Below are 41517 nucleotides of genomic sequence, written 5' to 3' on the forward strand. Positions count from 1 at the left end.
GCGACTACGATCCAGAGGGCGTTGATCGCTTCGCCGCGGCGCAGGGCCACGACACTCAGCGCAAACGCTCCCAGGACAGCCACGGCAAACCAGGCGAGGTGTTTAGCCAGACGGGGCATAGCGAGTCTCCTGCCGACAGCCAGTGGGCTGCGGCGGTAATTTTTATAATTGTGTCCGCTGTGCGGAGCTGGCCCAATATCCCCGCATGCCGTCTACAAATAAATCCGCGTTACTACGTACGCCGTGTCTACGTAGTTCTACGTAGACGGTTGGTCATCCCGTCCAGCACCGCTACTGGACGCGCGTATCTTTGGCATATGATGCCGGGCCTTCGCCTTCCCTCGGTCCGGACAGGAGCAGAGATGCAGCTCAAACATAAAATCGTCGCGCTCGGGATTCTGCCGCTGGTGTTGGCCATCGCCGTCATCTGCGCGCTGGTGATTTCGATGAACCGTCAACTGGGTGAACAACAGGCGCAACTGATCGAAGACAGCATTCTGGCGAGCAAGCGCGCAGAACTTAAGAACTATGTCGAAATGGCGCAAAGCTTGATCGAGCCGCTGTACGACGACGGCCACGGTGACGAACACGCACAGCAACAAGTCCTGGAAGAACTGCGCAAGCTCAGCTTTGGCATCAATGGCTACTTCTTCGTCTACGACCACGAAGGTCGCAGCCTGATGCACGCGCGCCAGTCGGAGTTGGTGGGCAAATACCTGTGGGACATGAAGGACCCTCACGGTTTGCCAGTGATCCAGGCGTTGCTCAAAAGTGCGCAATCCGGCGAAGGCTTTCAACGCTACGCCTGGAACAAACCCTCTTCCGGCCAAGTGACCGACAAGCTCGCCTATGTGGTGATGCTGGATCGTTGGGGCTGGATGCTCGGCACCGGCATTTACCTCGAAGACGTTGAGCGCGCGACCCAACAGGCGCGTGACGAAGTGGCCCAGGGCATTCGTAAAACCATGCTGGCAATTGCCGCGGTGGCCCTCGTGGCGGTGTTGTTTGTCTTCGCCAGCGGCATGACGCTCAACGTCAGCGAGCATCGTCTGGCCGACAAAAAGCTTCAGCGCCTGACTCAGCGTATCGTCAGCTTGCAGGAGGAAGAGCGATCCCGGGTTTCCCGTGAACTGCACGACGGCATCAGCCAGCTGCTTGTCTCCATCAAATTTCAGTTCGAACTGGCCAGCCATCTGCTCGAGAACGGGCAAGCACAGGACAAGGGTTTGAGCACGCTGAGGGACGCCACGGAACGCCTGGGGGAAGCGATTGGTGAGGTTCGCAGCCTCTCTCACGACCTGCGCTCGTCGCTGCTCGACACCCTGGGCCTGCCGGCGGCGATCGGTCAACTCGCCGCTGAATTCGAGCAACGCAGCGGCTTGGTGGTGACCTACAACGACAACGAATTCGACTGTCATTGGGTCGATGGGGCAGCGGTCGCGCTGTTCCGCATCGTGCAAGAAGGTCTGACTAATATCGAACGACACGCCCAGGCTAAAAACGTCTCCATTACCCTGCACGGGTCTGAGGAGTCCGTACGGTTGACGGTGGTCGATGACGGTATCGGTTTCAACGTCGCTCAGGTCGAACGTCGTCATGCGGGCATTGGCCTGCGTAATATCCGTGAGCGTGTCGAGCATTTTGGTGGACGATTCGACCTGATCTCGATGCCGGGAAGAAGTGAGCTGGACGTTCTGCTACCGATGAAAGTGCCCGGCGCAAAACGCTGACGCGCCCCACAACAACTAGAGTGAATGCCGCGATGAGCCTGCCCTACCCGATCCGCGTCGCCCTGGTCGACGATCACGCCCTAGTCCGCGACGGCATCAAAGCGCTGCTGGCGGTCATGGCCCCCCTGGAAGTGGTGGGCGAAGCCGAGAGTGGCGCGCAGGCCATTGAAATGGTCGGGCGCTGCCAGCCGGACCTGTTGCTGGTCGACATTAGCCTGCGGGACATGAACGGGCTTGAGCTGACCAGGGTGTTACGCAGCCAGTACCCGTCGCTCAAGGTGCTGGTGCTCAGCATGTACGACAACAATGAATACGTGAGCGAGTCCGTTCGCGCCGGTGCCAGCGGCTATGTACTGAAAAACTCACCGTCGCGGGAAATCATTGCGGCGATCGAAGCGATCGCCAGTGGCGGGACGTTCTACAGCGCCGAGATCGCCCAGCGGCTCATCGCCGATAAAGGTACCGACAACGAGCTGACACCGCGCGAAAGCCAGGTGTTGTACAAGATGGCTCAGGGGCTGAACAACAAGGAGATGGCCCGCGAACTGGACATCAGCGTTCGGACGGTAGAAACCCATCGCCTGAGCATCCGTCGCAAACTCAACATCGACAAACCGGCGGCCCTGGTCAAATACGCGATTGATCACGGGATCATCTCTCGGTAGCAGGCACTCCTCGTTCCTTTACCGTAGATTCGCTACTATGTTTGCCCGCGTTCCTTGTCTGCGGATTTCTTCATGCTGGAGCTCGAATGCCTAGTCAAAAGGACATCGCCGCCGAAAGCGGCGCACCGATGATTCCTGAACAGCGCCGTGAATTGATGTTGCGGCAGTTGCGCAAACGTCAGGTGCTGAGCGTTCATCAATTGATGGACATGTTCGACTGTTCGCACATGACCATACGCCGCGATATCGCGTTGCTTGAACAGGAAGGACGTGCTTACTCGGTAACAGGTGGGGTGCGAATCGCCAGCCAGCTTCACAGTGAGCCCAGCCATCAGTTCAAGGCGGTGGTCGAGTTGCCGCAGAAGCAGGCCATGGCCAAGCTCGCCGCCCGGCTACTGCATGCCAATATGACGATTTACCTGGATGCGGGAACCAGCACGCTGGAAATCGTCCCCTACATTAAGGCGCTGTCCGGCATGACCGTCGTGACCAATGATTTCGGCATTGTCCAGGCACTGATCGAAGCCCCCCAAGTCACGGTGATTCATACCGGCGGGCAGCTGGATCACTCCAATCAATCGTGCGTGGGCAGTCTGGCGGTTGCCACCTTGCGTCAGGTCGTCACCGATATCGCCTTCATATCGACCAGCTCCTGGGATTTGCGTCGCGGCCTCACCACGCCGTCGGCGCTTAAGGTGGAGGTCAAGCAAGTCGCGATGCAATCGGCCTCGCAAGTAGTGCTGGTGGCCAGCAGTTCGAAGTACGGCACGTTCAGCATGTACAGGATCGCCGGGCTCGAACAGTTCGACATCATCCTCAGCGACGACGCGTTGACCCCTGCGGCGGCCGACAGCATCCGCAAGCAGGGGGTCGAGCTGTTGCTGCCGTCTGACAATCCCCCGGCGTGAAACAACGGGCTCCTGCATCCAGCAGAGCCCGTCGCTCCCTCTTCTGTAGCGCTTAGCGCGCCTTCCAGTCACGCAACCACTGCAAGCCGGCCGAGGTGTTGCCACGCGGTCGGTATTCGCACCCTACCCAACCGTCATAACCCAACTGGTCGATCAGTTCGAACAGATAGGGATAGTTGACTTCTCCCTGGTCCGGCTCATGTCGGTCCGGCACGCCGGCGATCTGGATGTGGCCGATACCGTCGAAGTCCCGACGCAGTTTAGTGGCCAGGTCGCCCTCGACGATTTGGCAGTGGTAGCAGTCGAACTGAACCTTCAGGTTACTGGCGCCCACTTCCTTGCAGATGGCCTGGGCCTGATCCTGCCGGTTGAGGAAAAAGCCCGGCATGTCCCGCGTATTGATCGGCTCAAGCAATACCGTGACACCTGCCTTGGCCGCCTGGGCGGTGGCGTAGGCGAGGTTGTCCAGATAAATGGCGTGATGCCGTGCCCGATCACTTTCGGAGGGCAGCAGGCCGGCCATGACATGGATCCGTGAGTTGCCCAGTACGCCGGCGTATTCCAGGGCGCGATCAAAACCGCTACGAAATTCACGCTCCCGACCCGGCAACGACACCGTGCCCCGCTCGCCCGCCGTCCAATTACCGGGCGGCGCGTTGAACAGCGCCTGCACCAGGCCGTTGTCGCTCAAGCGTTGTTTGAGTGCTTCAGCGCTGTAGTCGTAGGGAAACAGATACTCCACCGCTTCGAAACCATCAGCAGCCGCGGCGGCAAAGCGATCCAGAAACGCATGTTCCGGGTAGAGCATGCTGAGGTTGGCAGCAAAACGAGGCATGGTAGCTCCTGAGATAAAGAGTTAGACAAAGGGCCAGATCAGCAGGGCCATATGGTTCGGGGGGAGATTAAGGGTCGCAATCAGCGGGCTGATGATGCCGGCAGTGGTCACCAGCGCCACCGTGGTCGAGCCCTGCACCGCGCGCAACAGCAGGGTCAGGAGAAAGCCCAGCGCCAGCACCGGCAGACCGGTGGTGCGCAGCATATCGGAGACCACGGCACCGATTCCGGTATCCACCAGCACCTTGCCAAACACCCCGCCGGCACCGGCAATCAAGATCACCATGGCCACACCGGGCAAGGCCGAACCAATCACGTCCGACACCTGAGTGCGACTCCAGCCCCGACGCGAACCCAGCAACCACGCACACAGCAAGGTGTCGATCAGCAGTGCCACCAGCGGCGCGCCGAGCACGGTCATGATGCCGCGCAGGATCGATTCGGCAGGCAGCAACGAGGTGGACAGAGTCCCCAGCAGAATCAGAATGATGGGTAGCAGGATCAGGCTGACGATCAGGCCAAACCCCGGTGCGGGTGCCGGCGGCAACTTGGAAACGATGCTGCTGGCGGACTCTTCCAGGCCCATGTGCGACACGGCCACAGCCGCTCGCTCACTGCGCTTGTCGTTGCCATTGGACCAGGCGGCCAGATCATCGTTGGTGACATGCGGGCCATAGACCTCGGCACGAATATCGTCGGTCATCGGGTACACCCGACGGGTCATGCGTGCGGCCACGCGGTAGCCGACATAGCAAAGGAACGCAGTGATGGGCAGACCGAACATCAGCACGCGGCCCAGGTCCGCGCCCAATTGACTGGCCGCGGCCACTGCGCCCGGGTGCGGCGGCAGAAAAGCGTGTACGGTCAACAAGGCAGCGCACATCGGCAGCGCAAACACCAACAACGGCTTACGCGCACTGCGCGCAATACCATAGGCCAGCGGCATCAGGATGATCACGCCGACCTCGAAGAACACCGGCACCCCCACCATGAAGCCGGCAATCGTCAACGCCAGCGGCGTACGTCGGTTGCCGAAACGAGTAATCAGCGACTTGGCCAGCGCCTCGGCACCGCCTGAGAGCTCGATGATCCGCCCGATCATCGCGCCCAGGGCAATGATGATCGCAATATGACCCAGGGTCTTGCCCATGCCACCTTCGATGGTGGCGACCAGATCGGCCGGCTTCACCCCGGCCACCAGCGCCACCAGAATGCTCACCAGCATCAAGGCCACGAATGGCTGAAACTTGTACTTGAGCACCAGGAACAACAACAGAGCGATCCCGAGCCCCGCGGTAACCGGCAGGATTAACGGGCTCATTTCCCACACCCTCCACGCCGGGTGAACGATAGGGTTGCGCCACTGGATCTGAACATGCCGCAATGAAGATGAGTCATGCTTGGTTTAACTCTTGTTATTGTATTTTTTGGCAAGCCTCGGCCATCGAGAGTCGCTGCGCGTCTCCCGGTCAGGGCCTGCGTTATCGGTCTGTCGTGTTAAGCCAACGCCTCACCAGTGCGCACCAAAAGTCTCTCGCAGCTCGTCCAGCGCTGCCTGATCGAGCGGTTCAGGCTTGGGATTGCTCATCAGCCAGAGCCGCGCGGTTTCCTCGAGTTCCTCCAGGGCGTAGCTGGCCCTGGATACCGAACTCTCCCAGACCACCGGGCCAAGTCGTTCAAGCATCACGCCACGAACGTTGTTGGCCAGCCGGGCAACCTGTTCGGCAACCGTCGGCGAGCCGGGTCGCTGGTAGCTAATCAACGGGATATGCCCGACTTTCATGACCTGATATGGCGTCAGCGGCGGCAGAATGTCGTCCGCCTGCCAGACACCTGCCAGCGTCAACGCCACCAGATGGGTGGAGTGGGTATGCACCACGCCGCCGACATTCGGGTTGCGGTCGTAGACCTGGCGATGCAGCGCCAGGGTCTTTGAAGGCTTGTCACCGGACACCCATTCGCCGGCGAGGTTGACCTTGGCGATGGTCGCCGGATCGAGGCGTCCGAGGCAGACATCAGTCGGTGTGATCAACCAGCCGTCGTCCAGGCGCGCGCTGATATTGCCGGCGCTGCCGACGGTGTAACCGCGCTGGTAAAGGCTGCGGCCGACCTCACAGATTTCTTCGCGCAGGGCGTTTTCGTTACTCATTGCGCACCTCCGGCCTGGGCGAGTTGGTTCAAGGCTTTGCTGAAGAAGTCGCGACCACCGAAGTTGCCCGATTTGAGTGCCAGCGCCAAAGGTTCGTCAGTAGTGCTGACGGTCGCCGGCACACCCGGATCGATCTGCGCGCCGATCTGCAGCAGCTGTACGCCCAACGCCTGAACAACAGCGCCCGAGGTTTCTCCGCCAGCGATCACGAAACGGCGCACACCGCTCTGGCGCAGACCTTGTGCAATGTCGCCAAAGGCTTTTTCCACCAGACTTCCAGCCTGCTCGACACCCAGTTGCTGTTGCACCGACTTGACCTCATCCGGTGAGCTGGTGGCGTAGATCAATACGGTTCTTTCGTTATCACGGGCGAAGGTCAAGGCTTGCGCCACCACCGGTTCACCCGCAGCCAAGGCCAACGGATCAATCCGCAGGGCCGGTCGGCCGGCTTCGAGCCAGGCAGCCACTTGCCCATTGGTGGCGATCGAAGCACTGCCGGCCAATACCACTTCCCCACCGAACACCGCCGGGAGTTTCGACGCGTCGAGGTCGCGCAGCTTGCCGGCACGACGGAAATTTTCCGGCAAGCCCAAGGCCAGGCCCGAACCACCGGTCAACAACGGCAGATCGGCACAGGCGGTACCGAGGGTGTGCAGATCGCTGTCCGACAAGGCATCAGCGATGGCCATGCCGACACCTTGAGCCCGCAACTCGGCGATTCGCGCACGCACCTGATCAGTGCCGCCGGCAATGGTGTCGTAGCGCAACAGGCCGACATTCAGGCGGGTCTGCGATTGCAGGACCCGAACCAGATTGGCATCGGTCATCGGCGTCAGCGGGTGATGCTGCATGCCCGACTCGCTGAGCAGCTGATCCTGCACAAACAAGTGGCCGCGATAGTTCGCCCGGCCATTCTCCGGGAACGCCGGGCAGGCCAGAGTGAAGTCGCTCCCCAGTGCGGCCAGCAGCGCTTCGCTGACCTGGCCGATATTGCCGGCCGCAGTGGAGTCGAACGTCGAGCAATATTTGAAGAAGATCTGCTCGCAACCTTGGTCACGCAGCCAGGCCAGCGCTGCGAGGGACTGCTCGACCGCTTCGGCCACCGGCGTGGTACGCGATTTCAGAGCAATGACGATCGCATCGGCGTCAAGCCCGGCGGCAACTTCCGAGCTCGGGATACCGATGCTTTGCACGGTGCGCATACCGCCGCGCACCAGCATGTTGGCAAGGTCCGTGGCACCGGTGAAATCGTCGGCGATGCAGCCCAACAGCGGGCGTGCGGTGGAGGTAGTCATGGGGTGTTCCTCAAACGGGCTCGGGCTTCAAACGGACTGGGGCTTGGCAGTCGGCAATTCGATGCCCGGAAAAATCTTGATCACTGCCGAGTCGTCCTCACGGCCGAAGCCGGCACTGGACGCCTGCATGAACATCTGGTGAGCGGTGGCCGACAGCGGCAGCGGGAATTTGCTGGCCCGGGCGGTATCCAGCACCAGGCCCAGGTCCTTGACGAAAATATCCACCGCGGACAACGGTGTGTAGTCAGCCTTGAGAATGTGCGGTACGCGGTTTTCGAACATCCAGGAGTTACCGGCGCTGTGGGTAATCACCTCATACAAAGCATCGGCATCGACCCCTTCACGCAGGCCCAGCGCCACGGCTTCGGCAGAAGCAGCGATGTGTACCCCGGCGAGCAACTGATTGATGATTTTGACCTTCGAACCCAGGCCATGGACGTCACCCAGGCGATAAACCTTGCCGGCCATGCCCGCAAGGATCGCTTCGGCCATGGCATAAGCGTCAGCCGGGCCCGACGTCATCATGGTCATCTCGCCGGCGGCAGCCTTGGCCGCGCCACCGGAGATCGGTGCGTCCAGATACAGCAGGCCTTGCTCGGCCAGACGCTGACCCAGGTCCACGGCGTAGGTCGGGGCCACGGTGGCGCAGCCGATCAGCAGACTGCCAGGACGCAAAGCGGCAACGGCACCACCCTCGCCAAACAATACGGTCTGCGTCTGCTCGGCATTCACCACGACCGTAATGATCACATCGCACTCGGCGGCCATGTGCGCGGGCGAAGCGCATGCCACGCCGCCCTCGCTGGCAAACTGTCCCGCCACCGCCGCTCGCACATCGCAGGCATACACATTGAAGCCGCTACGCAACAGCGAGCGGGCAATGCCCAGGCCCATCGCGCCCAGACCGACTACACCGACATTCTTGTTATTCATGGGTACTCCAGAGGAAAGCAGCGGCTTTTTTCAACGCCAGCAAGGCGCGTGCAGGTTGAGCAGATAATCCTCCAATGATCATAAAATGTGAAGTTTTTATATTAATATCATTTTTTAACATCGCTCTTGAACGGCCGCTCGGATGTATAGACGGTATTATGGTATACCATCAGACGCACAGACACTCTTACCCCACACAGAGCAGCTCATGAGTTTCGAAATCCGCAAGATCGTCAGCTACGTCGAAGAAACCTTTATCGAAGGCGGCAAGGCCACCAATACGCCCGTCACCATGGGCGGTCTGGCCGTCGTGATGAAACACCCTTGGCTGGGCCGCGGCTTTGTCGAAGACCTGAAACCGGAAATTCGCGCCAACTGCTCCGACCTCGGCGCACTGATGGTCGAGCGTCTGGTGGGCATCATCGGCGGCGCCGAGAAGATCGAGGCTTATGGCAAGGCCGCTGTAGTGGGCGCCGACGGCGAAATCGAACACGCTGTACAAGCGGCGCAGACGGCTTTCGACAGCGCGGTCTGACCGCCAGCGCCTTCAGTGCGCTGTCGATCGATCCGGCACTGGTGCTGTTCTGCCCCAACTATGCCTCTGACACTTACCCGATCCTGCGCGACAGCAAGCAGTTTGCGATTCACTTGCCACAACGCCAAGAATATCGAATGGCACCTCAGCGCACTGGGCAACCCGCTGCTGGGCAAAGCCACGGCGATCATCGAGTGCGAACTGTGGCGCGAGTAAGACGGCGGTGACCACGCGATTATCGTCGGCGCGGTGAAGAATCTGATTCTGTCCGACCCGCCGGTGACGCCGATGATCTATCACAAAGGCAAGCTGGGCCCCCTGCCCGCCCTGGCCTGACAGGATTATTCAAAACCTGTGGGAGCATAGTGATGAGCACTGAGAAGTACGAAAAAGGCCTGAAAATCCGCACTCAAGTGCTGGGCGTAGCCTACGTGAAACGCGCCATCGAAAACGCCGACGACTTCACTCGGCCGCTTCAGGAAATGGTCACGGAGTACTGCTGGGGCCATGTCTGGGGCCGTGAGGGTTTGTCGCTTAAAGAGCGCAGCATGATAAAGTTGGCCATGATTTCGGCCCTCAATCGGCCTCACGAACTCAAGCTGCATGTGCGCGGCGCCTTGCGTAACGGACTGACTCGTGAACAAATACGCGAAATTCTGCTTCAGGTCGGTATTTATTGCGGTGTCCCCGCTGCCGTAGACAGTTTCCGGCTCGCCCGTGAAGCGTTCGCCGAGGCCGAGGCCTCCAGTTAACCCTTGGCTGTTTGATCTGACCGAGCACGGAGATTCTTGCGATCGAAGTGCTCTTTTTGCATGGACAGCCACACTCAGAGCGGACCCCATGAAACGCCTGCCACTCGACGACAGCTTCAAGGTCAATCGCAACCCCGTTACCCTGCGCGAAATCGTACTGGATAAACTGCGAAGCGCCATCATGAACTTCCAGCTTCTGCCGGGAGACCGTCTGGTCGAGCGCGATCTGTGCGATCGCCTGGGCGTCAGTCGCACGTCCGTACGCGAAGCGTTGCGTCACCTGGAATCCGAAGGCCTGGTGGAATTCGCCGACGCCAAGGGCCCACGGGTTGCGATCATTACCCTGTCCGATGCCGGCGACATCTATGAGCTGCGTTGCGTGCTCGAAGGCCTGATCGTCCAGCTGTTCACCCTGCGCGCCAAGGCCAAGGACATCAAGGCCCTGGAAAAAGCCCTCGAGGAAAACCGCAAGGCCCTCAAGGACGGCGAGTTGCAACAGGTCATCGATTCGGTTCAGGGTTTCTACGATGTACTGCTCGAAGGCTCCGGCAACCATGTCGCGGCCACTCAGCTGCGTCAGCTGCAGGCACGAATCAGCTATCTGCGGGCGACGTCGGTGTCCCAGGAAAACCGTCGCGGCGCGAGCAATCAGGAAATGGAACGCATGGTCGAAGCGATCAAGAGTGGCGATCCCCTTGCCGCCCACCAGGCTTGCGTCGACCACGTGCGCGCCGCCGCGACAGTCGCTCTGGACTATCTCAAGCGCAAACAGGAAGAGACCGGAAAAATCCCCGACATCACCCTGCCGATCACGCTTAAAGAACCACGCATAGGTCGCTAAACATGTTCAGTCGAGCTTTTGTCCGAAGTGCGGTGGTAATGACCTCAGGCTTCAGCTGCCGCCGGGCGATACGCACGAGCGCCTGATGTGCTGCGGTTGCGGCTACATCCATTACATCAATCCAAAAATCATCGCCGGCTGCATCATCGAGCAGGACGGCAAGTAGTTGCTGTGTCAGCGCGCGATCCCGCCGCGTCCTGGCACCTGGACGCTGCCGGCCGACTTCATGTAAGGCGGCGAGACCACCGAGCAGGCGGCGCTGCGAGAAGTCTGGGAAGCGGCGTGCGCGCGGATATTCTCTCGCCGTACTCGATCTTCAGCGTGCCGAAGATCAGCGAGGTGTACATCATCTTCCGCGCCATCGCGTTGGAGATCACCGGCCAGTGCGGGCCGGAAATCCTCGACTACAAATTCTTCGCACCCGAGGACATCCCTTGGGACAGCATCTACTACCCGGCGATCCGGCAGATCCTCGAACGCTATATCGAGGAACGCCAGGCCGGAGTTTACGGCATCTACATCGGCAACGACGATACCGGCAAGATTCACTTCATTCGCTAGCTGGCTTGTTGGTGATGGTGGCTCTTTTTTTGATTGTGTACATATCCGTTGTTGCGGTAACGGCGACTTAGGGTTCCGCCCTTTCGTTCGGTGCCTCGAGGAGGTGGAGCATCAAGCGAGCAGCCAGATCATCTCCAGCGGCTTGCCATTCCACGTCCTTGTCCCGCTTTTTGACCTGCCCGTCCAGAAAGTTGAAGTGCTCATGCAGCGTCGTCAGAATTTTCTTGATGGGCTCAGGAACTGCACTCGTCTCAAGCAGCGCCGGCAGATCGTTGATTGATTTGAAGCCTGGGGTCAGGCTGACGCCAACCTCCAGAAGGGCGGCGACGGTACAAGGTTCCAGGTTCGCCAGGTGTTGAGTGAGCGTCACGCGAGTAACCTTTTTGCAGTAAAGCTCATGACCACGATCATCTTGCGCATGCAGATGGAAGGTGTGTTTTCCCAAGTCGATGGCGGCAATAGCTACTTTGTTCATGGCAACGGTTTCCGATGAGCCCCCTGCGAAAGCTTAGTGGGCGATCGCAGGGAGCGGCGGCGGGAGCCATTTCATTATTGGTGTGAGGATGGCCGCCGGATGAATCGAGTTGCACCGAACGTTGAGACCTTGCTCGGCGCAGTAGAGAGCCCCCGTTTTTGTGTGATTGCGAACTGCGCCGCGAATGGCGTACTTGCAACCGAGCAATACGCCGTCGAGATTGGTTTGATCCACTGCGTGCCAGTCCACCCGACGCGCATGTTCCGGGTCGTGCCGCACGGCGCTTTGCTCAAATCCGGTAATACCTGCGTTGTTCACTAAGGAAACTCTGAAAAAGACTTCCAGATTTGGTGAAATACGCACCTCACATGAACAGAACGTGTCGAGTCCCGATGAAACAGATGTCCTTCGCCGATGCCGAGTATGCCAGCAGGCGTAAGCAGACCCGCCGCGAGCGCTTACCGCGGCTGCTGAACCCGGTACTGACGAGGAGATGACCATGGAAAGAACCCGCGCCTGGAGATGCACACAGGCCCGAAAGCGCGGCAATGACAAAGCGGTTCGTCCGCTGAAATTCAAGCCGGAAAAGGACTGGAAGCTGATGTACACCCGTGCCGACAAGCTTGTCAGGGCACGCCAACTCGGCATGAGCTATCCCATCCGCACCACCCGCCAACTGTTGGATCAAGAGTGACAAACCTCCTGTTTGTCTGCAGTCGTAACCAATGGCGTAGTCCCACGGCGGAAGCGATCTGGACGCACGCAGACCCATGGGCCCAGCGGATATTCGCTGGGCCGATGTCATTTTTGTCATAGAACGCAAACACCTGAATCGTCTGCAGGCCGAGTACGCCCGTCTGCTTGAACACAAGCAGATTCACTCTCTGGATACTCCCGACCACTTTCGCTACATGGATCCTGAGCTGGTGGACATGTTTGAAGACGCAGTGAACCCCTCTCTCACTACCTAGGCTTCGTGCGCAAACCTCTGTCATCATTCAAGAACGCACAAGCCGAGTAGAAAATATGAATCGTCGTAAAAAAATAAAGCAGTTATTAAAGGCTCACGCAAAAAAGGCCAGTGCCAAATTGGCACCGCCAAGTAAGTCTAAATACATTAGTAAAGCTGACCGATTGAAACTAGCTGCTGAACCCAGTCTAGACTCGATCATTACCCCTGAGAGCTGATCTGTGTATCTGAAACACCACCAGAATTTACAAGTCTGTTTGGCCTAGGTATTCCGACGACACGTACCGCGGGACGCGGCCTGACAATGCACTCAACGACGCTCTCTTTAGTTGCTGGACGCTGCGCGATAAAGCCGCGTAGCACCGACTAGCTCTACGTTATCCAATGCCTGCAATGGGTCGAATGCGGCCCTTCGCGACGGGCCGCAATCGCTCAACAGCGGACATACGCTAGTGCGTCGACCAACGTCAGCTCTGCATACATATTCGTCCAAAGTTTCATGGCTCTTTCAAGTCATGCGAAGGGATCCTCAGCCCCACCCTCAAACGGGTGACTGAAACGGGGTTAGGCTCTGCGGGTGCAGCGGGCCGTGCGTTGCTACTGTCACTGACTCAACCCATCGCCTGATCTGGCTTGAGAGCCAGCCTCTTTGGAGCATCGCATGCGCCCTCTCTGCAACATCCTGCCCCTGCCCTCCTCGACACTGTTTCCGCTTCGTTCGCGCAGCCTGCTCGAGCGGCCCTGGCTGCAATTGGCCCTGTGTCTGAGCATTGTCGTGCCCTGCATGGCCGGTGCAGAGACACGATCCAAGAACATGGTTTATTTGCGTACGATTGATCCGGGCATCGAGCAAGACATTCGCTATGCCAGCGCGCACAACTTCACCGGGCACCCACTCGACGGTTACGGCGCCGGGGAGTGTCTGTTGTCGCTGGAGGCTGCCAAGGCCCTCGCTCGGGTACAAAAGGCATTGCAGGCGCAGGGCTATGGTTTGAAGGTGTTTGACTGTTATCGACCCAGCCGTGCCGTTGCCGATATGGGGCGCTTCGCGACGGAGCCCGGTGACCCACGCAAGGCCGAGTTCTATCCGCGCGTGGACAAGCAGGACTTCTGGCGTCTGGGTTACGTGGCGCGGGTGTCGAACCATTCCAAAGGCTCAACCGTGGATTTGACACTGACCGGTCCGGATACGCTGCCCGCCGATGTCTGGACACTTTCAGCCAAGCAAGTCGATTGCACGGCCCCCTATGGCCAGCGTTGGCGCGACGGCGCACTCGATATGGGCACCGGTTTCGATTGCTTCGATGAGCGAGCGCATACCGACAACCGGATGATCAACGCTGCCGCCAGGGACAATCGCCAGACGCTCAGCAGGGCCATGGAGAAAGAAGGGTTTACCGGGTACTCGAAGGAATGGTGGCACTTCACATACAGTAGAGAATCAACGAAGAACATCATGGACTTCCCCATCGTGCCGCTGGGTGCAAGCGACGTTCTCGACATCAGCCATCAGCTGATTGTGGTCACCACCAAAAACTGGACTGACATCCAGGGCACTGCCCAGCGCTATGAACGGCACGGAAACACCTTTCGAAAATACGAAGCACCGTTTTCGGTGGTGGTCGGCAAGAGCGGGCTGGCGTGGGGCAAGGGTCTTGGCAGCGTTGAACAACGCGAAGGTCCGGTCAAACGTGAAGGCGATGGCAAAGCACCTGCCGGGGTATTCAAGCTTGGAACGGCTTTTGGCTACGACGGCACGGCCGACACCCAACTGCCTTACCTTGCGCTGACATCGACCATCGAATGCGTGGATGACAGCCACTCCGCACGCTATAACCAGCTTGTCGATGGCGCGACAATTTCGAAAGATTGGAACAGCTCCGAACGTATGCGTCGCGATGACGACATGTACCGAAAAGGTATTTTCATCGAGCACAATACGCCGGCGTCCCCCGCCTCGGGCTCGTGCATTTTCTTCCACATTTGGCGTGGCCCCACCTCGCCGACGCTGGGTTGCACCGCCATGGATTCAGCGAATATTTCTCGTTTGTTCCATTGGCTGGATCCTCGCCAGTCCCCTCTGCTGGTTCAAATGCCCGAAGCGCAATACGAGAAAATACGCGAAAGTTGGACCCTCCCCGAACGTTGATAGCGTCGACGCCCACCTGCGCGATGGCTGGCAGACGGTCGCCCCGATTGATACAACACCGTTACGCGGGCTGTTACTTCATGGTTTGCACCGGTGCCAATAACCTTCCTGACTGTAACGCCAAGACACTTCGCCGCGCTGCGCGACCCGCCTACCGTAAAGCCGTCAATGTGCGTACAGGGTCGTGACACATCATCGGCACCGCCCGCCTCCCAACGGGAGGCACGGAAGAACGTCACGGGTGCAGCCGATCGCTGGTCGGATTCGAAGCCCGCTGCCCATTGATTGCCCAACACTCAACCAAGGAAGAGGGAAACCATGAGTCAGTCAAACGCAGTAAGCAAACAAAGCCAGCAACTGCACAAAGACGTGCAAGAGGCATTCAAGTCGTTCCAGAACGTCGCCCCAACGGCCCTGAAAACCACTGACTACAGCAAGGTGCTGACGTCGACCCTGGCGGCCACCCAAAAGTCGGTCAAGATCCAGATCGCCACCGGTGATCTGACCCTGCTCAAACAATCAGGCTACAAGCTGTGCTTTGCCAAGAAGGTCGGCAATGAAGCCTACAACGTGGTCTGGCAGTCTTACGTCCAGTACCTGAGCAACAGTACTTTCAGCTGGACGCCCCAGTATCAGTTGTTCGGCGCCAACTCTTTCCAGGCCAACGTGCAGGTAGATGTGTCGACCAATATCGTCAATATCGGGCTGGGCCAACAGTCGATACTCGACAATGCCGGCCTGCTGGGTTCGGCGACAAGTGGTGGCCCCGACACTTCCATCACCCTGGTGAACAACTACGGTGCGATCCACCCCGGCATCAGCCAATTGTCCACGGGCATCGATGGCAAGCAGATCAGCACGGCCATCTACGTGGCCTCGGCACAAGTAGTCACCGGCCAGACCGTACTAACCCCCGTCGAGACCATTCTGGTGTGGTTCGAACAGAACGTGCAGACCAGCACCATGTTCAGCACCTCGCGGTCCCAAGCGGTCGAAGTGGACCTGACCTTCGATAACAGTGCGACCCGCCTCTACTCTGGCGGTAGCTGGACTGTCGTGTAACGCCAGCATCCAGGGGCAACCTTGCGGTTGCCCCTCTGCTCATCAATCGTCACTGTCACCCCGGGCGAAATACCCCGTCAACGACTGACAGATGGACTCGGCCAGATCTTCCTGAGTGGCGATGCCATACGGTCGATTGCGATCAAACTGCTCTGACCAGCGAATGCGACCCTGAGCGACATCAATCAGGCGTACCGAGGCCCGGACACGAGCCGGCTCCACCCGCACGCTGCCTTCCAGCGAATAGCTGCCTCGCCCCGTCCGCCCCTGGGCCAGTGTTTTCACGCTGCTTCGCGGCACCTTCATCAGCACATGACTGGCGCGGGTTTGCGTCTGTTCAAACGACTCGAACAGCCTGCAGCTCAACTCTTCGCACAAGCCCCGGGTAAAGTCGTCGCCGTCGCGGGTGATGCAGGTAAACGGCTGGAGTTGCAGGACAGGATGGCGAATAGCGATGCCTTTGAGTCTGAGTCGCTGGTACGCCAGCCGATAACAACCGGCCGGGATGCTTAGACGCACCGGATCCTGTTGGCCAATCGTGGCGTAATGACTGGCGAGCTTGCGCCGCAATCGGCCTATCTGCACCCGCACTACCGGATCATCGCCGGTGCAGTAGACCGCCGGATCACGGCGAAACACCGCGATGCCGATGGCGTGCTCGGTAAGGGGGATGTCCGAGAACTGAAGGTCGTGCTCGACCATAAAGCGCAGCAAGCTGCTCATCCGCCTGGACTTGGCGAACAGCGGGCTGGCCAATAACAGCGCGAGCACCCGCCCCACCTCTTCCCGAGCGAGAGGCTCGGGAACGATGTCTGCACTTGCATTGCCAATGTGCTTGATCACCACAGCCTGCCTCCTTGCAGGTAACCGCCTGTCGCCCGCCACCTCGATGGCCATGAACGACTCAAGCGCTGCCAGAACGTAGCGTAGCAGTTGCAATGGGATCGGGAAGATATTGCAGTGGCTGGAGATCCTGGTCATCGACGAAGGAACACCCAAGGAAAATTCGTATACCCTATCTGCAAATCATTGCGAACGATCACGACCGTGGCCCTGACTAAACTCAACGCTCCCGACCTTGGCAATTCGCCTTCGACGTCGGAAATCATCACCCGTCATCTGCGTGACGCCATCGTCGCCGGGCATTTCGCCGAGGACGAGCCGATTCGCCAGGACGACATCGCCCGCCAGTTCAACGTCAGCAAGATTCCGGTGCGCGAAGCCCTCAAGCGCCTGGAGGCCGAAGGCCTGGTGATGTTCCAGCGCAATCGCGGGGCGATGGTCACGCGGGTTTCCGATGCGGAACTGGCGCAGATGTTTGAAGTGCGCATGCTGCTCGAAGACAAGGTGCTGCGCCTGGCCATTCCCAACATGACCGAAGACACCTTCGCTCGCGCCGAACGCATCTGCCAGGAGTTCATCGGCGAAGATGACGTGGGGCGCTGGGCCGAGCTCAACTGGGAATTGCACGCCTGCCTCTATGAACCGGCGCAGCGACCGTTTCTGGTCAGCCTGATCCGCTCGGTCAACGACAAGCTGGAGCGCTACCTGCGCATGCAGATGAGCCTTTCGGCCGGCAAGGATCGCGCCGACCACGAACACCGGGAAATCCTTGCGGCCTGTCGCGCCGGTGACGTGGACCTCGCGGTGAAGCTGCTCGACGAGCACATTGCCGGCGTCTGCAAGACCCTGTTCGAACACCTGCCTCACAGCCACTGACCGCTCAAACGTCTGTGCCGATTTCGTCATCGGCACTGGATAAAACCATCAAGCCGGCAAGCCCCCGCACCAGCCACTCTTGCGTTCACTCATCTGAACGGACGTGGCCCTCCCATGAAACGCATCACCGTGATCGACTCCCACACCGGCGGCGAACCGACCCGCCTGGTGACCGCCGGTTTTCCTGACCTGGGCAGCGGCAGCATGGCCGAACGTCGACAGCGGCTGGCCGAACAGCATGACCACTGGCGCGCTGCCTGCGTGCTCGAACCACGGGGCAGTGACGTGTTGGTCGGCGCCCTGCTCTGTGAGCCGGTGGACCCGTCCGCCTGTGCCGGTGTGATTTTCTTCAACAACAGCGGTTACCTCGGCATGTGCGGCCACGGCACCATTGGCCTGGTGGCCTCGCTGGCGCACTTGGGTAAAATCGGCCCTGGCGTGCACAGCATCGAAACCCCGGTCGGCACGGTGCAGGCGACGCTGCACGAAGACCATTCGGTCAGCGTACGCAATGTGCCGGCGTACCGTTATCGCAAAGCGCTAGCGCTGCAGGTGCCGGGTGTCGGCCAGGTGGTCGGCGATATTGCCTGGGGCGGTAACTGGTTCTTCCTGATCGCCGAACATGGCCTGGACATTGCCGGCGACAACCTTGAGGCGCTGACCGCCTACACCTTCGCCGTGCAGCAAGCACTGGAAGTTCAGGGGATCCGCGGCGAAGACGGCGGCTTGATCGACCATGTCGAGCTGTTCGCCGATGACGAGCAGGCTGACAGCCGCAACTTCGTCCTCTGCCCCGGCAAGGCCTACGACCGCTCGCCCTGTGGTACCGGCACCAGTGCCAAACTGGCGTGCCTGGCGGCCGACGACAAATTGCAGCCGGGACAGATCTGGCGTCAGGCCAGTGTCATCGGCAGCGAGTTCGAGGGTTCCTATGAGCTTCAGGGCGAGCGTATCGTGCCGACCATTCGCGGCCGCGCCTTTATCAGTGCCGAAACCAGCCTGATCATTGAACAGGACGACCCGTTCGCTTGGGGCATTCGCCCGTGAGCGAGGGCCGGGTGGCCGATGTGATCGTGATCGGCGCCGGCATCATCGGCGCTGCCTGTGCCCAGGCGCTGGCGGGTCGCGGCTTGCGCGTGCTGGTGCTGGACGCAGGCCTGCCGGGCGCTACGGCAGCGGGCATGGGCCACTTGCTGGTCCTCGATGACAATCCGGCCGAACTGGCCCTCAGTCAATATTCCCTGCAACGCTGGCGCGAACTGGCGCCGGCCCTTCCCGATGGCTGCGCGTATCGCCGCAACGGCACGCTCTGGCTGGCGGCCAATGCCGAAGAAATGGCCGTCGCCCACCGCAAATACCTGAATTTGCAGGCCCTAGGCGTGGCCTGCGAATTGATCACCCGCAGCGACTTGCGCCAGCGCGAACCGCAATTGCGCGAGGGTCTGGAAGGCGGCCTGCTGATCAATGGCGACGGCATTCTTTATGCCCCGGCGACGGCCAATTGGATGCTCGACACACCGAACATCAGCCAACGCCGGGCACGGGTCAGCGAAGTCGACGGCAACCGCGTGCGGCTCGACGACGGCCACTGGCTAAGCGCCGAAGCAGTGATTCTGGCCAACGGCATCCAGGCCAGCGCGCTCTGCCCCGAATTGCCGATCGAGCCGAAGAAAGGCCACTTGCTGATCACCGACCGCTACCCCGGCAAGGTCACCCATACCCTGGTGGAACTCGGTTACGTCACCAGTGCCCACAACGCCAGCGGTCCTTCAACGGCTTGCAATATCCAGCCCCGGCCGACCGGACAGTTGTTCATCGGCGCCTCGCGACAATTTGGCACCACCGACCCACAGGTCGAGGGCTGGATGCTGGCGAAAATGCTCAGACGCGCCACCGAGTACATGCCGGGGCTGGCTCAGCTCAACGGCATCCGCGCCTGGACCGGTTTTCGCGCCGCCAGCCCCGACGGCCTGCCGCTGGTGGGTCAGCACCCGCGACGCAAAGGCTTATGGCTGGCGGTCGGTCACGAGGGCCTCGGCGTGACGACCGCCCCCGGCACCGCCGACCTGCTGGTCGCGCAATTGTTCGACGAAGTGCCGCCGCTGGCCGCGCAACCGTATCTGCCGCAACGTTTTCTCGGAGAGCCCGTTTATGCCTGAATTGATGCTGGACGGACGTGCCCTGCGGGTTGCCGAGGGCACCAGCGTCGCCGCTGCACTGGCCCTGAGTGGCGACGGTTGCACTCGCACATCGGTCAGTGGCCAACGTCGCGCCCCGCTGTGTGGCATGGGCATTTGCCAGGAATGCCGGGTGACCATCGACGGTCGCCGGCGTCTGGCCTGCCAAACGCTCTGCCGTGACGGCATGCACGTGGAGACTCAAGCATGACCGAATACGCCGACCTGCTGATCATCGGTGCCGGCCCCGCCGGCATGGCCGCCGCGCTCGCAGCGGCGCCAAGCGGTGCACGCATCGTCCTGCTCGACGACAACCCATTGCCGGGTGGGCAAATCTGGCGTGACGGGCCTCAGGCCAACCTGCCGAACCCGGCGCGTCAGATGCGCGAGCGACTCGAGGCGTGCAGCAACATCTGCCGCCACTCCGGCACTCGGGTGATCGCCTGCGCCGGACCGAAACAGCTGCTGGTAGAAAACCCCGATCATGGCTGGTTGATCAGTTACGACAAACTGATTCTGTGTACCGGCGCCCGCGAGTTACTCCTGCCCTTCCCCGGCTGGACGCTGCCCGGCGTGACGGGGGTCGGCGGCCTCCAGGCACTGATCAAGGGCGGCCTGCCAGTGCAGGACGAGCGCGTTGTGATTGCTGGCAGCGGACCGTTATTGCTCGCCAGCGCCGCCACCGCAAAACATAACGGCGCCCAAGTGCTGCGCATCGCCGAACAGGCCTCCACAGTCGCCGTCGCCAGATTCGCCGCTCGACTGCCTCTCTGGCCCAACAAACTGATGCAGTCGGTCACGTTGTTCGACCACCATTACCGTACCGGCACCCATGTACTGGCCGCCCTGGGCAATGGGCGGTTGGAAGGTGTGCGCCTGCAACAGCAAGGAAAAATCGTCGAATTGGAATGTGATCGCCTGGCCTGCGGTTTCGGTCTGATCCCCAACACCCAACTCGGCCAGGCCCTGGGCTGCGACCTCGACGGCCAGGCGCTCGCGGTCGATACCTGGCAGACCAGCAGCCGCGCCGACCACTTCGCGGCGGGTGAATGCACCGGTTTCGGCGGCAGTGAACTGGCGTTGGTCGAAGGGTCGATCGCGGGACATGCCGCGGTCGGTGACGTTGATTCGGCCCGAGCATTGTGGCCTCGTCGGACGCGCTGGCAGGGTTTCGCCAACGCCCTGAGCAAGGCATTCACCCTCGACCCGCAACTCAAGTCGCTGGCGCAACCCGACACCCTGGTGTGCCGTTGTGAAGACGTGCCTTACGGGCTGCTTGCCGGGCACGTTGACTGGCGCGGGGCAAAGTTGGCCAGCCGTTGCGGCATGGGCGCGTGCCAAGGCCGGGTGTGTGGCGGCGCATTGCAGCACCTGTTCGGCTGGCAACCTTCGGCACCACGCCCGCCCTTCAGTCCGGCGCGGATCGAGACTTTGTTGTGCCTGGACGACACCCCACCGGCCTGAATGCCGGCCCGGGGCTTTCGAGTCCGCTGCCGAGTCTCTATGATCCGGGGCATTGCCACCAGACGCCCAGCGCCATGTATGCCTCGCTCACTACCTTCAAACCCTGCGACCTGCCGACCCTGCTAAGCAGTCTGCAGCCGATCGCGGCGTTGCTCGATACCCTGTCGGACGTGGTGTTTTTCATTAAGGACAGCGAGGCCCGCTACGCCTTCGTCAACCAGACCCTGGCCCGGCGCTGCGGCTTCAAACACACTGACGAGTTGCTCGGGCGCACCGCCGACAGGGTCTTTCCCGAGCGCTTCGGCCCGCTGTATACCGAGCAGGATCGGCGGGTGCTGTCCACCGGCCGCGAGCTGGCTGACCAACTCGAACTGCACCTGTATTATGGCAACCAGCCGGTCTGGTGCCTGACCCACAAACTCGCGCTGCGCGACCTGCAGGGTCATGTGGTCGGCTTGGCCGGCATCTCCCGCGACCTGCAACTGCCACAGTCCAGCCATCCGGCCTTTCAGAAACTCGCGGCGGTGGACGCGCATATCCGCAGCCATTTCGCCCGGCCCATTAGCCTCGCCGAACTGACTGCGATCGCCGGGCTTTCCGTGGCGCAACTGGAGCGCCACTGCAAACGCGTGTTCCAACTCACCCCACGGCAGATGATTCATAAGGCGCGTCTGGAAGAAGGCTCGCGGCTGTTGCTGCACACTGACCTGCCCATCACCGAGATCGCCCTGCGCTGCGGTTACACCGATCACAGTGCCTTCAGCCGACAGTTCCGCGCCTTGACCAGTCTGGCACCGAGTCAGTATCGCGAAAGCCGTCGCTGAACCCGGGCGAGTGTTCCTTTAAGGGGCGCCCGGCGTCCCCGCTGCTCCCTTCTGTAACACCGCCGGATACAGGTCATCGAGGCGCTCTTCTCCTGCGCCTTATTCCCACCCTCTTGCAGGACGTTTAACTCAAGGCTTGGCGAATAATTCTCGCCGCTGTTCGGAAACAGGCACACTCATTGCTAATCTAATATCGTATACGAAATTCTCAATACGCTATCTAACAGCACTTTCCGACCACGAGGCCTCTATGAAAAACCCCGCATTTGCCGTAGCCCTCAGCGCTATTCTCAGTACTTCCTTCATCGCCACCGCCCAGGCCGACAAGCTCGACGAGATTATTGGTTCGGGCAAGCTGCGTTGCGCCGTGACCCTGGACTTCCCGCCCATGGGTTTTCGCGATGAAGGCAACAACCCGGCCGGTTTCGACGTGGACTATTGCCGCGACCTGGCGAAAATCCTCGGGGTCGAGGCTGAAGTGGTTGAAACGCCGTTCCCCGATCGAATTCCAGCGCTGGTCTCGGGGCGCGCCGACGTGATCGTCGCCTCCACGTCCGACACGCTCGAACGGGCCAAGACCGTCGGCCTTACCGTGCCGTACTTCGCCTTCCAGATGGTGGTGCTGACCCGCGACAACACCGGCATCAACAGCTTCGCCGATATCAAAGGCAAAGCCCTGGGCAACACCAGCGGCACCTATGAAGCCATCGCTCTGGAAAAAGACGTGAAGAGCTGGGGCACCGGCACCTTCCGCGCCTATCAGTCGCAGAACGACACGCTGCTGGCAGTCGCCCAAGGCCACATCGACGCCACCGTGGTCACCAACACCGTGGCCGCCGCCACGATCAAGTCGGGCAAATACAAGAACCTGAAAATCGCCGGTAACGCGCCTTACACCATTGACTACGTGTCCCTGGGCGCCAAGCGCAACGAGTATGGTCTGCTCAACTACCTCAATCTGTTCGTCAACCAGCAGGTGCGCAGTGGCCGTTACAACGAGCTGTTCACCAAATGGGTCGGCACCGAGATTTCACCCGCCGACCTGACCGTGCCTAAGGTCTATTACTGAGGTGTCCGGCATGCCTAGGCCAACCTCTCTGACCGGTCGCAGCCTGGTCGCCGGCGCCGCACAAGGCGCCCTGCTGTTTGCCGATGTGGCCTTGAGTTTCTGGGGCGGGGTCGACCCGTACAGCGGCGAGGTCATCGACCGCCACCACCCGCTGAGCGGCGAATACCTGGCCGGCCGGGTGCTGGCCATTCCCAGCGGCCGCGGCTCGTGCACCGGCAGCAGTGTGCTGATGGAATTGATCAGCAACGGTCATGCGCCGGCCGCACTGGTGCTGGCCGAACCCGATGAGATCCTGACCCTGGGCGTGCTCGTGGCACAGACCCTTTTCGAGCGTTCCCTGCCGGTGCTGTGCATCGGCCGGGAGGCCTTCGCCACCTTGCGCGGCAAGACCTTTGCTCGGGTCGAAGCTTCAACGGTGACCGTGTTCGAACGCCTGCCCGGTGATGCCTGGCAGGCACTCGACAGTCCGTTGCAGACAGCAGAAAAAAGCACCTCTATCGAACTCACCGAACACGATCAGGCGCTGCTCGACGGCGAGCATGGCAAGGCTGCCCAGGTGGCCATGCAGATCGTCCTGCGCATGGCGCAATTGCAAGGTGCGCGCAACCTGGTGGATGTCACCCAGGCACACATCGACGGTTGCATCTATACGGGACCTGCGAGCCTGCGCTTCGCCGAACAACTGGTGCTGTGGGGAGCAAAAGTACGGGTGCCGACCACGCTCAATTCGATTTCCGTCGACCAGCGCCGTTGGCGCGAGTTGGGCATTGATCCGGCACTCGGTGTGCCGGCCAGCGCTTTGGGCGATGCGTACATGGCGATGGGTGCACAGCTGAGTTTTACCTGCGCGCCCTACCTGCTCGACAGCGCGCCGAAGGCCGGCGAGCAAATCGTCTGGGCCGAATCCAACGCCGTGGTTTATGCCAACAGCGTGCTCGGCGCACGCACCCTGAAATACCCAGACTACCTGGATATCTGCATCGCCCTGACCGGCCGCGCGCCCCTGATCGGCTGCCATCTGGACGCGCAACGTAAAGCGAGACTGCAAATCGAATTACCGGTTTTGCGCGAGTTGGATGATGCCTTCTACCCCCTGCTCGGTTACCACATCGGTGCCCTGGCCGGCAGCCGGATTCCGCTGGTGCTGGGGCTGGAACACAGCACGCCAAGCCTGGATGACCTGAAAGCCTTCGGCGCTGCTTTCGCCACCACCTCCGCCGCGCCGCTGTTTCATATCGCCGGGGTGACGCCGGAAGCACTCGACCCGACGCAGGTGTTGGAGGCGGATGCCGATGTGCCGGTGGAAAAAATCCGCCTGAAGGAGTTGCTGCTCAGCTGGCGTGAGCTCAACAGTGCCCGCGACAACCGGGTGGATGTAGTTTCGCTGGGCAACCCGCATTTCTCTCTTAGCGAATTCGCGCATCTGGCGCGGCTGTGTCGGGGTCGACACAAACATCCCGAGGTCGTGCTCGCCATTACCTGCGGTCGCACGGTGCTGGAGCTGGCCCGTGAGGCCGGACATATCGCGGTGATCGAAGCCTTCGGCGCGACCCTGGTCACCGATACCTGCTGGTGCATGCTCGGCGAACCGGTGATCCCGCTGGCCGCCAAAACCTTGATGACCAACTCGGGCAAGTACGCCCATTACGCACCCGGCCTGGTGGGCCGCAAGGTGCACTTCGCCAACCTCGCCGAATGCGTCGACGCCGCCTGCAGCGCCACGGCCAGCGGTCGTTTGCCGGCCTGGCTGCAATCGGCCGCCTCTCTGGAGAGCCACGCGCATGTTTGATTACACCTTCCAATGGCGCGCGACCCTGCGCGCCCTGCCGGACATGCTGGCCGGCGCCTGGGTCACCTTCGAGACCGCTGCACTGTCGATGATTTTCGGCGTGCTGATCGCCCTGGCCCTGACGGTGATGCGCGAAACCAAACAACCGTTGTTGCGCGGCATCGGCAACGGCTGGGTGTCGATCGCCCGCAACACCCCGTCGCTGTTCCAGATCTACGTCCTCTACTTCGGCCTCGGCTCGCTGGATTTGCATGTCAGCTCATGGTTCGCGCTGCTGGCCGGGATCACCTTCAACAACGCCGGTTACCTGGCGGAAAACTTTCGCGGCGGCCTCAAGGCTGTGCCCGGCACACAAGTGCGCGCCGCGCGTTCGCTGGGCATGAGTGCCTTCCAGGCCTACCGGATGATCATCGTTCCGCAGCTGTTGCGGATCGTGTTCTACCCGTTGAGTAACCAGATGGTCTGGGCGGTGCTGATGACGTCGCTGGGGGTGATCGTCGGGCTGAACAATGACCTCACCGGCGTGACCCAGGATTACAACGTCAAGACGTTCCGCACCTTCGAATACTTCGCCATCGCCGCGGCGCTGTATTACCTGATTGCCAAGGCAATCGTCGCCGTCGCCCGGCTGATGGCCTGGCGGCTGTTCCGTTACTGAGGAGGTGACCATGTTGACCACCAGTTTTTCCGGGAATGACCTGCTATTCCTGCTCAACGGCGCCTGGGTCACGCTGCAACTGACGTTCTGGTCGATCATCCTCGGCTCCTTCGCCGGGATGCTGTTCGGTTTGCTGCGGGCGCTGTTGCCGCGTGCCAGCCTGCCACTGGCCTGGGTGCTGGACGTGTTTCGTAGCGTGCCGCTGCTGATCCAGTTTGTCTTGTTTAACTCGCTCAAGAGCATCGTCGGTTTGAACATCAGCGCCTTTAGCGTTGGCTGCATTGTGCTCGGGGTCTACGCCGCCGCGTACTTCACCGAGATCGTGCGCAGTGGGGTGCTTTCGGTGCCGTTCACCCTGCGTCGGGCCAGTCGTTCGCTGGGCCTGAGTTTCCTGCAGGACCTGCGCTGGATTGTCCTGCCGATGGCCACCCGGGTGGCCTTTCCCGGCTGGCTGAACCTGGTACTCAGCGTGATGAAAGACACCGCGCTGGTGATGTGGATCGGCATCGTCGAACTGCTGCGCGCTTCGCAAACCATCGTGACCCGCATTCAGGAACCGCTGCTGGTGCTGTGCATCGCGGGCCTCATCTACTACGTCATGAGCCTGGTGGTCGCTCGCCTCGGCGCTCGTCTGGAAAGAAGGTGGCAAGAAAATGATTGAGATCGACAACGTACACAAATCTTTCGGCGACCTCGAAGTGGTCAAGGGCGTCAACCTGACGGTGAGCAAGGGCGAGGTGGTGTCGATCATCGGCGGCTCCGGCTCGGGCAAGTCGACCCTGCTGATGTGCATCAACGGCCTGGAACCGATCCAGAAAGGCAACATCCGCGTCGACGGTGTGGAGGTCCACCACAGCGCCACCGACCTCAATCGCCTGCGGCAGAAGATCGGCATCGTCTTCCAGCAATGGAACGCGTTCCCGCACCTGACCGTGCTGGAAAACGTGATGCTGGCGCCACGCAAAGTGCTGGGCAAGAGCAAGTGCGACGCCGAGGAACTGGCGGTGAAACAACTGACCCACGTCGGTCTGGGTGACAAGCTCAAAGCGTTTCCCGGCAAGCTCTCCGGCGGCCAGCAACAGCGCATGGCGATCGCCCGTGCCCTGGCCATGTCGCCGGACTACATGCTGTTCGACGAAGCCACTTCAGCCCTCGATCCGCAATTGGTGGGCGAGGTGCTGGACACCATGCGCATGCTTGCCGAAGACGGCATGACCATGGTCCTGGTGACCCACGAAATCCGCTTCGCCCGCGATGTGTCCGACCGCGTGGCGTTCTTTCGCAATGGCCTGGTGCACGAGATCGGCGCGCCGGATCAGGTTATTGGTAATCCGGTGCATGCGGAGACTGCGGCCTTCCTCAAGTCGGTCAAATAGGAGCAGACAATGCGCTCATCGAAAGTCATCCATGTAGTCAGCTGCCACGCCGAAGGTGAAGTCGGCGACGTGATCGTTGGCGGCGTCGCGCCACCGCCCGGGGCCACCGTGTGGGAACAATCGCGCTGGATTGCCAAGGATCAGACCTTACGCAACTTCGTCCTCAACGAACCTCGCGGCGGGGTGTTTCGCCACGTCAACCTGCTGGTACCGGCCAAGGATCCTCGGGCGAAGATGGCCTGGATCATTATGGAGCCGGCCGACACACCACCGATGTCCGGCTCCAACTCGCTGTGCGTGGCCACCGTGTTGCTCGACAGCGGCATCCTGCCGATGACCGAACCACAAACCCGGCTGGTGCTCGAAGCACCGGGCGGGTTGATCGAAGCGGTTGCCGACTGCCGTGACGGCAAGGTCGAACGGGTGGAAATCAAGAACGTGCCCTCCTTCGCTGACCGCCTCGATGCCTGGATCGAAGTCGAAGGCCTCGGCTCATTGCAGGTCGACACCGCGTACGGCGGCGACAGTTTTGTGATCGCCGACGCCAAGCGCCTGGGCTTCTCCATTCGTCCTGATGAGGCGGCTGAACTGGTCGAAGTCGGGCTGAAAATCACCCGCGCGGCCAACGAACAATTGGGCTTCGTCCATCCGCTGAACCCTGAGTGGTCGCATATTTCTTTCTGCCAGATTGCCGCGCCCATCGTCGTTGAAAATGGCATCGCCACCGGGGCCAACGCGGTGGTGATTCAACCCGGCAAGATCGACCGTTCACCGACCGGCACCGGCTGCTCGGCGCGTATGGCGGTGCTGCAGGCCAAGGGCTTGATGCAGGTGGGCGAGCGTTTTATCGGCCGTTCGATCATCGGCTCCGAGTTCCACTGCCGCATCGACTCCCTGACCGAAGTGGCGGGACGCCCGGCGATCTACCCATGCATTTCCGGACGGGCCTGGATCACCGGCACCCACCAATTGCTGCTCGACCCTAGCGATCCCTGGCCGCAAGGCTATCGACTGTCTGACACCTGGCCTGGGGCCTGATCACAGCCTTACAAACCATCGCTAAAAACGCTGATAAACGGCTGGCAAAAAAACCTACGTAACTGAAAAAAGTATTGGCCGAGTGCTGTCACTTGCAATATCGTATACGAAATACAATTACTCAACCGGAGGCAACAATGAGCAAGCGCATTAACTGGAGTGGCGTCTTCCCCGCGGTGACCACTCAATTCAACGATGACTTCACCATCAACCTGGAAAAAACCCACCAGGTGATTTCCAACGTGATCCGTGACGGCGTGTCGGGCCTGGTGGTGTGCGGTTCGGTGGGGGAAAACACCTCGTTGACCGCCGAAGAAAAAATCGCCGTGACCGAAGTCGCGGTCGACGCCTCCCGCGGCCGCGTACCAGTGATCTGCGGTGTGGCCGAATTCACCAGCGTGCAAGCGGCCAAGGTCGCCAACGCCGTGCGCCGGGTGGGTGTCGACGGGGTCATGCTGATGCCGGCGCTGGTCTACGGCTCCAAGCCGTTCGAGACCGCCGAGCACTACCGCTACGTGGCCAAGAATGCCGATGTCCCGCTGATGGTTTACAACAACCCGCCGATCTACAAAAACGACGTCACCCCGGACATCCTGATTTCCCTGGCCGACTGCGACAACGTGGTGTGCTTCAAGGATTCATCCGGCGACACCCGGCGTTTCATCGACGTGCGCAATGAAGTCGGTGACCGCTTTGTGCTGTTCGCCGGTCTCGACGACGTGGTGCTGGAAAGCATCGCAGTAGGCGCCGAAGGCTGGGTCTCGGGCATGTCCAACGTGTTCCCGAAAGAAGGTGAAACCATCTTCCGTCTGGCCAAGGCCGGTCGCTTCGCCGAAGCCATGCCGATCTACGAATGGCTGATGCCGATCCTGCACCTCGACGCCCGTGCCGATCTGGTGCAGTGCATCAAGCTGTGCGAAGCCATCGCCGGTCGCGGCAGCGCACTGACCCGTCCACCCCGTCTGGCCCTGCCGGAAGCCGATCGCGTCTTCGTCGAGCAGATCATGGCCAAGGCCTTGGCCAATCGTCCGGAGCTGCCGGACGTCGGTCTCTGAGTGATTGCCGGGTGGGTCTTGGAGGACCCGGCCCGGCTGCCTGTCTTTGCGCCTCTACAGGAAACGTCAGCATGCCCAATCCTCACAGCATCTCCCGCGCAACCACACCTTCGGGACTCAATACGCGACCTGTAGCAGCTGCCGCAGGCTGCGTTCGAGCGCGTAGCGGTCGTCAATACTGGCGACACGGTGTGACTGAGACACCGCGTTGCGGTTTTACGACGGCTTCGCCGCCGAACGCAGCCTTCGGCAGCTGCTACGGGTCATGCGCTGCAGTCTGGCAACGTATTTGGCCTCACATTCCGACAGGAGTTTTTTCATGCCCCACATCATCGGCCACCACTACATCGGCGGTGCGCGCAGCGCCGCCGGCAACATCACCGTGCAAAGCCATGACGCCAGCACCGGTGAAGCGCTGCCCTGGTCGTTCATGCAAGCCACCGTTGAAGAAGTCGACGCCGCTGCCCAGGCCGCCGCGGCAGCCTACCCGGCCTTCCGCAACTTGCCGGCGAGCCGGCGCGCGGAGTTTCTCGAGGCCATCGCCGCGCAACTCGATGCGCTGGACGATGAGTTCGTCACCCTGGTAACCCGCGAGACGGCGCTGCCGACCGGGCGCATTCAGGGTGAGCGCGGTCGCACCAGTGGTCAGATGCGCCTGTTCGCCCAAGTCCTGCGCCGTGGCGATTTCTACGGTGCACGCATCGACCGGGCCATGCCCGAGCGTCAGCCGCTGCCACGGGTCGATCTGCGTCAGTACCGGATCGGTGTCGGCCCGGTCGCGGTGTTTGGCGCGAGCAATTTCCCGCTGGCGTTTTCTACCGCCGGTGGCGATACCGCAGCTGCCCTGGCCGCCGGTTGCCCGGTGGTGTTCAAGGCCCACAGCGGGCATATGGTGACTGCCGAGCTTGTGGCCGATGCGATCCTTCGCGCCGCCGAGCACACCGGCATGCCCAAAGGCGTGTTCAACATGATCTACGGCGCGGGGGTCGGTGAAACGCTGGTCAAGCATCCGGCGATCCAGGCAGTGGGTTTTACCGGCTCGCTCAAGGGCGGTCGCGCCCTCTGCGACATGGCCGCCGCGCGGCCACAACCGATTCCGGTATTTGCCGAAATGAGCAGCATCAATCCGGTGCTGGTGTTGCCCGAAGCCCTGAAGTTGCGGGGCGAGAAAATCGCCCGCGAACTTGCCGCGTCAGTGGTGCTCGGCTGTGGCCAGTTCTGCACCAACCCCGGATTGGTGATCGGTACTCGCTCCCCTCAGTTCAACGCATTCATTGAAACGCTCAGCGCAGTCATGTCTGAACAGCCGGGGCAAACCATGCTCAACGCCGGCACATTAACCAGCTACGCCAAGGGCGTGCAGGCCTTGCGCGCGCATCCGCAAATCACCCACCTGGCCGGCCGCGAACAACAGGGCAAGCAGGCCCAGCCGCAGCTGTTCAAGGCCGACGTCAGCCTGCTGCTCAACGGCGACCCGCTGCTGCAGGAAGAAGTGTTCGGCCCCGCCACGGTGCTGGTGGAAGTAGCCGACAAGGCTGAACTGCAACGAGCATTGCAGCGCTTGCACGGTCAACTCACGGCCACGCTGATTGCCGAAGCCGGTGACCTGAAAACCCATGGCGAGCTGCTCTCGCTGCTCGAACAGAAAGTCGGCCGGGTACTGTTCAACGGCTACCCGACGGGCGTCGAAGTCTGCGATGCGATGGTGCATGGCGGACCCTACCCGGCCACCTCCGATGCCCGTGGCACCTCGGTCGGCAGCCTGGCCATCGAGCGTTTCCTGCGCCCGGTGTGCTACCAGAATTGCCCGGATGCGCTCTTGCCCGAGGCGCTGAAAAACGCCAATCCGCTGGGCATCGCTCGTCTGGTCGACGGCAACAGCCATTGCCAACCGCTGTAAAGCCAAACGGGCGCCACTGGCGCCCGTTTTCACTTTAATCCAGCAGTGCCTTCAAGTCGTTGTACAAGGCTTCGGGAATCTGCATGCCTTCCACCAGACTGCGTGCTCGCGCCTCGTAACGCCGTTGCGACGGCAAGCGCGCGCCCTGCCCTTGTATGCTCTGGAACATCACTTCGGCACGGGCCAAGTGCTGCTCGGTGCCCTCGCCAAGAAAGCGCCGCGGATCGAGGGCGATGGGATTAGTCCCGAACACCGGCTGACTGCCTCCCGCCGGCGCGACCCAGGCATGGCTGGGATTACACGCCAGCGCCACCAGACCGGCAGCGGTCAGCTGCTCTATCTCGACCCACAGGGCGGAAAAATGCACACAGCGATTGATTGCTAACGCCGCAATCCCGTTTGCCCGGGTTTTCTCCTCCAGCAGTGGCAGACCCGCCTGGAACGCCAACTGGGAGAAACCACCCGCCGCATCGACCCGCACGATCGAAGGCGCCTGGTCGATCACCCGCGGCTCGGCATCGGCCACCCCCTTGCCAGCCCGGAGCGAATTCACGCAGCCCAATACCTCCCCGGCTTTCGTCGACTTGATGAGATTGTTGCGCAGCTTCACGATCGCCTGCTGCATGTTGGTGAACTCGTCGAGCGTGAGGCCCGTCGCGTCGGAGAGGCCCATTTTCGGTTGGCCTTCGCGCAGCTGTCGACCGTTCTTCGTCAAACTGATCCGTACCTGGCGCTCGTCTTCGGGATCGCGCTGCCTTTGCAAAAAGCCCATCGCTTCCAGCTTCTTCAGGATCGGGGTGAGCGTGTTCGATTCGAGAAACAGCTTTTCGCCCAGGCTGCCGACGGTCTGATTGTCTTCCTCCCAGAGCGCAACGATGGTGATGTATTGCGTATAGGTCAGGGATTGAGCCTGCTAGCGAATCTGGACATTTTCGCGCGCGAACTAGCGCAACGCCTCATCCCGCACCACCCCGCGCTCTTCAAGCAAGCGCACAAACATGGTCAGACTTTGTGAGACCGTCCCCCGGCGCCACACCAACCATGTGTGCAAATAGCGGAACGATTCCGACAACGGCCAGACGCTCACCGTGGTGCATCCGGGCATGCTGTCGAGCATGCTGCGGGGCATCAGCGCCAAGCCTGCACCGGCGCTGACGCACGCCAGCATGCCGTGATAGGACTCCATTTCGAAAATCTTGCCGGGCACCGCCGCGTCCTTGGCGAACCAGCTTTCGAAGTGGTGGCGGTAGGAGCAATTGGAGCGGAAGGCATAGATGTTTTCACCATTAACATCCCCCGCGCGATGGATCGGGGAATGGTTGAGCGGTGCGATCACCACCATTTCTTCCTCAAACGCCGGCACGCCTTCCAGTGCCGGGTGCAGAACCGGTCCATCGACAAACGCTGCCGCCAGTCGGCCAGACAACACCCCGTCGATCATGGTCCCCGAGGGGCCGGTGGACAGGTCCAGCTCGACCTTGGCGTGCTTCTGGTTATAGGCGGCCAGCAGCTCAGGGATACGCACCGCAGCGGTGCTCTCCAGTGACCCTAAGGGAAACGATCCCTGCGGTTCTTCGCCCGCCACGGTGGCGCGGGCCTCCTGGACCAGATCGAGGATGCGCCGTGCATAGTCCAGGAAACTCCAGCCGGCCGGCGACAAACGCAGGCGGCTCTTCTCGCGGATAAACAGGTCAACGCCCAGATCCAGCTCCAGCTGCTTGATCCGCGTCGTCAGGTTCGAGGGCACCCGGTGGATGTGCTGAGCGGCCGCGCTGATGCTGCCGTGCTCGGCGACGGCTTTGAAAATTTCGAGCTGAACCAGATCCAAGTCATTCTCCAAACGTGAACGATATGCTCAGTATTATTCAGTTTCCAGAAAACAAACACCACCGTAACCTGAGCGCACTCCCACCTCGCAGGACGGTGCCATGACCCAAGTTTCCAGCCTTACCCATGCCATTTCGATCAACCCCGTCAACGGCGAGCAGATCGGCCACTACCCTTTCGAATCCGCATCGGCACTGGACGCCGCCCTTGCCCGCGCCGCTGCCGGGTTCCGCGTCTGGCGCAGCAAACCGGTTGACCAACGCTCGCAGCTGTTGATCGCCCTGGCTCAGGCATTGCGCGACAACGCCGCAGCAATGGCGAACATGATCACCCTGGAGATGGGCAAGCCGATCACTCAGGCGCGCGGCGAAATCGAAAAGTGTGCGCAGCTCTGCGAGTGGTATGCCGAGCACGGCCCCGCCATGCTGAGCGCTGAACCGACGCTGGTTGAAGGTGGAAAAGCGCGCATTGAATATCGCCCGCTCGGTCCGATTTTCGCCGTCATGCCGTGGAATTTCCCGATCTGGCAGGTCCTGCGCGGCGCCGTTCCAGCGCTGATCGCCGGCAACACCTACGTGCTCAAACATGCGCCAAACGTGATGGGCAGCGCTTATCTGTTGCGGGAAGCCTTCAATCGCGCCGACTTTCCCGAAGGTGTGTTCGAGGTCATCAATGTCACGCCGGACGGCGTCTCCACCGCAATCGCCGATCCACGCATCGCGGCGGTGACCCTCACCGGCAGCGTGCGAGCCGGCATGGCCATCGGCGCTCAAGCCGGTGCGGCGCTGAAGAAGTGTGTACTGGAACTGGGTGGCTCCGACCCCTTCATTGTGCTCAACGATGCCGACCTCGACGAAGCGGTCAAAGCCGCCGTGATTGGTCGTTACCAAAACACCGGGCAAGTCTGCGCGGCCGCCAAACGCCTGATTGTCGAGCAAGGCATTGTCGAGGAGTTCACGCGCAAGTTCGTCGACGCCACGCGCAAACTGGTGGTCGGCGATCCACTGGCCACCGACACCTACATCGGCCCCATGGCCCGCTTTGATCTGCGTGATGAACTCGATCAACAAGTGCGCGACACCCTGGAAGAAGGCGCGACGTTGTTGATGGGCGGGAAGAAGGCTGAAGGCCCCGGCAACTTTTACGAGCCTACGGTCTTCAGTGATGTCACTGACCAGATGACCTCGTTCAAACAGGAACTGTTTGGCCCGGTGGCGTCGATCATCACGGCGCGAGATGCAGCGCATGCACTGGAACTGGCGAATGACAGTGAATTCGGCCTCGCCTCAACCCTTTACACACGCAACGTCGAGCTTGCCCAACAGATGGCCGGTGAGTTGGAAACCGGTGGCGTGTTCATCAATGGTTATTGCGCATCCGACCCGCGTGTCACCTTCGGCGGCGTGAAGAAAAGTGGCTTTGGCCGTGAGCTGTCGCATTTCGGTGTGCGCGAATTCTGCAATGCCCAGACGGTGTGGCTGGATCGGCGCTGATCGCATCAAGCTGCCTGGGAGTCTTGGGCTCCCAGGCGCTCGCGCTCTATTCGTTCAAGTAATACAGCTCTGAAGATGTCGCTGACGCTTTACTACAATCCGCTGTCATCGTTCTGCCACAAAGTGCTCATCGCGCTCTACGAAAACGCTGTTGAATTCGAAAAGCGGATCATCGATCTCGCGAACGATGCAGACAGAGCAGCGCTGCAAGCGCTATGGCCGATCGGCAAATTCCCGGTCATCCACGACCACGCTCGCCAGCGCAACGCGCCTACCCCACCACGTCAATCAACTGCTCGCGTTGCGCCCCCGTCAGCATCGGGCCGAACCCCGCACCGGCATTTTCCGCCATGTAACGCGGGTTGCCGGTCCCGGGGATGACGCAAGTCACCGCCGAATGAGACAGCAGGAACTTTAACGCCAGTTGCGGCCAGCTATTGACCCTCACATCCGCGGCCCAGCGCGGCAATGGCTTGCCCTTCAAGCGGGCGAGCAAATCACCGCCGCCGAATGGCCGATTGCAGATCACCGCCACGCCCCGCTCACGACACAGCGGCAGGATGCGTTTCTCGACACCGCGATCGTCCAGTGCATAATTGATCTGCAAAAAGTCCAACGGCTCAGCCTTGAGCACCGCTTCCACCTCGTCATACGCCGACGCCGTGTAATGGGTGATGCCGATGTAGCGAATGCGCCCTTCTTCTTTCCATTTGCGCAGCGTGGGCAAATGGGTTTTCCAGTCCAGCAGGTTGTGAATCTGCATCAGGTCGATACGGTCGGTCTGCAACAATTTGAAAGACTGTTCCATCTGCGCGATGCCTTCTTCGCGGCCACGGGTCCACACTTTGGTGGCCAGAAAGGCTGGCGAGCGCGGCTCATGAATCGACAGCAGTTCACCGGTCGTCTGTTCGGCGCGACCGTACATGGGCGAACCGTCGATCACCGTCCCGCCCTTCTCGAACAGCGCACGGAGAACAGCTGGCAGCTGCTTGTAGGCGGGACTTGAAGGCTCGACATCAAAGCCGCGATACGTCCCCAGCCCGACGATCGGTAATGGCTCGTCGCTGGATGGAATGGCCCGGGTCAGCATGTTCTTGCCTCCTGTTTCCGTCGACGGCGTGGATGCTGCAAAGGCCGGATCGAAGGTGAAAACCGCCGAAACACCGGCAACCAGCGTGAGTATTCTGCGACGCGTGTACCCATCAGTGTGGCTCATGGAATTGCCTGCTATCGGTCTACTACACTCTGACAGCGATCAAGCGATAGCCGTCTTCCGGCCAGAGCCGCCAATGCCACCCACTAAAGTTAGCCGAATGTCACGAACACTGGTGTCCCTCGTCGTCATCATTGCCGCGGTGTATCTGGTGCTGTGCGCTGCGCTGTTCATCTTCCAACGCACCCTCATCTACTTCCCGCAACCCCGCGCTGTCGGCACATCGGCAACGTTGCTCACGCTGTCGGTCGCCGACGCGCAGGTGCTGGTATCCGTCAGACCGCACGAGGGGCCCAAAGCGTTGCTCTATTTCGGTGGAAATGCCGAGGACGTCTCCCGGAGCCTGCCTTCGTTTTCCAAAGCCTTTGCCAATCACGCCCTCTACTTGCTTCACTACAGAAGCTACGGTGGCAGTTCCGGATCGCCCTCCGAGGAGATGATTTCGCGCGACGCCATGACCTTGTTTGACCAGGTCTACGCCACCCATCCACACATTACGGTTGTCGGTCGCAGCCTGGGCTCGGGCGTCGCGGTGCGCCTCGCCAGCCAACGCCCGGCGGCGCGTCTGGTGCTGATCACGCCCTACAACAGCCTTGAAGAACTCGCCGCCCGGCAGTTCCCCATTTTCCCGGTGAAGTGGTTGCTCAAGGACACCTTTGAATCCTGGAAGTACGCCGCCCACATCACGGTGCCGACGCTCTTGATCGCCGCTGAGCACGACGAAGTGATACCGCGTACCAGCACCGAGCGGCTCTTCACGCATTTCGCCAACGGGGTGGCGTCGCTGAGGGTCATACCGGGAACGGGGCACAATTCGATATCCGAGAGTCCCGAGTACCTCAAGGTGTTGGGCGATGGTTTGTAAGTGGCCGCTTTTCGGCCACGCGAGTGAAAACCGCAAGTGCGCGCCTTGCGACTTAGCGCATCGATCGGAACGCCGCGCGAAGTTCCTCGGTAAAGAGCTGCGGCTGTTCCCAAGCCGCGCAGTGGCCGCCCTTGTGGGCCTGGTGGAAGTAGATCAGGTTGGTATAGGCGCGCCGGGCCCATGTTTCTGGGGCAGTAGACATCCTCTGGAAGCACGGTGACGGCCACCGGCAGCGAAATCTCGGTGGTCTTCTGTGCGACCGAAGAAAGCGGGCTTCGCCCCCTGTTCTCCCAGTAGAGCCTTGCTGCGGAGGCGCCGCTATTCGTTAGCCAGTACAGCGTGATGTCAATGGAGACGTCCATCATCGCTGCGTGATGCGCCATCCCGCCCACCCGAGGTGTGAACTTTGGCGGTGTACAGTACTTTTTCGATCATGGGTCATGATGATCTCCTGATTGAAAATGCTGGATTAAAAAGATTGCCCTCCGTCAGCGTATCGACCAGGCAAGCAAGCATTGGGATGTACGAGCTGATTGTTGGCCCCATCTAACACCCGGATTAAGTCAACTAATTAGTTCTCCAATGGTTAAATCAACAACTCCCAAACTACTATTTAAATCATTAAATTCAGCCCGCTATATTATTAATACCTGATCAATTCAGACAGTATTTCAGCCCGAAAAGCGACCGATTACGTTAGCGACCGGTTCCCTGAATGCAACCCAATCAACAAAGAGCCAATAACTTTACGCTCGATCATTAGCATCGCGCTTCCCCATGCGTGCTAATAAAGTGAACGTTTACTGAAAATCAATCCTCCAACAAAAGCAGCACACCTGTTTTTCAACAAAACCGATGACCGACTAAAATAATCAACTGTGCAGTGATGAGTTTTGCCTGAACGACAAATTCAAACTTCATAATATTCAACACGATGCCTGTTGGATAAACCGGGGCGGGTCATTCGAATCTGCTTCTTTGTCTGAGGAGACACTGATGAAAAGTATTCTTGTTCCACTGCTGGCCTTGGGTGCCGCGCTGACTTTGCAGTCAGCTCAAGCCGTTGATGGCGAGGCGCTCTTCAAGAGCAAAGCTTGCGTGGGCTGCCATATGATCGACGCCAAAATGGTCGGTCCAAGCTACAAGGAAGTTGCCGCCAAGTACGCCGGCCAAGCCGATGCATCCACCACGCTGACCAAGAGCATCAAAGAAGGCAGTACAGGCAAATGGGGGCCAATAGCAATGCCGGCCAACCAGGTGACCGACGAAGAAGCAAAGACCTTGGCCGACTGGATCCTGACGCTGAAGTAAGATTGCCCAAATAAAAAACACCCACACCGCAGAAGCGAGCCCGCTCTCTTCTGCGAAACGGGTCGCTCGGCTACATCGTCGGGGTTTGCTGTAAAAGCGTCAGATCGATTTCCTCAAAACGCAACACCCTGCCGCCCTGCTCACTGGCCAGTTTGCGTGCGGTGGCCTCCTCGGAAAATGACGCCAGAACAACACCCATGGAACCTTTAAGCCGAGTGCCGACGACATAGTAGGCTTTGGTTGCGTCAATCAGATAATGGTCGTCGGGTTTCTCCCAGGCACTTTTCCCCATGTCGTGCACATACAATTTCGCATCCGTGTGGTGATTCTCCGGTTGAAGCCACCACCCGAGCATTTCCGCGGTGGAGCAGAACTTCTTGACCGTGCCTTTTTCCACGACCTGACCTTTGGGGCCCGGAAAGTCGGCGATGACCATCCCACAGACATGACATTCGTCACTTTGATGGAAGGCCACGGGCCCAAGGGTTGGCTTTTCCTCTGCGCGATCGTTGCACGCCGCTAACCCCAAACAAGTAATGATGACGACCAGGACACGGGCCCCGGCCAGGTACAGAGTGTTCATATCAATTGTCCCGAGCGTAAAAAAATCAAGTCAGCCGACCGCGAAACATCCAATAAGCCAACAGCAGCGAAACCCCTACCCAGAGCAGCAAACAGAGCCATAGCAACGAAGCCGGCACCGGTAAATCGCTGCTCAATGCCATAAGGCCGACGGCATTACCGCTGCCTTCGAAACCGGAGAGGTTGATCAAGCGATAAATGTCGGTCGGGTTGAGCAGCAGCAACCACGGCAATAGATCCGGGTTGAACGTGCCTTTACTGAGCACAAGCAACGCCAGCAGCGCCAGGTCGAATACCAGCACGAAGAGAAACCACACGCCCAAGGCCATCCCGGCTGCGCTGGATTTTTCGCTGGCCTTGCTGCTCAGCACGTAGGCCAGGGCCAGGAATACCCAGCCCAGCAGCGTGGAAGACACCATGAAGCGGCCGAACGCCCAGAGCAGCATTCCCACATCGACATCATCGACCAGCAAGGCAATGGCCACGGCGGCACAGCCAAACCCGATCAGTGTGGCCAGGGCCAGGATCAGACCATGACCGACAAACTTGCCCAGCAGGATTTGGCCACGGCCCAGCGGATAGGTCAGCAATAGCATCAGCGTGCCGCCCTCGTCCTCGCCAACGATGGCATCGTAGGCCAGCAGCAGCGCAATCAGCGGCATCAGGAACGTCGCCAGGCTGGCCAGACTGGCGATGGTTGCCGGGATGGAAGTGAAACCCACTTGCCCGGACGCCGCCGCGCCGAGCCAGGCGATACCCACCGCCAGAATGGCGAACAACAGACTGATTGCCAGCAGCCAGCGATTGCGCAGCCCGTCACTGAATTCCTTACCTGCGATATTCCAGATCTGCATCATGGATGAATACCTTCTGTGCCGGTGGTCGCACGACTCATGTAATAGCCGTAGAGGTCTTCGAGGGACGGTTGCAGTATCTCGATATCCTGCGGTTGATCCTCGTGGAACAACTGGCGTAGCAGATCAACTTTGTGGCCATTGACAGCCATCACCTCGACCCCGTTGCCGCCCATGGCCGTGGCGGTGTGCCCGGCGGCATTCCAGCGCTGCAACCACTGCTCGCGTCGGCAAAGACCACTGGCCCGGATCCGCGCCGGCAAGTCGGCGTCTTCACGCAGTCTGGACAGACTCCCGATCGCCTGTAAGCAGCCATTGGCCAAGATTGCCGCACGGTTGATATGCGCTTCGACGCCTGCCAGCACATGGGAGCAAAGGATGATGCTCGCGCCCTGTTGGCGCAGACGGTCGATCAACAGGTAAAGATCCTGGGTAGCGATCGGGTCCAGCCCGACAGTGGGTTCGTCCAACAGCAGCAGACGCGGCTGGCCGAGCACCGCCTGAGCCAGGCCCAGCCGCTGGCGCATGCCCTTGGAATAGGTTTTCACCCGTCGGTCTGCGGCCCCCGTAAGCCCGACCTGGTCGAGCAATTCGTCCGCTTGCGTCAGTGCGGCTCCCTTGAGGCGGGCGAAATACCGAAGGGTTTCGCGGCCACTGAGTTGCGGGTAGAACGTCACGTTTTCCGGCAGGTAACCGAGTTGGCGACGCACGTCGGCTTGTGCGGGTCGGCAACCGAGTACGCGCACCTGACCAGCGCTGGCATTAAGCAAGCCAAGGATCAGTTTCATCACCGTGGTTTTGCCCGCACCATTGTGGCCAAACAGTCCCAACACCTCGCCTTCTCCCAGACTCAGTGTCAGATCGTGCAACACGGTCATGCTTGCGTAACGCTGGCTTACCCCTTCGATCTCGACGGCGTTCATAAGGTCGGCCGCTGTGTCTGAGGCATCGCCGGAAGGTTCATCAACGGGTAACTGTCTTTGACCCCCGGCGATTTCGTCACGGGGAAACTGCTCTGAACCCAACGCAGTAATTGAATGCTCGGGCTATTCATCAACAGATGGACCTGTGGGTACAGCCACAGCAGACGGTCGACGTTGTCGTTGGGTTCGTAGATCACGTCGCCCACCGCATCGTTATTGCGATCCCAGCCCAGGTAATCGCTCCAGTAATTGCCCCGCCCCTCGGCTGACCATTCCTGTAAGCGGGTGGCGACGTATTTGACTTGCTGCTGATTGTCGACGAAGGCGTTGTCGGCGATCCGGTTGTCTTCGGAGCCAGCGGTAAGGTGAATACCCACGGCGCTGCGCTCGAAGTGATTGTGTTCAATGACATTGAACAGCGAGTTGTAGATGAACAGCGCCTTACCCTCGGCACCGCTGACCATACCGCCATCGGCGGAACCGCTGCGCACGTCGCTGACGACGTTGTCGCGAAGCTCGGAATAGGTAATGTAGTTCATCAGGATGCCATAGCTCTCGTCCTGCTCGGAACGGTTGCCAATCACCGTCAACTTGCGGCTCTGCATCAAGGCATAGCCGGTGCGTGTACGGCGGGTGGTGTTGCCGAGCAACTGGTTGTCGTTGGCGTACATGTAATGCACGCCGTAGCGCAGGTCTTCCAGGGTATTGCCCTGCAGCAAGTTGCGGTTCGAGGTGTCGATGTAGATCCCGTCGCGGGTCTGTCGCACGTGATTACCGATCACCTGGGCGCCGTGCACGGCAAACAGATGAATCCCATTGCCGCGATCCTGGGAGCGAATGCTCGGGTCGCCTTCGATGTCATTGTCAATCAGGCTGACGTCGTGGGTGCTGTCCACCCAGATGCCGAAACCTGGCCCTTTCATGCGGTTGTCGCGTATCACCGCCCCCTGGGCTTTGGGACCGATGAAAATCGCTGCGTTCATAGCCGTCATGTCCCGCCCCCAGTCGACCAATGTGCAGCCCTCGATCCGCACGTCGGGGGCGCTGATGAACAGAGCGTTGCCCTGCCCCTGCGCATTGATGACCGCACCTTTCTCGCAATCGATCTGCATCGGCTGATCGACACTGAACTGCCCTTGGTACTCTCCGGCCGGCAGCTTCCAGTGGTGATCGCCATCGGGTTGCAGGGGCAGCTCGGTGATGGGCCGTGGCGACGCCTGGGCGAATGCCGATAGAAACACCAATACCAAAAGTGCCGTGCCGTGTAGTGAGTCATTTGCCAGGGGTCTGAACACTGCGTTCACCTTTTCGCGGCCCTGATACGCCCAGCCGCTCAAGCCTTCTCGACGAGCATTCGGCCGACCATTTCCATGTGCAACGCATGACAGAACCAGCTGCAGTAATACCAGTGCAACCCCGGCTTGTCGGCGACAAAGGTGATCGAGGACGTCTGCTGCGGGCTGATTTCCATGCTCACGCCATGGTTGGTCATCACAAAGCCATGGGTCACGTCTTCAATCT

At 60.5% G+C, this 41517-nt stretch carries 41 protein-coding genes and 7 pseudogenes; 31 read left to right on the top strand and 17 right to left on the bottom strand.

All coding sequences use genetic code 11. The features are described 5' to 3' along the window. Positions 1–362: 362 nt before the first annotated feature. The 3 genes from QK293_RS25175 to QK293_RS25185 all read left to right on the top strand — a co-directional run bounded on the left by QK293_RS25175 (position 363) and on the right by QK293_RS25185 (position 3303). A complete protein-coding gene (locus tag QK293_RS25175; RefSeq protein WP_282382430.1) occupies positions 363–1730 on the top strand; it encodes a cache domain-containing protein in 1368 nt (455 codons plus the stop codon). A 32-nt stretch (positions 1731–1762) separates the two neighbouring features. Beyond that, positions 1763–2395, top strand: coding sequence for a response regulator transcription factor (locus QK293_RS25180; protein WP_282382431.1), 633 nt, complete (start codon positions 1763–1765; stop codon positions 2393–2395). 86 nt (positions 2396–2481) lie between these two features. Further along, a complete protein-coding gene (locus QK293_RS25185; RefSeq protein WP_282382432.1) occupies positions 2482–3303 on the top strand; it encodes a DeoR/GlpR family DNA-binding transcription regulator in 822 nt (273 codons plus the stop codon). A gap of 52 nt (positions 3304–3355) precedes the next feature. Here the strand turns inward: QK293_RS25185 and otnI are convergent, their stop codons facing one another. The 5 genes and pseudogenes from otnI to ltnD all read right to left on the bottom strand — a co-directional run bounded on the left by otnI (position 3356) and on the right by ltnD (position 8514). Continuing rightward, positions 3356–4138, bottom strand: a complete 783-nt coding sequence (gene otnI, locus QK293_RS25190) for a 2-oxo-tetronate isomerase (RefSeq protein ID WP_282382433.1) — start codon at positions 4136–4138, stop codon at positions 3356–3358. Positions 4139–4177: 39 nt separating this feature from the next. Continuing rightward, a pseudogene (locus QK293_RS25195) lies at positions 4178–5458 on the bottom strand (SLC13 family permease); the annotation flags it as partial. Between the two features lie 189 nt (positions 5459–5647). Beyond that, positions 5648–6286: an aldolase gene (locus QK293_RS25200; RefSeq protein ID WP_282382434.1), complete on the bottom strand. Its 639-nt coding sequence runs from the start codon at positions 6284–6286 to the stop codon at positions 5648–5650. Beyond that, on the bottom strand, positions 6283–7581 hold the full coding sequence (gene otnK, locus QK293_RS25205) for a 3-oxo-tetronate kinase (RefSeq protein WP_282382436.1): 1299 nt from the start codon (positions 7579–7581) through the stop codon (positions 6283–6285). The genes QK293_RS25200 and otnK overlap by 4 nt, the downstream gene beginning before the upstream one ends. Positions 7582–7608: 27 nt before the next feature. Further along, complete coding sequence (gene ltnD, locus QK293_RS25210) at positions 7609–8514, bottom strand: L-threonate dehydrogenase (RefSeq protein ID WP_282382437.1); 906 nt, start codon at positions 8512–8514, stop codon at positions 7609–7611. A gap of 208 nt (positions 8515–8722) precedes the next feature. Here ltnD and QK293_RS25215 point away from each other — a divergent pair, with 208 nt between their 5' ends. The 5 genes and pseudogenes from QK293_RS25215 (at position 8723) to QK293_RS25235 (ending at position 11203) form a co-directional block, all read left to right on the top strand. After that, complete coding sequence (locus QK293_RS25215; RefSeq protein WP_348775356.1) at positions 8723–9049, top strand: amino acid synthesis family protein; 327 nt, start codon at positions 8723–8725, stop codon at positions 9047–9049. Then, positions 9043–9385 (top strand): annotated as a pseudogene (locus QK293_RS25220) (flavin reductase family protein); the annotation flags it as partial. The gene QK293_RS25215 and the pseudogene QK293_RS25220, both read left to right, overlap by 7 nt. A 32-nt stretch (positions 9386–9417) precedes the next feature. Further along, positions 9418–9801: a carboxymuconolactone decarboxylase family protein gene (locus tag QK293_RS25225; protein WP_282382439.1), complete on the top strand. Its 384-nt coding sequence runs from the start codon at positions 9418–9420 to the stop codon at positions 9799–9801. An 88-nt stretch (positions 9802–9889) separates the two neighbouring features. After that, on the top strand, positions 9890–10642 hold the full coding sequence (locus QK293_RS25230) for a GntR family transcriptional regulator (protein WP_282382441.1): 753 nt from the start codon (positions 9890–9892) through the stop codon (positions 10640–10642). Positions 10643–10697: 55 nt separating this feature from the next. After that, positions 10698–11203 (top strand): annotated as a pseudogene (locus QK293_RS25235) (NUDIX hydrolase). 67 nt (positions 11204–11270) lie between these two features. On the opposite strand, the gene QK293_RS25240 reads toward QK293_RS25235, so the two are convergent. Together QK293_RS25240 and QK293_RS25245 are read right to left on the bottom strand one after the other, a co-directional pair. After that, the gene (locus QK293_RS25240) at positions 11271–11678 is read right to left on the bottom strand and encodes a hypothetical protein (protein ID WP_282382443.1); all 408 of its coding nucleotides are present in this window, start codon (positions 11676–11678) and stop codon (positions 11271–11273) included. A gap of 75 nt (positions 11679–11753) precedes the next feature. Continuing rightward, positions 11754–11999, bottom strand: a pseudogene (locus QK293_RS25245) (short-chain dehydrogenase); the annotation flags it as partial. A 178-nt stretch (positions 12000–12177) separates the two neighbouring features. Here QK293_RS25245 and QK293_RS25250 point away from each other — a divergent pair. The 5 genes and pseudogenes from QK293_RS25250 to QK293_RS25270 all read left to right on the top strand — a co-directional run bounded on the left by QK293_RS25250 (position 12178) and on the right by QK293_RS25270 (position 15859). After that, positions 12178–12372 carry a hypothetical protein gene (locus tag QK293_RS25250; RefSeq protein WP_282382445.1) on the top strand — a complete coding sequence of 65 codons (195 nt, stop codon included), beginning with the start codon at positions 12178–12180 and terminating at the stop codon, positions 12370–12372. After that, a pseudogene (locus QK293_RS25255) lies at positions 12369–12649 on the top strand (phosphotyrosine protein phosphatase). The gene QK293_RS25250 and the pseudogene QK293_RS25255 overlap by 4 nt, the downstream one beginning before the upstream one ends. Positions 12650–12704: 55 nt before the next feature. Beyond that, positions 12705–12866, top strand: coding sequence for a DUF2986 domain-containing protein (locus QK293_RS25260; RefSeq protein WP_282382450.1), 162 nt, complete (start codon positions 12705–12707; stop codon positions 12864–12866). Positions 12867–13309: 443 nt separating this feature from the next. After that, positions 13310–14797 (top strand): M15 family metallopeptidase, encoded by a 1488-nt coding sequence (locus QK293_RS25265; protein ID WP_282382516.1) that lies wholly within the window; start codon positions 13310–13312, stop codon positions 14795–14797. 318 nt (positions 14798–15115) lie between these two features. Further along, positions 15116–15859 carry a hypothetical protein gene (locus QK293_RS25270; protein WP_282382453.1) on the top strand — a complete coding sequence of 248 codons (744 nt, stop codon included), beginning with the start codon at positions 15116–15118 and terminating at the stop codon, positions 15857–15859. Between the two features lie 42 nt (positions 15860–15901). Here the strand turns inward: QK293_RS25270 and QK293_RS25275 are convergent, their stop codons facing one another. Continuing rightward, complete coding sequence (locus QK293_RS25275) at positions 15902–16705, bottom strand: hypothetical protein (protein ID WP_282382518.1); 804 nt, start codon at positions 16703–16705, stop codon at positions 15902–15904. Between the two features lie 201 nt (positions 16706–16906). Here QK293_RS25275 and QK293_RS25280 point away from each other — a divergent pair, with 201 nt between their 5' ends. The 14 genes from QK293_RS25280 to QK293_RS25345 all read left to right on the top strand — a co-directional run bounded on the left by QK293_RS25280 (position 16907) and on the right by QK293_RS25345 (position 30928). After that, positions 16907–17578 carry a GntR family transcriptional regulator gene (locus tag QK293_RS25280; RefSeq protein WP_282382455.1) on the top strand — a complete coding sequence of 224 codons (672 nt, stop codon included), beginning with the start codon at positions 16907–16909 and terminating at the stop codon, positions 17576–17578. A gap of 114 nt (positions 17579–17692) precedes the next feature. Then, positions 17693–18625: a 4-hydroxyproline epimerase gene (locus QK293_RS25285; RefSeq protein ID WP_282382456.1), complete on the top strand. Its 933-nt coding sequence runs from the start codon at positions 17693–17695 to the stop codon at positions 18623–18625. Next, positions 18622–19737, top strand: a complete 1116-nt coding sequence (locus QK293_RS25290; protein ID WP_282382457.1) for an FAD-dependent oxidoreductase — start codon at positions 18622–18624, stop codon at positions 19735–19737. Before QK293_RS25285 ends, QK293_RS25290 begins: the two co-directional genes overlap by 4 nt. After that, on the top strand, positions 19730–19966 hold the full coding sequence (locus QK293_RS25295) for a (2Fe-2S)-binding protein (RefSeq protein ID WP_008157207.1): 237 nt from the start codon (positions 19730–19732) through the stop codon (positions 19964–19966). Before QK293_RS25290 ends, QK293_RS25295 begins: the two co-directional genes overlap by 8 nt. Further along, positions 19963–21219, top strand: a complete 1257-nt coding sequence (locus tag QK293_RS25300) for an FAD/NAD(P)-binding oxidoreductase (RefSeq protein WP_282382469.1) — start codon at positions 19963–19965, stop codon at positions 21217–21219. Before QK293_RS25295 ends, QK293_RS25300 begins: the two co-directional genes overlap by 4 nt. 74 nt (positions 21220–21293) lie before the next feature. Next, positions 21294–22043 carry an AraC family transcriptional regulator gene (locus QK293_RS25305; RefSeq protein ID WP_282382520.1) on the top strand — a complete coding sequence of 250 codons (750 nt, stop codon included), beginning with the start codon at positions 21294–21296 and terminating at the stop codon, positions 22041–22043. A gap of 250 nt (positions 22044–22293) precedes the next feature. Beyond that, positions 22294–23112, top strand: coding sequence for a transporter substrate-binding domain-containing protein (locus QK293_RS25310; protein ID WP_282382471.1), 819 nt, complete (start codon positions 22294–22296; stop codon positions 23110–23112). Positions 23113–23122: 10 nt separating this feature from the next. Next, positions 23123–24901: an aconitase family protein gene (locus QK293_RS25315; protein WP_282382473.1), complete on the top strand. Its 1779-nt coding sequence runs from the start codon at positions 23123–23125 to the stop codon at positions 24899–24901. Then, a complete protein-coding gene (locus tag QK293_RS25320) occupies positions 24894–25559 on the top strand; it encodes an amino acid ABC transporter permease (protein ID WP_008157202.1) in 666 nt (221 codons plus the stop codon). The genes QK293_RS25315 and QK293_RS25320 overlap by 8 nt, the downstream gene beginning before the upstream one ends. A gap of 10 nt (positions 25560–25569) precedes the next feature. After that, on the top strand, positions 25570–26220 hold the full coding sequence (locus QK293_RS25325; protein WP_282382480.1) for an amino acid ABC transporter permease: 651 nt from the start codon (positions 25570–25572) through the stop codon (positions 26218–26220). Continuing rightward, positions 26213–26935: an amino acid ABC transporter ATP-binding protein gene (locus tag QK293_RS25330; RefSeq protein ID WP_282382482.1), complete on the top strand. Its 723-nt coding sequence runs from the start codon at positions 26213–26215 to the stop codon at positions 26933–26935. The genes QK293_RS25325 and QK293_RS25330 overlap by 8 nt, the downstream gene beginning before the upstream one ends. Before the next feature lie 9 nt (positions 26936–26944). Then, positions 26945–27973 (top strand): proline racemase family protein, encoded by a 1029-nt coding sequence (locus QK293_RS25335; RefSeq protein WP_282382484.1) that lies wholly within the window; start codon positions 26945–26947, stop codon positions 27971–27973. 137 nt (positions 27974–28110) lie between these two features. Further along, on the top strand, positions 28111–29028 hold the full coding sequence (locus QK293_RS25340) for a dihydrodipicolinate synthase family protein (RefSeq protein ID WP_030132201.1): 918 nt from the start codon (positions 28111–28113) through the stop codon (positions 29026–29028). 319 nt (positions 29029–29347) lie between these two features. Then, positions 29348–30928, top strand: coding sequence for an aldehyde dehydrogenase (NADP(+)) (locus QK293_RS25345; RefSeq protein WP_282382491.1), 1581 nt, complete (start codon positions 29348–29350; stop codon positions 30926–30928). Positions 30929–30962: 34 nt separating this feature from the next. Here the strand turns inward: QK293_RS25345 and QK293_RS25350 are convergent, their stop codons facing one another. Beyond that, positions 30963–31829 carry an Ldh family oxidoreductase gene (locus QK293_RS25350; protein ID WP_282382521.1) on the bottom strand — a complete coding sequence of 289 codons (867 nt, stop codon included), beginning with the start codon at positions 31827–31829 and terminating at the stop codon, positions 30963–30965. Positions 31830–31871: 42 nt separating this feature from the next. Continuing rightward, positions 31872–32756: a LysR family transcriptional regulator gene (locus QK293_RS25355; RefSeq protein ID WP_282382493.1), complete on the bottom strand. Its 885-nt coding sequence runs from the start codon at positions 32754–32756 to the stop codon at positions 31872–31874. Positions 32757–32856: 100 nt separating this feature from the next. On the opposite strand from QK293_RS25355, the gene QK293_RS25360 reads away from it, so the two are divergent. Both QK293_RS25360 and QK293_RS25365 read left to right on the top strand, forming a co-directional pair. Then, a complete protein-coding gene (locus tag QK293_RS25360; RefSeq protein WP_282382495.1) occupies positions 32857–34248 on the top strand; it encodes an aldehyde dehydrogenase family protein in 1392 nt (463 codons plus the stop codon). Between the two features lie 75 nt (positions 34249–34323). Further along, positions 34324–34515, top strand: a pseudogene (locus QK293_RS25365) (glutathione S-transferase family protein); the annotation flags it as partial. Between the two features lie 4 nt (positions 34516–34519). Here the strand turns inward: QK293_RS25365 and QK293_RS25370 are convergent. After that, the gene (locus QK293_RS25370; protein ID WP_282382496.1) at positions 34520–35464 is read right to left on the bottom strand and encodes an aldo/keto reductase; all 945 of its coding nucleotides are present in this window, start codon (positions 35462–35464) and stop codon (positions 34520–34522) included. A 73-nt stretch (positions 35465–35537) separates the two neighbouring features. Here QK293_RS25370 and QK293_RS25375 point away from each other — a divergent pair, with 73 nt between their 5' ends. After that, positions 35538–36326: an alpha/beta hydrolase gene (locus QK293_RS25375; RefSeq protein WP_282382498.1), complete on the top strand. Its 789-nt coding sequence runs from the start codon at positions 35538–35540 to the stop codon at positions 36324–36326. Between the two features lie 351 nt (positions 36327–36677). Here the strand turns inward: QK293_RS25375 and QK293_RS25385 are convergent. Further along, a pseudogene (locus QK293_RS25385) lies at positions 36678–36761 on the bottom strand (peroxiredoxin); the annotation flags it as partial. Positions 36762–37322: 561 nt separating this feature from the next. Between QK293_RS25385 and QK293_RS25390 the strand changes: the two are divergent. Beyond that, positions 37323–37637: a c-type cytochrome gene (locus tag QK293_RS25390; protein ID WP_282382501.1), complete on the top strand. Its 315-nt coding sequence runs from the start codon at positions 37323–37325 to the stop codon at positions 37635–37637. Positions 37638–37707: 70 nt separating this feature from the next. Here the strand turns inward: QK293_RS25390 and QK293_RS25395 are convergent, their stop codons facing one another. The 5 genes from QK293_RS25395 to QK293_RS25415 all read right to left on the bottom strand — a co-directional run. Continuing rightward, positions 37708–38220: a nitrous oxide reductase accessory protein NosL gene (locus QK293_RS25395; protein WP_282382503.1), complete on the bottom strand. Its 513-nt coding sequence runs from the start codon at positions 38218–38220 to the stop codon at positions 37708–37710. Positions 38221–38245: 25 nt separating this feature from the next. Beyond that, positions 38246–39076 (bottom strand): ABC transporter permease subunit, encoded by an 831-nt coding sequence (locus tag QK293_RS25400; RefSeq protein WP_282382508.1) that lies wholly within the window; start codon positions 39074–39076, stop codon positions 38246–38248. After that, positions 39073–39996: an ABC transporter ATP-binding protein gene (locus tag QK293_RS25405; RefSeq protein WP_282382511.1), complete on the bottom strand. Its 924-nt coding sequence runs from the start codon at positions 39994–39996 to the stop codon at positions 39073–39075. The genes QK293_RS25400 and QK293_RS25405 overlap by 4 nt, the downstream gene beginning before the upstream one ends. Further along, positions 39993–41246, bottom strand: coding sequence for a nitrous oxide reductase family maturation protein NosD (locus QK293_RS25410; RefSeq protein ID WP_282382522.1), 1254 nt, complete (start codon positions 41244–41246; stop codon positions 39993–39995). Before QK293_RS25410 ends, QK293_RS25405 begins: the two co-directional genes overlap by 4 nt. Before the next feature lie 83 nt (positions 41247–41329). Next, a partial coding sequence (locus tag QK293_RS25415) for a hypothetical protein (RefSeq protein WP_282382514.1) occupies positions 41330–41517 on the bottom strand: 188 nt, incomplete at its 5' end.

It is taken from the genome of Pseudomonas sp. AL03 (assembly GCF_029960815.1).
In the GTDB taxonomy this organism is placed as follows: Bacteria; Pseudomonadota; Gammaproteobacteria; order Pseudomonadales; family Pseudomonadaceae; genus Aquipseudomonas.

Coding starts and splice junctions, on each gene's coding strand:
- QK293_RS25180 (WP_282382431.1), top strand. CDS start 1,763: ATGAGCCTGCCCTACCCGATCCGCGTCGCCCTGGTCGACGATCACGCC.
- otnK (WP_282382436.1), bottom strand. CDS start 7,581: ATGACTACCTCCACCGCACGCCCGCTGTTGGGCTGCATCGCCGACGAT.
- QK293_RS25330 (WP_282382482.1), top strand. CDS start 26,213: ATGATTGAGATCGACAACGTACACAAATCTTTCGGCGACCTCGAAGTG.
- QK293_RS25260 (WP_282382450.1), top strand. CDS start 12,705: ATGAATCGTCGTAAAAAAATAAAGCAGTTATTAAAGGCTCACGCAAAA.
- QK293_RS25395 (WP_282382503.1), bottom strand. CDS start 38,220: ATGAACACTCTGTACCTGGCCGGGGCCCGTGTCCTGGTCGTCATCATT.
- QK293_RS25300 (WP_282382469.1), top strand. CDS start 19,963: ATGACCGAATACGCCGACCTGCTGATCATCGGTGCCGGCCCCGCCGGC.
- QK293_RS25310 (WP_282382471.1), top strand. CDS start 22,294: ATGAAAAACCCCGCATTTGCCGTAGCCCTCAGCGCTATTCTCAGTACT.
- QK293_RS25240 (WP_282382443.1), bottom strand. CDS start 11,678: ATGAACAAAGTAGCTATTGCCGCCATCGACTTGGGAAAACACACCTTC.
- QK293_RS25325 (WP_282382480.1), top strand. CDS start 25,570: ATGTTGACCACCAGTTTTTCCGGGAATGACCTGCTATTCCTGCTCAAC.
- QK293_RS25215 (WP_348775356.1), top strand. CDS start 8,723: ATGAGTTTCGAAATCCGCAAGATCGTCAGCTACGTCGAAGAAACCTTT.
- QK293_RS25250 (WP_282382445.1), top strand. CDS start 12,178: ATGGAAAGAACCCGCGCCTGGAGATGCACACAGGCCCGAAAGCGCGGC.
- QK293_RS25345 (WP_282382491.1), top strand. CDS start 29,348: ATGCCCCACATCATCGGCCACCACTACATCGGCGGTGCGCGCAGCGCC.
- QK293_RS25360 (WP_282382495.1), top strand. CDS start 32,857: ATGACCCAAGTTTCCAGCCTTACCCATGCCATTTCGATCAACCCCGTC.
- QK293_RS25320 (WP_008157202.1), top strand. CDS start 24,894: ATGTTTGATTACACCTTCCAATGGCGCGCGACCCTGCGCGCCCTGCCG.
- QK293_RS25390 (WP_282382501.1), top strand. CDS start 37,323: ATGAAAAGTATTCTTGTTCCACTGCTGGCCTTGGGTGCCGCGCTGACT.
- QK293_RS25225 (WP_282382439.1), top strand. CDS start 9,418: ATGAGCACTGAGAAGTACGAAAAAGGCCTGAAAATCCGCACTCAAGTG.
- QK293_RS25200 (WP_282382434.1), bottom strand. CDS start 6,286: ATGAGTAACGAAAACGCCCTGCGCGAAGAAATCTGTGAGGTCGGCCGC.
- QK293_RS25175 (WP_282382430.1), top strand. CDS start 363: ATGCAGCTCAAACATAAAATCGTCGCGCTCGGGATTCTGCCGCTGGTG.
- QK293_RS25315 (WP_282382473.1), top strand. CDS start 23,123: ATGCCTAGGCCAACCTCTCTGACCGGTCGCAGCCTGGTCGCCGGCGCC.
- QK293_RS25400 (WP_282382508.1), bottom strand. CDS start 39,076: ATGATGCAGATCTGGAATATCGCAGGTAAGGAATTCAGTGACGGGCTG.
- QK293_RS25295 (WP_008157207.1), top strand. CDS start 19,730: ATGCCTGAATTGATGCTGGACGGACGTGCCCTGCGGGTTGCCGAGGGC.
- QK293_RS25265 (WP_282382516.1), top strand. CDS start 13,310: ATGCGCCCTCTCTGCAACATCCTGCCCCTGCCCTCCTCGACACTGTTT.
- QK293_RS25305 (WP_282382520.1), top strand. CDS start 21,294: ATGTATGCCTCGCTCACTACCTTCAAACCCTGCGACCTGCCGACCCTG.
- ltnD (WP_282382437.1), bottom strand. CDS start 8,514: ATGAATAACAAGAATGTCGGTGTAGTCGGTCTGGGCGCGATGGGCCTG.
- QK293_RS25270 (WP_282382453.1), top strand. CDS start 15,116: ATGAGTCAGTCAAACGCAGTAAGCAAACAAAGCCAGCAACTGCACAAA.
- otnI (WP_282382433.1), bottom strand. CDS start 4,138: ATGCCTCGTTTTGCTGCCAACCTCAGCATGCTCTACCCGGAACATGCG.
- QK293_RS25285 (WP_282382456.1), top strand. CDS start 17,693: ATGAAACGCATCACCGTGATCGACTCCCACACCGGCGGCGAACCGACC.
- QK293_RS25185 (WP_282382432.1), top strand. CDS start 2,482: ATGCCTAGTCAAAAGGACATCGCCGCCGAAAGCGGCGCACCGATGATT.
- QK293_RS25370 (WP_282382496.1), bottom strand. CDS start 35,464: ATGAGCCACACTGATGGGTACACGCGTCGCAGAATACTCACGCTGGTT.
- QK293_RS25340 (WP_030132201.1), top strand. CDS start 28,111: ATGAGCAAGCGCATTAACTGGAGTGGCGTCTTCCCCGCGGTGACCACT.
- QK293_RS25375 (WP_282382498.1), top strand. CDS start 35,538: ATGCCACCCACTAAAGTTAGCCGAATGTCACGAACACTGGTGTCCCTC.
- QK293_RS25405 (WP_282382511.1), bottom strand. CDS start 39,996: ATGAACGCCGTCGAGATCGAAGGGGTAAGCCAGCGTTACGCAAGCATG.
- QK293_RS25335 (WP_282382484.1), top strand. CDS start 26,945: ATGCGCTCATCGAAAGTCATCCATGTAGTCAGCTGCCACGCCGAAGGT.
- QK293_RS25230 (WP_282382441.1), top strand. CDS start 9,890: ATGAAACGCCTGCCACTCGACGACAGCTTCAAGGTCAATCGCAACCCC.